Source organism: Lawsonibacter faecis (assembly GCF_014287675.1).
Lineage (GTDB): Bacteria > Bacillota > Clostridia > Oscillospirales > Oscillospiraceae > Pseudoflavonifractor > Pseudoflavonifractor faecis.
This window is the reverse complement of record NZ_JACOPQ010000005.1, coordinates 1-57,671: the sequence shown is the minus strand read 5'-3', so window position 1 is coordinate 57,671 and position 57,671 is coordinate 1. Positions and strand designations below refer to the sequence as shown.

Genomic DNA, 57,671 nt, shown 5'->3' with positions numbered 1-57,671 from the left:
CTGGTCGTACTTGGCGCGCTTGTCCTTGTCGGACAGGATCTCGTAGGCCTCGTTGACCTCCTTGAATTTTCCCTCGGCCACCTTGTCGTCCGGGTGCAGATCCGGGTGGTACTGCTTGGCCAGCTTGCGGTAGGCCTTTTTTATCTCGTCGTCCGACGCGCCCTTGGCCACGCCCAGGACTTCGTAATAATCTCGTTTTTGGTCTGGCATATCGTTCACCTCCGGTGAGAGTAAAAGGCAGAAGAAATAAAGATAAAAAGCTGAGGAGACAAATCCAGACAGTCTGCGAGGGACGAAAGAAATCTTCCGTCCCCACGCAGACAGCTTTTTATCTTTTACTTCTCACATCTTACTTCTTGTCGTCGTCCACAACCTGATAGTCGGCGTCCACCACATTGGGGTCGCCCGCATCGGCCGCTCCGGCCGCTGCGCCGCCGAAGTCCGCGCCGCCCATGTCGCTTCCGGGCTGGCCCTGGGCGCCCGCCTGGCCGTACAGCTTCTCGCTGATGGGGTAGAAGGCCTTGGAAAGCTCCTCGGTGGCGGTCTTGATGGCTTCCACGTCGGTGCCCTTGAGGGCGTCCTTCAGCTTGTTGAGGGCCGCGTCCAGAGTGGCCTTGTCGCCGGCGTCAATCTTGTCCTTCAGGTCCTCCATGACCTTCTCGGTCTGGTAGACCATCTGGTCGCCCTGGTTGCGTACGTCGATCTCCTCTTTCTTCTTGGCGTCTTCGGCGGCGAACTGCTCGGCCTCCTTGACGGCCTTGTCGATGTCCTCCTTGGACATGTTGGTGGAGGAGGTGATGGTGATGTGGGCGTCCTTGCCGGTGCCCAGGTCCTTGGCGGAGACGTTCACGATGCCGTTGGCGTCGATGTCGAAGGTGACCTCAATCTGGGGCACGCCGCGGCGGGCCGGGGCGATGCCGTCCAGGTTGAAGCGGCCCAGGGTCTTGTTGTACTGGGCCATCTCACGCTCGCCCTGGAGCACATGGACCTCGACGCTGGTCTGGTTGTCGGCGGCGGTGGTGAAGGTCTGGCTCTTTTTGGCGGGGATGGTGGTGTTGCGCTCAATGAGCTTGGTCATCACGCCGCCCATGGTCTCAATGCCCAGGCTGAGGGGGGTGACGTCCAGCAGCAGCAGGCCCTTCACGTCGCCCACCAGCACGCCGCCCTGGAGGGCGGCGCCCATGGCCACGCACTCGTCAGGGTTGATGCCCTTGAAACCCTCGACGCCGGTAATCTTCTTCACGGCCTCCTGCACGGCGGGGATACGGCTGGAGCCGCCCACCAGCAGGACCTTGTGGAGGTCGGAGGTGGAGAGACCCGCGTCGCTCATGGCCTGGCGTACGGGGCCGGTGGTGGCCTCCACCAGGCTGGCGGTCAGTTCGTTGAACTTGGCCCGGGTGAGGGTCAGATCCAGGTGCTTGGGGCCGGTGGCGTCGGCGGTGATATACGGCAGGTTGATGTTGGTGGAGGTGACGCCGGAGAGCTCAATTTTGGCCTTCTCGGCGGCCTCCTTCAGGCGCTGCATAGCCACCTTATCGCCGGTGAGGTCCACGCCCTCGGTCTTCTTGAACTCGGCGGCCATCCAGTCCATGACGGCCTTGTCAAAGTCGTCGCCGCCCAGGCGGTTATTGCCCGCGGTGGCCAGGACCTCGATGACACCGTCGCCCACCTCCAGGACGGACACGTCGAAGGTGCCGCCGCCCAGGTCGTAGACCATGATCTTCTGGTCGGACTCCTTGTCCGCGCCGTAGGCCAGAGCGGCCGCGGTGGGCTCGTTGATGATGCGTTTGACCTCCAGGCCGGCGATGCGGCCGGCATCCTTGGTGGCCTGGCGCTGGGCGTCGGTAAAGTAGGCGGGCACGGTGATGACGGCCTCAGTAACGGTCTGGCCCAGATAGGCCTCCGCGTCGGCCTTCAGCTTGCCCAGCACCATGGCGGAGATCTCCTGGGGCGTGTAGCTCTTGCCGTCGATGTTGACCTTGTAGTTGGAGCCCATCTCGCGCTTGATGGAGGAGATGGTGCGGTCGGGGTTGGTGATGGCCTGACGCTTGGCCACCTGGCCCACCATGCGCTCGCCGTCCTTGGAGAACGCCACGACGGAGGGGGTGGTGCGGTTGCCCTCCGCGTTGGGAATGACGACAGCCTCGCCGCCTTCCATAACGGCGACGCAGGAGTTGGTGGTGCCAAGGTCGATACCGATAATTTTAGACATAATGTTGTCCTCCTATATAAAAGATTGTTTTTAACAGAGTAACTCGGGCTGTTGCGCCTCACGCCCTTCCCGGCGGGGCTGAGCCCTGCTCACGGGCGCCGGGCGCCTCACCCTAATTTGCGACCTTCACCATCGCAAACCGGACCACCTTGTCTCCCGCCCTGAACCCGGTCTGAAAGACCTCGACAATGGTGTTCTCGGCGGCGGACTCGTCGTCCACATGCATCACCGCGTTGTGGAGGTTGGGGTCGAAGGTCTCGCCCAGGGCGGGAATCTCCTCGATGCCCAGCTTGGTCAGAACCTCCTTGAGCTGATTCATGGTCATCTCCACGCCCTTGGCGTAGGCCTCATCGCCGCAGGGGGACTTGAGGGCCCGCTCCAGGTTGTCGTACACGGGGAGGAACGCCAGGGCGGTCTCCGCCTTGGCGTCGGCCCAGACGGACTCCTTCTCCTTCTGGCTCCGGCGGCGGAAGTTATCGTACTCCGCGGCCAGGCGGAGGAACTGGTCCTCCTTGTCCTTAAGGGCCGTCATGGCCTGCTCGGCCTGGGCCAGGGCGGCGGTCAGCTCGGCGGCGTCGGGGGCTGCGGCCTGCCCGGCCTCGCCCTGGTTCTCCGCGGCGGTCTCGGTCTGGACGGTCTCCTCCTCGGGGACCTGGGCCTTTTCCTTGTCTTTCTTACTCATATCCTATGTGGAGCCTCCTAATTCTTGTCATTCTTATCATCCGCGCTGGGAGGCAGCTCGCCCCGGCCGAAGAGACTGGACAGCCCCTGGGCCAGATAAGAGAGGCGGGCGGTAATCTTGGCGTAATCCATCCGGGTGGGTCCCACCACGCCGATGACGCCCCGCATCCCCTCGCCGATGTCGTAGCTCGCCACCACGACGCTGGTGTCCTTGAGGGCCTCGGCCACGTTCTCCGGGCCGATGAGGATGCTCATGGGGTCCCCCTTGGGGATGGGGAAGCGGGCGGGGTCTGCGTCCTCGGAGAGATAGCTCATGAGGGTCTGGGCCTTCTCCAGGCTGCGGTACTCGGGGTGCTCGAGGAGATGGGCAATGCCGGAGGTGTGCACCTTCCGGTGCTCCAGCTCCTCCAGCACCTCGATGGCGAAGGAGACCACCAGGGAGATGAGCCCGTAGGACTCACCGGCCGCGTGCTGGGCTACCCGCATGAGCTCGGGGGTAATCTGCTCCAGGGTAAGGCCGGTGAAGGTGGTATTGAGCAGGGTGTTCAAAAGCTGGAGCTGGGGCTCGCTCAAATCCGAGGGGAGCCGCACCAGGCGGTTGCGCACCACGTTGGTGTCGGTCATGACCACGATGATGAAAGCGCTGCGCTCCACCATCAGCAGGTCAAAGCGGCGGATGGTCACCCGCTCCATGCCCGAGGAGAGGGCGAAGGCAGGGTACTGGGTAAGCTGGGAGACGATGCGCCCCGCCTGGTCGATGACCCGGTCCAGCTCCGCCATCTTTAAATGGAGGGCCTGATTGATGCGCTGGGTCTCCTGGATGGACAGACGGTAGTCGTCCATCAGCTCATTGACGTAGAGCCGGTAGCCCTTGGGGGAGGGAATGCGGCCGGCGGAGGTGTGGGGCTGCTCCAGATAGCCCAGCTCCTCCAGGTCGGCCATCTCGTTGCGGATGGTGGCGGAGGAGATGTCCAGGCCGGAGGACTCGGCGATGGTCTTGGAGCCCACCGGCTCGGCGGTCTCAATGTAATTTTCAATGACCACTCTTAGAATACGCTTTTTGCGCTCCGTCAATTCCATTCCAGTCCCCCCTCCACACAAGATTTAGCACTCATATCATCTGAGTGCTAACGTAAATTTACCACCATCCCCTTACAATGTCAATAGTCAGGATGTAAATGATTTGTGAACGGGCGAAAATGCAGCAGAATCTGCCGCGGATTGCTAAAACACAGCGTTCTCCTGTTCCCAAGGCCGCACCCGCCGCCTGCGGAGCGCTCCTCCTCGCGGCCCCTTTGAAATCAAAAAGTCCGGGCGGCCCTTTGGGCCGCCCGGCGTTCATACAGAGCGCGTCAATCCTCAAAGCTTATGGTGTCGCCCGTCTGCAAATGGTGGACCCTGTCCCCCAGCTCCTCCTTCAAGAGGGCAAATGCCGGGCCGCCGGTGCAGTGGCCGGTATAGATCTGCTCCACGCCCATCTCGCCGCAGAGCCAGCGCCCCAGATTCTTCACGATGCCGGGGGCCACGCCCAGGGAGTCCGGGCTGCGCAGACCCATCAGGTGGAAGCCGCCCAGGACGGCGTGCACCTTTTGTCCCGGAAAGCGTTCCAGCAGATCTCTGACGATGTATCCGGTCCCCGCGTGGCAGCAGGAATTCATCACCACCAGCCCCCGGGCCGTCTCGGCCACCAGGGACTGCTCGTGGGCCACCGCGTCGGGGACCAGATGGAGGCCGGGAAGGATCTCCCGCGGCCCGTCGTCCAGGTCCAAGCGGGCGGCATACCGCTCCAGCAGGGCGGGGTTCACGCCTATGAACTCCCGCTCACCCCCCGCGTCCAGCCACTCCGGCTCCAGTATCGCCGGGCGGGCATAGAGCCTGGCGCGGGCGTTGGCCTCAAAAAAGGCCCCCAGGCCGTCGGCGTGGTCCCAGTGGCCGTGGGAGAGGACGGCCAGCTCCACCGCGGAGAGGTCCACCCCCAGGGCGGCGGCATTCTCCGCAAAGCGGCCAGAAGCTCCCGCGTCCAGCAGGACGTTGCGGCCACGGTACTCCATGTGGAGGGAGAGCCCGTGCTCGCAGACGAGAGCGTCGGGGGCGTGATTCTCCATCAAAACGGTGATTTTCATGCTAGACCTCCGCCTTCCGATAGCTGATTTGGGTGACGTCGTGAATCCACGCGCCCGAGCGGAAGCGACGCACGCCCAGGAAAAACTTCAGCACATTTTCCAGTGAGATGCCCATATAGACCCAGAAGATGTCCAGATGCAGCACCAGCCCGAAGACGGCGGACAGGGGCAGGGCAAAGCACCACAGGGGGATGAGGTCGGTAATGGTGGCGGCCCGCACGTCCCCGCCGCCCCGGAGCACGCCCACGATGTTGGTGGAGTTGAAGGAGCGGACCGAGAGGAAGGCGAAGGTGACGATAAGCATCATAGTGGCGATGTCCCGGGCCTCCTGGGAGAGGCCGAAGAGGGGGTAGACCACGGGGCTGACGAAGAAGAGGGCGCCCAGGATGCCCGCCGCCCCCACGGCCAGCCCGGTCAGGAAGGCCAGCGTATTGAGGCATTTGCCCGTATCGTAGACCGTGGAGGCCCTGCCCGCGCCGATCTCCCGTCCCACGATGATGGCCGCCGTGCCCGCGATGGCGAAGACCACCACGGTGCAGACCTTCTCGATGTTGCCTGAGATGGCATACCCCGCCAGAATTTCGGTGGAGCCGGCCATATAGCCCATGATGGTGGGGTAGAGGGAGGTCCCCAGGCCCCACATGGTCTCGTTGAGGACCACGGGGGTGGAGTACCGGGCGTAGCTCTTCATCAGTTCCCTGCCCGGCCGGAGCAGGAGGGCGGGTTTTAAGCGGAAGCGCTTGTTGCACACGGCGTAGACCGCCATGACGATGAACTCCAGAATGCGGGCGCACAGCGTGCCCACCGCCGCGCCCACCACGCCCAGGGCCGGGGCGCCCAGGTTGCCGAAGATGAAGACCCAGTTGAGAAAGGTGTTGGAGCACATGGACACGCTGAGCACCGCCAGGCCCAGCTTGGGGTTCTCCATGGAGCGGTGGGCCCCCAGGTAGACCTGAGTGATGGAGTTAAAGACGTAGGAGAAGCCCACAATCCGGCCGTACTCGGCGGCGATGGCGACGATCTCGTCGTTATTGGAGAAGAGGCCGATGAACTGCACCGGGAAAAAGAACATAATGAGGGCGAACGTTAAGGTAATGGCTCCCGCGGCGTAGACTCCTATGCCGATAACCCGGTTGATGGAGTCGGTGTCCCCCTTGCCCCAGAACTGACTGATGAGAACCGACGCCCCGGACTGGAGGCCAAAGATCAGCAGCAGAATGACAAAGATGGGGATGTTGGCCAGGGTCACCGCCGCCATGGGCGCGTCTCCCGGCAGGGAGCCCACCATGAAGGTGTCCACCAGGGCCAGGGACTCGGTGATCAGATTCTGGGCGATAATGGGCAGGGCCAGGGTGACGACGTCCTTATAAAAGAGCCGCCCGCGGTTCATATAGGAGAGCATAGACACCTCGAATATAATTTACGTTAATTGTGGAATTGGGAAAGGGGAGTCGGCCCGGCCAAGGACGTGCGCCCGGCGAGGGAGGCCTTCCGGTTTCCGCCGCGCCGCGCGCCTCCTGTCAGGACAATGTGGTGAACAGCATCTCCCGGGCGCGGACCAGCGCGTCCCGGAGGCCGTCCACGTCCTCACGGGTGCTCTCGGGGGAGAAGGATACCCGAAAGGCCCCGTCCATCTCCTTCTTGGAAATACCCAGGGCGGCGAAGACATGGCTGGGCCTGCCTCTGTGGCAGGCGGAGCCGGCGGAGACGCACACCCCCAGATCCCCCAGCACCCGCACCAGCACCTCGCTCTTATACCCCGGCAGGGTGAGGCAGAGGATATGGGGAGCATCGCCCACGCCGACCTGCCTCAGCTCGGGCAGGGCACTCAAAAGCGATTCCAATGCGTATTGTTTCAATGCGGACATACGCGGCGTATACTCGTCTCTGGTCTCACGGCCCAGCCTGCAGGCGGCGGCAAAGGCCGCGATCTGGGCCGTGGGCTCCGTTCCGGGCCGCAGGCCGTTTTCCTGCCCGCCCCCCAGGAGGAGGGGCGGAAACCGGAGCCCCCTGCGGATATAGAGCGCCCCGATTCCCTTGGGGGCCCGGATTTTATGGCCGGAGACCGTCAGCAGGTCCGCCCCCAGTCCCTTGGGTGTGAAGGGAATTTTCAAAAATCCCTGGACCGCGTCCGTGTGGAGCAGGGCGGGGGAGCCCGCCTCCTTGATGGCCCCGGCGGCGCCGGCGAGGTCCTGGACGGTGCCCAGTTCATTGTTTACCAGCATGATGGACACCAACACCGTGTCGGGCCGCAGGGCATTGCGCAGATCGGCCATAGAGATATGGCCGCTTTTGCCGGGCTTCAGGTAGGTGACCTCATAGCCCTCCCGCTCCAGGGCCTTGCAGGGCTCCAGCACGGCGGAGTGCTCGAAGGCGGTGGTGATGATGTGCCTCCCCCTGCGCCTGCCCAGCTCCAGCGCGCCCTGGATGGCCCAGTTGTCCCCCTCGGTGCCGCAGGAGGTGAAGAATACCTCGTCCGCCCCGCAGCCCAGGGCGGCGGCAACCTCCCAGCGGGCGGCGGCCATGGCGCTGGCGGCGGCCTTTCCCAGCGGGTAGCGGGAGGAGGGGTTGCCGAAGTCCCGGGTCATGGCCCGTACCGCCGCCTGGGCGGCCTCGGGGCAGACCTGGGTGGTGGCGGCGTTATCGAGATATATCATTCAAATCCCTCCCGGCGGATAGCGTCAGACCGCCGCAGCGCCCGCGGGCGGGTCTGTTTCGGTCCGGCACCGCCGCATGGACATACAATCCTCTCGCGGCGTGTCCGTCTATTTTAATTCGGAACTGGAGCAAAGTCAAGCGGTCGGCCAGCCTGTCAAAAAACCCTCCGCAGAGCAAGTCTGGCAGAGCTCCGTCGTCCGCAGACGACGGAATCAAGTGAATATTCGTCATTTCTGGGGATACGAGGCTCAGAAACCACACTTCTCATGAGGGATGGGGCGGCTTTTTTCAGGAAATCGAGTCCTATCCGTCATGCAGCCTTCTCCCAAAGAAGTCTCGAGGGGCTTCTTTGATAAGCTGAAGCGGGGCGGCCCTATGGACCGCCCCGCCTGCTGAGAATCAAGCCGGTTTGTGTTATGCGGAAAAAAGCGGGAATACGCAGGCGCCCTGCAGAGCCGCCTAATTGTTAAACTGAAATTCAGCGTCCAGCATGTCCACATACGCCTTCGCCACGGCGGGCACGTAGGCGCAGCTCACGCTGGAGAATGCGGAGGTGTCCAGGTTCGGGTCCACCCCCGCCTCGACCTCGGGGTCCACCCCCGCGCCGTCCCGGTAGTTGCGCTGGAACTGCTCCAGCACGGGCGACACGTCCCAGTAATCCTGGGTGTAGGTGATTTTGTAGACCGGCTGGATATAGGTCTGGTAGGGCTGGTTAAAGTAGACGAGCTCGGTGGAGAGAATGGTGGCCGCCGCCGTATCGGTGGGCACATCGGCGCCAAGGTAGTCCCCGGCGCGGAAGTCGGCCTCGGCCTCCGCCGCCGTGCGGATGGGGTAGAGCACCCCCTCGGACTCCGGCCAGCAGGGGAGGTGGAAGGTATAAATCCCGGTTCCCGTGTGCTCGTGCCAGCCCACGTCGCCCACCCGGCCAAAGCAGTAGTCCAGGAGCCGGTCGGTCAGGGACTTCCCTGCGTCGTCGTCAAACCAGAAGAACCACTGGGAGGCCCTGCCGTAGAAATCGTAGCTGGTGGTGGCCTCCAATTTGGGCGAGACCATAGGGTACAGGGGTGCGAGCTGTCTCCAGAGATGGGGCGCGGTCTCCTCCAGGGTCTCCGCACCGCCGGGCAGGGGCAGGCTCTCCGGCAGGAGGACGTAGCATTCGTTCAGATTGCTGAGCCAGATATCCGTCCCATCGGTACATTTGGAGGTGAAGGAGCGGTACTGGCCGTACAGATTGCTCTCATAGCTCGCAATCCCCGTCCCAAGGGCGGCTGCCACCGTCTCAGCGCAGCCGAGCTGCTCTGCCTCCGTTGGAATCCTGTTTTGGTAGACCGGCAGCTCGGTGAGATAATCCGTATTACCCAAGGTCGGGTTTTGGGTGCGCTGCTCCTCCGGGCTGCGCACCACCAGCATACCCATAGTGTCGTCGAAGCCGCCCATGCCCAGATCCGGGGCGGCGGAAAGGGTAATTTTAGGAAGCTCGCCCGTGCCGGCGGTATAGCCGGGGGCGGAGGACAGAACGCCGCCGGGGTACTCATTGGGCCGGAAGGCGTTCAGATTCCGGTAGACGCCCACGCCGCCGCCCGCCACCAGCGCCAGCGCGGCCGCGGCGGCGATCAGGGGCCCAACCGGCGTCCGGCGGCGCACCGGTGCGGCCGCCGCCGCATCCATGGCGGCCAGGGCCTGTGAGCGCCAGTCCGGGCCGGGGGTCATGCGGGAGAGGGACTCCCGGTACAGCATTGCGTCAGTCATGGTCAAATTCCTCCTTCAGCAGTTCTTTCAGCAGCTTTCTCGCCCGCATGAGACGGGAGAGCACCGTTCCCCTGGGGCAGCCCAGGGCGGCGGCGATCTCCTCGGCGGTGTACCCCTCAATGTAGTGGAGGTACACGGCGGTGCGGTACTTTTCGGGCAGCCGCCCCACGGCGGCGAGCACCTCCCCCGCCCGCTCCGCCCGGGGGGCGGGCAGATCCAGCTCCGGGTCCAGCGGGACGGTGTGCCGCCTCCAGGCGGAGCCGGAGAGATTTCTGCAGCGGTGCCGGGTGGAGCGCAGGAGCCAGGCGCGGAGATGGGTCTCGTCGGCAAAGGCCGGGTCGGCGCGGACCAGGGCCACAAAAACCTCTTGGGCGGCGTCCTCCGCGTCCTGCCGGTTGCCCAGGGCCTGGAAGGCCAGGCGGAAGACGAGCGCGCCGTAGCGGTCTAAAACCTCCTCAAACGCGAGGGGAATGCCTTGGACGGTGGGCATAGCCTTCAACTCCCTTCTGCCTATCCAAACAGCGCGGGCGGGCGAATGATTGCATTCCGGGAGGGTTTGATGATAAATTTGTAAACATGACACGACCTGTCAGGTTTTTCAGGGTATGCTGATATCAGAACAAAATAGCGGGAAGGGGCGCGCACGATGGCGGCATATGATTATAAGAGGGAGCAGAAGGAGCTCTACCGGCCCGGCGGTAAGCCGGAGATTGTAATGGTTCCGGCCATGCATTTCGCGGCGGTGGAGGGCATGGGCGACCCCAACGAGGAGGGCGGCGCATACGGCGCGGCGCTGTCGGTCCTGTATGCCGTGGCCTACACGGTCAAAATGAGTCCGAAGGCCGGACGTTTCATCGACGGGTACTTCCCCTATGTGGTCCCGCCGCTGGAGGGGCTCTGGTGGATGGCGGACGGCGCCGGCGGCGTGGACTGCGGCAACAAGTCCGGCTTTCACTGGATATCCATGCTCCGCCTGCCCGACTTCGTCACGGAGGGGGACTTCGCCTGGGCCTGCGGCGAGGCCGCGCGGAAAAAGGGCCTGGATACCTCCTGCGCCCGGTTTTTTACCCTGGACGAGGGCCTGTGCGTACAGTGTCTGCACACCGGGTCCTATGATGATGAGCCCGCCACCGTGGCGAAGATGGACGCTCTTCTGCTCCGGGAGGGGTATCGAAAGGATATCAGCCAGACGCGCAGGCATCATGAGATCTATCTGAGCGATCCCCGGCGGACCGCGCCTGAGAAGCGCAGGACCGTCATCCGCCACCCCATCGCCTGAAAAAAGCGGGACCGCTCAGCGGTCCCGCTTTTTGGTATGTTCCTATCAGTCCGCCGCCGGAGGGGAAGGCCACAGCCCGGCGTCCGCGGCCGGTCATCCCACCGCTTACAGCTCCTTGGTGGGCACCTTCCAGATGTTCCCCGCGTAATCGCGGATGGACCGGTCGGCGGCAAAGATGCCGGACCGGGCGATATTGAGAAGAGACACCCGGTTCCACTGCCTCTGATCCAGATAGACCTGTCCGGCCCGCTGGTGGGCGGCCCGGTAGCTCTCAAAGTCGGCCAGGAGCAGATACTCGTCCGCAGATCCGCCCGCGCCGAAGAGCAGACGGTTGGTGATGTCGGTGTAGCTCACGCCGTCGTCAAAGCCCCGGGTGAGCTGGTCCAGCACAGCCTTCAAATCCCCCGAGTGCATATAGTACTCGTAGGGCTTGTAGCCCCGGTGGCGCAGCTCCTGGACCTCGTGGGCCTTGAGGCCGAAGAGGAAGATGTTCTCGTCGCCCAGAACCTCGTGCATCTCCACGTTGGCGCCGTCCAGGGTGCCGATGGTCAGCGCGCCGTTCATCATGAACTTCATATTTCCGGTGCCGCTGGCCTCCTTGCCGGCGGTGGAGATCTGCTCGGAGAGCTCGCTGGCGGGCATGAGCTTCTCGGCCAGGCTCACCCGGTAGTTCTCCAGGAAGACCACCTGCAGCCTGTCTTTGCAGGCCGGATCGGCGTTCACCGTGGCGGCCAGGGAGTTGATGAGGTGGATGATCTGCTTGGCCACGGCATAGCCCGGCGCGGCCTTGGCCCCGAAGAGGAAGACCCTGGGGGTAAACTGGAAGTGGGGGTCGTTCTTGATATGCTGGTAGAGGTAGATGATGTGCAGTACATTGAGAAGCTGCCGCTTATACTCATGCAGCCGCTTGACCTGCACGTCGAAAATGGCGTCGGTATTGAGCAAAATGCCGCTCTCACGGGCCACATAGGCGGCAAAGGAGCGCTTATTCTCCGCCTTGATCTGCTGGAGGCGGGAGAGAACACCGGCGTCGTCCTGGAACTGCTCCAGCTTTTTGAGGGCGTCGGGCCTCAGAAGGTAGTCGTCCCCGCCGGTGCAGTCCCTGATGAGGGCGTCCAGCTTGGGGTTGCACTCGGAGAGCCAGCGGCGGTGGTCGATGCCGTTGGTCACGTTCTGGAATTTCTCCGGCGTAAGCTGGTAGAGGTCCCGGAAGAGGTCTTTCTTGAGAATGTCGGAGTGAAGGGCGGACACGCCGTTCACCGCGAAGCAGGTGCACACGCACATATTGGCCATACGCACGTCGCCGCCCCAGACGATGGCGTTGTGCTCCACCTTGGACATATCGCCGTGGAAGGCCTCGGTGAGCCGGTTCTGCCAGCGGCCCGAGATCTCCAGGATGATCTCCCAGATCCGGGGCAGCAGAGTGGAGACCAGCTCCTGGGGCCAGCGCTCCAGCGCCTCGATCATGACGGTGTGGTTGGTGTAGGCCACCGTGTGGGTGACGATATGCCACGCCTCGTCCCAGCCGTAGCCCTCCTCGTCCAGGAGGATGCGCATCAGCTCCGGGATGACCAGGGTGGGGTGGGTGTCGTTAATCTGGATGACGTGCTTCTGGTGGAAGTTGCGCAGGGTGCCGTACTGGACCCGGTGCTTGCGCACGATAGACTGGGCGGTTGCGGAGACAAAGAAGTACTGCTGCTTGAGCCGCAGGGACTTGCCCTCATAGTGGTTGTCGTCGGGGTAGAGGACCTTGGCGATAACCTCGGCCATGGCCTGCTGCTCCACGGCCTTGAGGTACTCGCCCCGGCTGTAGAGGGACATGTCCACCGGCACGGGGCTCTTAGCGTCCCACAGGCGCAGGACGTTGACGTGGTCGGTGCCGTAGCCGGCGATCTCCATGTCCTTGGGAATGGCCAGCACGTCGGTGCCGCCCTCGTAGACCACCCGGTGGCGGCCGTTCTCGTCCCACTGCTCCTTGACCTTGCCGCCGAAGTGGACGGTCTCGGTCTCGTCTACCTTGGGGATGAGCCAGGCGTCGCCCAGGCCCAGCCAGTTGTCGGCCAGCTCCACCTGCTGCCCGTCCACAATCTTCTGCTTGAAAATGCCCAGCTCGTAGCAGATGGAGTAGCCCCTGGCGGGTATGTCCAGGGTGGTCATGGAGTCCAGATAGCAGGCGGCCAGACGGCCCAGACCGCCGTTTCCGAGTCCCGCGTCGGGCTCGGTCTCGAAGAGGTCGGCGGCGTTGAAGCCAAGACCCTCGATGGCCTCGGTCAGAGGCTCCACCACGCCCAGATTGTAGGCGTTCTTCATCAGGGACCGGCCCATGAGAAACTCCAGGGACAGGTAGTGGACCTGCCTGGCGTGGGTGTCCTTCACGCGGTCCTCGGTCTCCAGCTCGTGGGCGGACATGATGTCGCGGAGGACCAGGGCGCAGGCCTTGAACATGTGTGCCCCGGTCGCCTCGTCCACGTCCCGGCCGAAATTGCGGCGGAGCTTGCCGACGATGAGGTCGGTCAGCTCGGTTTTGGTATATGTATGCAACGGTTCCATCTCCCAGATTGGTGCCCCGGCGGTGCCGGTCTGTCCGGCCGCGGGGTACACATTATATAAATGCTCTCTAATGCTGAATTTAACGCTAAAAATATGGATACGCTCCGCAGGCGCGCGATATGCCGCCCACGGAGCGCCCATTTTATCATAGAGTTAATCTGCTGTCAAGCAGAGGGAAAGGGCTGAATGGACCTCAAAACCGGCGCTCACTTCCCGGTAAGCCAGCCGTAGATTTCCAAATACTCGCCGGCGGACTTGTTCCAGGAGAAGTCGGCGGTCATACCGGCCTTCATCAGGGCCTTCCAGGCCTTCTTATTATTGTGGTAGAGATCCACCGCCTCCCGCAGAACCCACATCATGTCGTGGGCGCTGATGTTGGCGAAGGTAAAGCCCCGGCCCTCGCCGGTAAACTTATTATAAGGATAGACCGTGTCCTTCAGGCCGCCGGTCTCCCGGACCACGGGCACGGTGCCGTACCGCATGGCGATCATCTGGCTGAGGCCGCAGGGCTCCGCCTCGCTGGGCATGAGGAAGATATCCGCGCCGCCGTAGATGGCGGTGGAGAGGGAGGCCGAGTACATCATATGCGCGGCGAAGCGGCCGGGATACTGGCTGGCCGCGTGGCGGAAGGCCTCCTCGTAGTTCCAGTCGCCGGTGCCCAGCACCACCATCTGGGCGTTCATGCCCATGATCTCGTGGATGGAGGCGGTCACCAGGTCGAAGCCCTTGTGCTTCACCAGCCGGGAAACGCAGGCGACGATGGGCACGTCCGGGTCCTCATTGAGGCCGGCGGCCCGCTGCAGCGCGGCCTTGCAGTCCTTCTTGCCGGCAATTTGGGCGGCGGAGTAGGAGCGGGCCAGCCCCTTGTCCCGCCAGGGGTCATAGGCGGCGGTGTCGATGCCGTTGAGAATGCCCCGGACCTTGTTGCGGTTATCGGCGATGACGCCCTCCAGCCCGTGGGCATAGAAGGGGTACTGGAGCTCCTGGGCGTAGGATGGGGAGACGGTGGTGACGAAGTCGGCGGCGTAGATGGCGCCCTTCATCAGGTTCACGTCCCCGTGGTAGGAGAGCATATGCTCGTTGAAGTACCCGTCGGCCAGGCCGAAGAGGTCCTTGAGGGTCTGGCTGCCGTACCGGCCCTGATACTCGATGTTGTGGATGGTGTAGACGCTCTTGGCGCCGCTCAGCTCGGGAACCCGGTGGCGCTCCTCCAGCAGGTAAATGGGCACCAGCGCGGTCTGCCAGTCGTTGCAGTGGATCACGTCCGGAGTGAAGCCCACATGGCCGGGAGTCTCGATGACGGCCCGGGAGAAAAAGGCGAAGCGCTCGCCGTCGTCATAGTGGCCGTAGATCTGAGAGCGCTTGAAATAGTACTCATTGTCCACGAAGTAGTAGGTTACGCCGTCCTTCTCCAGCTGAAAGACGCCGCAGTAGGGAGTGCGCCAGGCCAGCGTGACGTGGAAGTTGAGCAGGTAGCTCATCTGGTCCCGCCAGTTCTGGCCCACACCCTCGTAGAGGGGCAGGATGACGCGCACGTCGTGCCCCTGGGCGGCCAGCGCCTGGGGCAGGCTGCCCGCGACGTCGGCCAGCCCACCGGTCTTGATAAAAGGAGCGACTTCAGATGATGCAAAGAGAATGTTCATAAAAACCTCCAAAAGCAAAAGTAAAAGCGGGGACGGCACGAAGGGCGGAGGGAAGGCGTCCGTCCGCCTCAAGACTCCCCCTGCAGCTTGCCTGAAGCGTATTCATACGCTCCGCCGAAACGCCGCCGCCGCGCTTCGTGTTCTCCGTAAGACTTGGCGGCGGCGCCTGCTGCCTTGACCATTCTTTTGCTTTTACACAATTTCTCCCTTGGCAATGGCCAGCGGGTACGTCTCATGTCCCATCAGCATCCGCCCGGGGTTGACCCTGACGTTCTTGTCGGTGATGGTGTATTTGAGGACGGCGCCCGCCTGGACGGCGGTGCCCTGCATGAGGATGCAGTTTTCCACCTTGGCGCCGGCCTCCACCCGCACGCCGCGGAAGAGGATGGAGTTTTTCACACTGCCCTCGATGATGCAGCCGTCGGCCACCAGGGAGCGCTCGGTCTCGCCTTCGCTGCCGTAGTAGGTGGAGGGGTTGGACTGGTCCTTGGTCTTAATGGGCCGCTCGGGGACGAAGAGGGCGTCCCGGACCTTGGGGTCTAAGAGCTCCATGCTCCGGGCGTAGTAGCTCGCCACGGACTGGAGCCGGGCGGCGTAGCCGTCGTAGACATAGGGCATGATTTTCAGGGAGTGGACCATGCTCAGCAGCACCCCCTGGCTGAAGGAGGGAATGTTGTGGGCGGCACAGTGGTCCACAAGGCTTAACAGCAGGCTCTTGGAGAGAATGTAGACCTCCAGGGACTCGCACCCGGTCGGGGAGAAGGGATGCACCGACACGTCGGCCACCCGGCCGTCGGCCCCCAGGGAGAAGTAGACCGAGGACTTGGGATCGCCCTTGGGCGCGCGGGTGCACACGGCGGTGATATCCGCGCCGGAGGCGATGTGCTGGGCGTAGATGTCCCGCAGGGGCAGGTTTACGGCCAGGTCGCCCCCGGCCAGCACCACGTGCTCCTGGCGGATGTTCTTAAGGTACGAGTACACGCCCTCCAGGGCGTCCATCCGGCCCCGGCAGACCCCGCCCCGCTGCTTGTTGGCGTAGCCGAAGGGGGGCAGAATGCGCAGGCCGCCGTGTTTGCGGGAGAGGTCCCAGTCCTTGCCTGAGCCTACGTGGTCCAGCAGGGACTGGTAGTTGGCGTGGACAATCACGCCCACGTCGGCGATGCCGGCGTTGACGTAGTTGGAGAGCATGAAGTCGATGATGCGGTACCGCCCGCCGTAGGGGACGGAGCAGGTGTTCCGGTTCTGGGTGAGTTCCCGCAGGTCTGCATTGGAGCGGTAGGCGAAAATTATGCCGTGCAGCTTGTTCATCATTCCGCCTCACCTCCCTTCACATTGCGGGTGACCATCGCGTTGGCCGGCACGACCGCGCCGTCTCCCACCTCGATCTCCTGGGCCACCACGGTAATCCCCCAGTTTTCCGTATCCTCCGGTGGTGGGGTGCCCACCGAGGCCTTTTCTCCGATGACCGCGTTCTCAGCCACGATGGCGTAGTCCACGGTGGCGCCCGCCTTGACCACGGTGCCGGGCATCAGGATGGAGTAGCGCACCTGGGCTCCCGGCTCCACAGTCACCGAGTGGAAGAGAACCGAGTTCTCCACCGTGCCGTACACCTCACACCCGCCGGTCACCATGGAGTGGGACACCCTGGCGTCCGGCCCGGTGAAGTGGGGCGGCTTGGTGGCGCTCCGGGCAAAGATGGGCCAGGAGGTGTCGTAGAGATCGATGCCGCTGCCTGGGGAGAGCATATCCATGTTGGCATCCCAGAGGGAGTTGATGGTGCCCACGTCCTTCCAGTAGCCCTGGAAGCGATAGGCCGCCATCCGCTCGCCGGCGCTGAGCATGGCGGGGATGATGTCGCCGCCGAAGTCGTTGGTGGAGTCGCTGCTCTGCTCGTCGGCCATCAGGTACTCCTTCAGCTTGGACCAGGTGAATATGTAGATGCCCATGGACGCCAGATTGCTCTTGGGCTCCTTCGGCTTCTCCTGGAACTCAAAAATCATGTCCTCATCGTCCACGCTCATGATGCCGAAGCGGCTGGCCTCGGCCAGGGGCACCTCCAGCACCGAGATGGTGCAGGCGGCGTTCTGCTCCTTGTGGTGCTTGAGCATTTTGGCGTAGTCCATCTTATAGATATGATCGCCCGAGAGAATGAGCACATACTCCGGGTCGTAGAGCTGCAAAAAGCCGATGTTCTGGTAGATGGCGTTGGCGGTGCCCTTGTACCAGGTGCCGTAGGAGCCCTCCCGCACATAGGGGGGCAGGACGTGCACGCCCCCGTCGGAGCGGTCCAGGTCCCAGGGCTGCCCGTTGCCGATGTAGGCGTTGAGCTCCAGGGGCTGGTACTGGGTCAGCACGCCCACGGTGTCGATGCCGGAGTTGATGCAGTTGCTGAGGGGAAAATCGATGATGCGGTACTTTCCCCCGAAGGGGACTGCGGGTTTTGCCACGTGGCTGGTAAGGGCGTAGAGACGGCTGCCCTGTCCGCCGGCCAGCAGCATGGCGACACATTCTTTTTTCATATACAACACCTCTGCTTATTGGTGGTAACGCGCTCTTTGCTTGTCACGCCGGGATTTTAACTGTCTTCCGGGGACGGCCCACGGGCCGTACCGCGTACTCCGCGCGCCGCCGCCGGACGGCCGGGAGCACCGATTCCGTCCGGGCTGGGCTAAATGTTCTTCTTCACCGCCGGGGCCGCCGCCTTTTTCTTGACGGCGGGGACGGTAATTTTCCCCGCGTCGGTCTTGACCAGCGCGGTCTTCTTCTTAAGCGCGGGCTTCTTGCGGATGCACCGATAGATGACCGCGCTCATGGGGGGCAGATCCAGCACCAGGGACTGCTCCTGCCCGTGGCACCCCGCATCCTCGCTGTCAATGGGGGCCTTGTCGCCCAGGCCGGCGCCGCCGTAGCGCTCGTCGTCGGTGTTGAACACGCACTGGTAGGTGCCCCGGCAGGGGGCGCCCAGCCGGTAGCCGGGCCGGTGGACGGGGGAGAAGTTGCAGGCCACCAGCAGAAAATCGCCCTTCTTGTCCTTGCGGAGGAAGGACGCGCAGTTATTGTGGTTGTCGTCCGCGCAGAGCCACTGGAAGCCCTCCCAGGAGAAGTCCAGCTCCCAGAGCTCCTTGTGGGCAAGGTAGAAGGCGTTGGCGTCCTTGAAGAATTGCCTGGTCTCCTGGTTTTCCCGGTTCTCCATCAGGTGCCAGTCCAGGGAGTACTCGAAGTGCCACTCGTTCCACTGGCCGAACTCGCTGCCCATCATCAGCAGCTTTTTACCCGGGTGGGTGAGCATATAGGCGTAGAACGCCCGCACGCCGGAGAACTTCTCCAGATACTCGCCGGGCATCTTATTCAGGAAGGAGCCCTTCATATGCACCACCTCGTCGTGGGAGAGGGGGAGAATGAAGTTTTCGGAGAAGGCGTACACCAGGGAGAACGTGATATCCTTGTGGTTGTACTGCCGGAAGTAGGGGTCCAATGTCATGTAGTGGACGATGTCGTTCATCCAGCCCATGTTCCACTTCAGGTTGAACCCCAGCCCTCCCTCGCTCACCGGGTGGGACACCAGGGGCCAGGCGGTGGACTCCTCGGCAATCATCAGCACGTCGCCGTGGCGGGTGAAGACGCTGGTGTTCAGCTCCCGCAGGAACTCAATGGCTTCCAAGTTCTCCCGGCCGCCGTGGATGTTGGGCACCCACTGCCCGGCCTCGCGGCTGTAGTCCAGGTACAGCATGGACGCCACCGCGTCCACCCGCAGGCCGTCGATGTGGTACTGCTCCAGCCAGAAGAGGGCGGAGGAGTAGAGGAACGAGCGGACCTCGTTCCTGCCGTAGTCAAACACACGGGTGCCCCAGTCGGCGTGCTCGCCCTTCCTGGGGTCGGCGTACTCGTAGCAGGCCGAGCCGTCGAACTCGTAGAGGCCGAAAGCGTCCTTGGGGAAGTGGGCGGGCACCCAGTCCAGAATGACACCGACCCCCGCCTGGTGGAGCTGGTCGATGAGGTACATCAGGTCGTGAGGGGTGCCGAAGCGGCTGGTGGCCGCGAAGTAGCCGGTGCACTGGTAGCCCCAGGAGGCGTCCAGGGGGTGCTCGGTGACGGGCATCAGCTCCACATGGGTGAAGCCCATCTCCTTCACGTAGGGCACCAGATACTCCGCGATGGTCCGGTAGCTGAGGAATTCCCCCTCGCCGGTGCGCCGCCAGGAGCCCAGGTGGACCTCGTAGATATTCAGGGGATTCTCATAGACCGGGCTCTTCTTCCGATGCTCCAGCCAGCCCTTGTCTCCCCACTGGTAGCCCGAGAGGTCGTAGAGCTTGGAGGCGGTTCCGGGGCGGGTCTCCGCGTGGAAGGCGTAGGGATCGGCCTTGGCCAGCACCCGGCCGTCCGCGGTATGGATGGCGTATTTATAGGCATCGTAGCGGTTCAGCCCGGGGATAAAGGTCTCCCATACGCCGCCCTCCAGGCGCGTCATCGGGTGGCTCTCGTCCGACCAGCCGTTGAAGTCCCCCATGACGGCGGCCTGCCTGGCGTGGGGGGCCCAGACCCGGAAGACGTATCCGGCGGCCCCGTCCCGGACATCCGGATGGGAGCCTAAATAATTCTGGGCATGGCAGTTGCCTCCGCTGAGAAAGAGGCCGAGCGGGGTGTCGGGACGGGGCGCCGGGGCGGTTAGCTTTTGTGCGGCCATGGGGAACACCTCCAAAGTGGTTGGGAAATTTACCAAAAATAAGAAAAAAGAAAATTCTTTGCTTGGCAAAATGACACAAACAGCTATTCTTGCGTCAATTTATTTGTGTAAATTATACAACGAAGCGGGGGACACGTCAAGGACTAGTTCCCATTTTCGTGGGAAAAGAGCATGGAGAACATATCATACCACAAAGAGGGGAAATCCGATAGATATGGAGTGGAATTGGTATAATTAGGCGCAACTAACAGGTTTGTAAAAATTATTGTTATACAGAATAAGGAAACGGCAGAAGCCGTCCGACTGCGGACGGCTTCTGCCGCTAGAGAATTTTATGCTGGGCTTCCAGCGCTTCAAAGGCGCGCAGGAAGGCTGCGCGCTGGGACTCGTACCCCTCCTCGCCCATACGGGTGAGGCACTCGCCCAAAATCAGGGCGAGCTGAGCGGCCAGATGGGAGCTCATATAGAGCCCCTCCTGATTATAGTACTGGGCGGTCTCCGCCAGCTCCCGGGCGGCGGCAAACTGACCGGCGTCCAGGGCCTCTCGGGCGGCATAGGCCCCCGCGTGTGCGTGGAGGAGATAGCCCTCGTCGGAGGTTCCGGCTCTGGAGTCGGCCTCCAGGGCGGCCAGACAGTCGGACCAGCGGCGCTGGCGGTAGGCTGCCCGGGCCTCGTCCAACCCGTCGGGCACGGTGCCGTCGGAGATGGGTGCCTGATCGAGAAAATAGCCGGCCGGCAGGCCCAGCGCACCGGCCAGGTACTCCAGGGTGCGCATGGAGGGGGCGGCGCTGTCGTTCTCGATTTTGGAGAGCATATTGCGGGTGATGGCGTCCCCCACCAGCTCCTTCTGCGTCATGCCCCGGCTCAGGCGGGCCTCTTTAATCTTCTGTCCCAGGGTCATGGCATTCCCTCCCCGTGTAACTGTGGTTTACTTTATAGTATTGTAACAGCCCCGGAGGGGCTTGGCAACCGGAAGATGCGGTAGTATTATAAAAACGGAAATCAAGATAAAGGTGGGAGGGATTCTGCATGACATGGCATGGAAAATCTGCGGTGCGGCTCATCGGCTCGCTTTTCTGCTGCGCCTTGCTCTGTGCGCTGTTCCTGTGCGCGTCCGTCTCGGCGGCGGATTACCCGGATGTGGAAGGGCACTGGGCCCGGAGAGCGATTGCGCGATGGTCGGATTCCGGCATTCTCAAGGGGTACCCCGATGGGAGCTTCGGCCCCAACGACCCCGTCACCCGCGCCCAGCTCTCGGAGGTTCTCTACCGTATCTGGGGCTGCGAACCGAAAAGCGGCCACACGTTTGAGGACGCCTCCCCCGCCGCCTGGTATTACGAGAGCCTGATTACCATGAATGCCTACGGCATTGCCCTCGGCCGGGACGGCCTCATACGCCCGGACGAGCCGCTCAGCCGTGAGGAGGCCTTTTATATGGTCGCCAAGGCGTTCCAGTTTGGCGGCGATGGGGACGGTACGGGAGAAATTGAGGGCATTTCGGACAGTGCGGCCATTGATTCCGCTTATTTTTACCGTATTTCCGCCCTCTTCAAGCAAAAAATCCTGAAGGGCGCCTCGGATGGGGCCTTCCATCCGAAAGACGCCGTGACCCGCGCCGAGGTCATTTCGGTCATTGACAACCTGTTCGACGTCTATATCAGTGAGCCGGGGCAGTATACCATGGCCGCGGACCAGGTCGCACTGGTTGCCTGCGGCGGCGTGACCATCAGCTATACCCCTATTCCGAACTACAGCTATACCAATATGGGCAAGGTCTATCTGACGGCAGGCGCCGCTGACGGCGGCGTCCTCTTCTCCGCGTCGGAATTTAAAACCTACATAAGCCTTATGCTGGAAGTGTGGGGCGTCTCGGAGGGCGGCAAGCCCTGGACGGAGGAGGGGATCCACTCCGTCTCGGACAAGCGGCTGGACCTGACCGACCCCAAGCAGGTGCCCGACATGCGCTTTGCGGGGGGCATCGGCACCAAGCGCAGCCCCTACCTCATTGAAACGGCGGAGCAGTTCCTGCTGCTGGACGGCTTTCCCTATACACCCAACGTCCCCATCTGTTTTGAGCTGCAAAACGATATCGAGCTCCCCGAAATGCAGGGGAGCCTGGACGTTTCTCTGATGAAAGCCGACCTCAACGGCAACGGCCACACGCTGACCTACCACATGCGGGGCAATGCCGCCAGCGCCCCCCTCAGCCTGGGAGAATATGGGCTGTTTCGGGTGTGGTACGGAAGCTGTACCGACCTGGCGCTGGCCGGTACCCTTGACCTGACGGTGGACGACGGAGTGAAGCTCCAGAGGATCCAGGTCGGCGGGCTTGCCGGGAGAGTGAGCGGAACTCTGGTAAACTGCACGACTGAAATGGACATGACCGTGCGCTATTCCGGGGCGGAGGAGAAGCGCATCTACGTCGGCGGCCTGGCAGGTACGATAGGCAAAGGCAGCTTGACCGGCTGCACGGGCGCCGGACGCGTGTCCGTCCTTCTTTCCGGGGACAGGGCAGATGCGAACGCGGGCGGTCTGGTGGGGGTGGTGTCTCCCGCGTCTTACACCTCCGAGGCGATAAACACGCCCTTCCCCGATACAAAACCGTACGCGCCCCCTGCCGAAGAGCGGGTGATTCACATTCAAGCCTGCGGCTCCACGGCGGAGGTGTCCGTCCAGGGCGGCTACCATACCAGCGCCGGCGGGCTGGTCGGGAATCTCACCTATGTCGGTGAGGACATTACCATGACGGACGAGGCCCTGGGCGTCGTGGAGAACTGTTGGTCCGCGGCCAAAGTGACCGCCTCCGGCGCGGACTTCCAGAGCGACTGCGGCGGCATTGTGGGGCATCTGGAGGCCGGGACCATCCGGGGCAGCTGGGCAAAGCCCGCGGTCTCCGTCGCGGACGACCGGTACGCCTTCATTAACGTGGGCGGCATCGCCGGAGCGGTCTATGAAAAGGGAATCATCTCCGACTGCTGGGCCAACGCCTCCGGCTGCGCCGTGCCCGGGGACGGCGGACATTACGGCGGGATCACCGGGCGCATGAAGGGCAGTATATCCAACTGCTTCGCCCTAGGCACGTCGAAGTTCGCCCCGGAGAACGCCATTTCCTACGGCTCCTGGACCGAGGGTCCTGTTACCGCCTGTATGGATATGACCAACGCGGCGCAAGCTCAAAAAAGTTCTTTCTACCAGACCAGCGGCTGGGACTACGAGACGGTCTGGGACAAAAGCGGCGCCTTGCCCATCCTTCGCGGATGTGACGCCGCCGCCCAGCGCGCCGCCCAGAGCTGACTTAAAACAGCCGGGGGTTCCCGCCGATTCGGCGGGAACCCCCGGCTGTTTTTTCTGTATTTTACCCCGCCATAAAGAGGGTCTTGAGGAATTTCATGAAGATACCGGGCACAGTGAGCCGTTCCACGGCCTCCCCGGCGACGATGGGGATGGTCTGCAGGGTCTCGCCGTTTACCTTCACCACCATCTCGCCCAGCTTCTGCCCCTGCTCCACGGGGGCTTCCACATTTTCGCAGAGGCTCAGCTCGGTGGTGACGCTGTTCACATCGGCCTTGTCGATGAGAATGCGGCTGGACCGGCTGAGCTGGGGCTGTACCTGGTCCCTGGTGCCCAGCAGCACGTCGATGGGGGGCAGGGCCTGGTTGGGCTGCACATCCATGAGGGTGTAGTTGGCAAAGCCGAAGCTCAGGAGGCTCTTGGCGGTCTCAAACCGCTTCTCGGAGGTAGGGGCCTTCATCACCACGGCGATGAGCTCCATCCCGTCCCGCTCCGCCGTGGCGGAGAGGCAGTAGAGCGCGGAGTCGGTGGACCCGGTTTTCAGCCCCGTGGCCCCCTCGTAGAAACGGATGAGCTTATTGGTGTTGGCCAGCTGGAAGGCCCCGTCCCGGATGGAGTCCATCCAGATGGTGGTGAACTCCCGGATGCCCGGGTGGTTCAAAATCAGCTCCCGGGACATGAGGGCGATGTCGTGGGCGCTGGTCAGATGGCCCGCCGCGGGCAGGCCGGTGCAGTTGAGGAAGTGGGTGTCGCTCATGCCCAGCTCGGCGGCGCGCTCATTCATCCGCTCCACGAAGCCCTCCTCGCTCCCGGCCAGGTGCTCTGCGAGAGCCACGGCGGCGTCGTTGCCGGACACCACCGCCACGCACTTGAGCATGTCGTGGACGGAAAACTGTTCGCCCTCCTTCATATACACCTGGCTGCCGCCCATGCCGGCGGCGTGGGCGGATACCTGCACCATGTCGTCCATGGAGAGGCGGCCCGAGTCGATGGCCTCCATCACCAGCAGGAGGGTCATGACCTTTGTGACGCTGGCGGGCTCCAGCTTGTCGTGGGAATTCTGCTCAAAGAGGATGGTCCCGGTCTCCTTCTCCATCAGGATGGCGGAGCCGCAGTCGGTGGCCGGCGCGCCGGAGACGGCGGAGGCCGGGGCGGCGGGGAGGACCAGAAGCGCGGCCGCCAGAGCGGCCGCCAGCAATTTTTTCATGTGGTGTTTCCTCCATATTTTCAGCAATTGATTTCTACCCAAAAGGATATGGAATTGGAAGGGGTTCTATACAGAACTGAAAAAATTTGATAGACTGTAAAAAATGGTTGAAACACTTATTCCCACAGGGGAGAGGAGACGGAAACATGGATACGTTGGCGGTCATTCTGGCGGGCGGGCAGTCCCGGCGCATGGGCCGGGACAAGGGGACGCTTCCCTTTGACGGCGTGCCCCTGCTGGAGGCCACGGCCCGGAAGTATCAGGGCGTTTTCGACGCGGCGGCGGTCTCGGTGGACCGGCCGGGCCGATATCCGGGCCTGGGACTCCCGGAGCTGCCCGACCAGCGCCGGGGGGCAGGCCCCCTGGCGGGGCTGGAGGCGGCCTTCACCCTCACCGACGCCCGGACGGTTTTCCTCACCGCCGTGGACCTGCCCTTTGCCGACGCCGATCTGGCCCGGCGGCTGGTGGAGCTGCGGGGGAATGCCGACGTTTGCATCATCCGCCGCGGCCAGGGCGGGCGGGAACCCACCTTCGCGGTTTACGGACGGAGCTGCCTGCCCCACATCACCGCCTGCCTGGACGCCGGGGAGCGGGCTTTCCGCGCCTTTTTCCCCCTGGTGGAGGTCCGTCAGGTGGCGGAGGCGGAGCTGCCGGGCTGGGATCTGGACCGGGTGCTCCTGAATGTGAACCGCCCCGAGGACTACCGGCGGGCCCTGGACCTCCTGCATCAGGGCGCTGCGGGCCTGTGAGCTGAAAAACAGGTTTCGGCGTCCGGGGAAGCTGCTCTCAGCAAAACGCCCATGCACACGACTGCCGGGGACTCTAGTCCCGGCCCGCCGTGCCGCAGCGCCCCGTTTCCCACAGAAAGAGAGAGGGTGCCGCTATGAAGGGAACACGCCTACAAAAGCCGGATACGGGCCTGGGCCGCGCCGTACCCTATCTGCCCCTGCTCTGGTTCCCGGCGGTAATTTTCTGCCAGGAGCTTGTGGTCAGGTGCTGGGCCTTCGGCGCGGCCCTCGACCGGGGCATCGGCTTTACCCTGCTCTTTTCCCTGGCCCTGGGCCTGGTCTGCGACTTTTTCTGCTGCCTCTGGGGGGAGCGTGGAAACCGCCGGTGCTCCGTGGTCCTCTCGGCTCTTCTCACGTTCTGGCTCCTGGTCCAGACGGTCTATTTCACCATATTCAAGACCTTCCTGACGGTCTACTCCCTGGGCGGCGCCGGACAGGCGCTCCAGTTCTGGCGGGATATTCTGGCGGGCGTGGGGGAGGCGTGGCTGCCCCTCGCTTTGCTGCTGGCGCCGCCGGCGGTATTGTGCCTTTTTGGCCGCCCCTTTACTCCCAAGGCCAGGGCGGGGCGGAGGACCCTCATTTGGCTGGCCGCCTGCGCCGCTGCAGTTCAGTTGACCGGTGCGCTGGCGGTGAACGCCTCCACCGCCGGGGTCCTCTCCGACGGCTACCTCTACAGTGAGACCTTCGTCCCCGACCTGTCGGTCGCCCGCTTCGGCGTGCTGACCACTCTGCGGCTGGACCTCAGGCAGCTCTTTTTCGGGTCGGAGCCGGAGTCGGGGCCGACGCCCACGGTCGTCCCCACGGCCGTCCCCGGCCCCTCTGCGCCTCCCGCCGAACCCACCGCCGCCCCGGAGCCCACCTTCGCGGTTTACGGCGAAAACACGATGGACATCGACTTTGCCGCTCTCGCCGGGGCGGAGACCGACGAGACGCTGAAAAAGCTGCACGCCTACTTCGCCCAGGTGCAGCCCACGGACCAGAACGCGTATACCGGCCGCTTCGCCGGGAAAAACCTGATTCTGATGACCGCCGAGGGCTTCTCCCGCTTCGCCGTGGACGAGGCGCTGACGCCCACCCTGTACCGCCTGGCCAACACGGGCTTTGTTTTTGAGAATTTCTATAACCCTCTCTGGTGGGTTTCCACCCTGGACGGGGAGTACGTAGCCAACACCTCCCTCATCCCAAAGCCCGGGGTCTGGTCCATGTACAAGTCCGGCTCCAACAGCATGTACTTCTGCCTTGGAAATCAATTCCGCCGCCTGGGCTATGAGACCAACGCCTATCATAACCACACCTGGGACTACTACAGCCGGGATATCTCCCACCCCAACATGGGCTACGTCTACAAGGGCCTGGGCCACGGCCTGGACGTAAGGGCCACCTGGCCGGAGTCGGATCTGGAGATGATGGAGCTCACCGTCCCCGAGTATGTGGGGGAAGCGCCCTTCCACACCTATTACATGACGGTCAGCGGCCACATGAACTATACCTTTGCAGGCAACGCCATGGCGTACAAGCACAGGAACGCGGTGGCGTCTCTCCCCATGAGCGAGGGGCCGCGGGCATATCTGGCCTGTCAGATGGAGCTGGACCTGGCCCTGGAAAGCCTCCTGAGGCAGCTGGAGGCCGCAGGGGAGCTGGAGAACACCGTCATCTGCCTCTCCGCCGACCACTACCCCTACGGCATGGAGAAATTCCAGCTGGACGAGCTGGCGGGGGAGGATCTGGATATGCGCTTCGACGTATACCGCAGCACCTGGATTTTGTGGAGCGGGGACATGGAGGAGCCGGTGACGGTGGAAAAGCCCTGTTCCTCTCTGGACATCCTGCCCACCCTCTCAAATCTCTTCGGCCTGGAGTACGACTCCCGCCTGCTGATGGGCCGGGACGTGTTCTCCCAGAGCCCTGCCCTGGTGGTCCTCTCCGACCGCAGCTTCATCACGGACCTGGGCCGGTACGACTCCAAGGCGGACGTCTTCACCCCGGCCGAAGGCGCCGCGGTCCCCGAGGGCTATGCCTCGGAGGTCCTGCGCCGTGTCAACGATATGTTTTTCTACTCCAAGCTGATTCTGGAGAACGATTACTACGCCAAAATCGGGCTGGCTGTGGAACATTAGCACCGGACAGGAGGAAGAGCGATGGATCAGCAATCACTGAGCGCGGTCATCCGGGAGCAGACCGAGCGGGCCTTATGGGAGGTCAAAAACGTCATTGACTGCGTACCGGACGCGCTCTGGGATATGCCCTGCTGCGACGCGCCCCTCTGGCAGCATATTTACCACATGCTCCACTCGCTGGACCTGTGGCTCGTCAATCCCCGGAGCAAAGCCTATACGGAACCCGCGTTTCATGTTGAAAACCACTGACCTTCAACGGCGCAGGCGGCCCCAAAAATAATCAGGGCGCAGCCGCTGTAGCGGCTGCGCCGTCGTTCTCTACTGCCGATTTACGATATCCCGCGCAAATTCCGCCGCCCGGGCCAGATCCTGCTCGTCCGGGTGAGAGAGGGCGTGGTCAAAGTTGGCGAGGAAGCCGGCGATTTTGGTGTCGTCGGGGTGCTCGTGGGCCATTCCCTCGTAGCGCCTGCGGACGGCGGCGGGCATCCTGCCCTGGCACATCCAGCTTCCCAGCAGCGTGCAGTCCTCCGGGAGCAGGGCCTCGGTCCGCTGCGCGATGGCGTCGAAGTAGGCCTGGCTCACGCCGAAGCCCGCCGTGCCGAAAAGGGCCACCCTTCTGCCGCCCAGCTTTTGGAGAAGGGACTGCACATCCTGGGGACAGAGGCCCTTGTCGGTCCAAAAGCCCACGAAAACCGTCTCCTCCGCCGGGACGGGGGTGTCCGGCCCGATGGCCTCCAGCCGGACCTCGCCCGCCGGGAGGGCGGCCGCGACGGCCTCCGCCACGGCCTTGGTGTTTCCAGTGCTGCTGGCGTATAAAACTGCGTAACGCATCATACGGCCTCCTTATCTAAAAGTTTTCCACAGTCTATCACGAATAGGTGGAAAAGAAAAGCGTAGATAGTTCCCAGCGGAGCGCCGGGGGCTTGCCGCAGAGCAAAGAAAACAGTATAATAGATCATTATCACGCAGACAGGGAGGAAAAATGATGGGGGAACTGTTTTTGCCGGTCCTGTCCCATTTTCAGAATCAAAACACCTGGATTTCCAGCCAGGGCAGGCTGCGCTACAAGGTGGTCCCCGACGGGGAGGAGCTGAAGAGCGAGGTGTGGGAGGGCCCCTGGGAGTATGCCCTGTCCACTGTGGAGGGGGCCGGGACCTTTCCCATGAGCGAGGAGGGACTGGGGTCTCTGGCGGCGTGGCTGGAGGGCTGGGCCGCCGATGTGAACGCCCGCCCCCGGCGTACCCTGGAGGAGGACATCGAACGCCGGGAGGCCGTCAAGCGCGAAAAAGAGGCGCAGGCGGCGCAGCAGCAGGGATAAGCGGAAGGCCGGGAGGTACCACCTCCCGGCCTTCCTGCATACTCCCGGCGTATGCGCTCAGCGGTTGAGCTGGAGGACCGTGATGGTCGCGGTGCCGTCGGAGCTCTGCACATTGCTGTTGTAGGTCAGAGAGAAGCGGGTCTCCGCCGGGACGTAAATAATGATGGAATTGGAGCCGTAGGCGCTGGTCACATTAAAGCCGGTTTTAAAGTAAATGCCGTACTCGATGTGGGAAGCGCCGTTATAAAACGGGGTGATTTGCATATAGCCCGGGGTGCTCAGGAGCGTGGATACATGGTAGGAGATAAGATAGTACCCCGGCGCGAGGGTGATGCGGGTGGTGTCGGTCAGGACAATCTGCCCGGTGGGGTCCGCCGTGACCGTCCCCAGCGGGATCTGAGCGGCGTTGACAAAGGGAATGGCGAACGTGGCAAAGGCGGCGAACACGTCCGGGGGCGGCGTGCCCGTGGCTCCGGTCGGACCCGTGGCGCCTGTCGGACCCGTGGCGCCTGTCGCGCCCGGGAGCCCCTGCGGCCCGGCAGGTCCCTGGGAACCGGCCGCGCCCGTCGCGCCGGCAGGCCCCATTGGTCCCTGAGGCCCCACGGGCCCCTGTGCGCCGATGGGCCCCTGCGCCCCCGCGGGACCGGTCGCGCCCTGCGCCCCCGCGGGTCCTGTGGCTCCTGTGGGGCCCTGGGGTCCGGCAGGGCCCGCTGCCCCGGTGGCGCCACGGGGTCCCACGGCGCCCGGAGTCCCGGCGGGGCCGACTGCTCCGGTGGGTCCCATGGGCCCCCTGGGGCCGGTAGGGCCTTGAGATCCCGCCGGTCCCTGCGCCCCTGTGGGGCCGGGGATGGAACAAATACGCACGGTCTCCGGCGCGGGGCACGGCCGGCAGACCGGACGGTATGGATCGAAGTTCATAGCAGAAAACCTCCACGCCAGTTTATGACGCGGAGGTATGGTTGGTTCATGGCGTCTTCAGCCGCCGTAAGCGGCGCAGTTTGTCAAAGAAGGCTGCATGAGGGATAGGGCTCTATTTCTTGGAGAAAAGTCGCCCATCCGTCATGAGGAGTGTCATTTTTGAGGCTCATGTCCCCAGAAATAACGGAGATTCTTTTGACTGCGTCGTCCGCGGACGACGCAACTGTGTAGTGTTTTCTCTGCGGAGGTTTTTTTGGCAGGCTCAGCCGCCGTAGGCGGCGGCTATTTCGATGAAGCGGCGCAGAGCGCTGGTGGGCACCTTGTTGCGGTGGTAGCAGAGGTGGAAGGCCCGGTCCCAGGCGCAGTCGTGGACGTTCACCCGGCACAGCTCGAAGCGCTCCAGCTCCTCCCGCACCAGCCGCTCGGAGAGGACGGCCAGCCCGTACCCACGGATGGCGGCCTGCTTGATGGCGGTGGTGGAGTTGCAGGCCCACTTGAGGTTCAGCGGCAGCCGCCGCCCGGTCATAAAGTCCTCGAAGAGCGCCCGGGTGCCGCTGCCCTGCTCCCGCAGGAGAAAGGACTCCCCCGCCAGCTCCTCCGCCTCCACCTCGGTCCGGCCCGCGAAGGGGTGGGAGGCGGCGCAGACCAGAATGAGCCGGTCCCGGATGATGGGCCGGGCCACGATCTCCTCCCGGCGGATGCTGCCCTCCACAATGGCGGCGTCCAGCTCGTTCTGGAGCAGCTTCTGCTCCATGATGCGGGTGTTGTCCACCTGGACGGAGAGGTCGATATCGGGCAGGGCGGCGCGCAGCTCATCCAAAATGGGGCAGAGTACCGTACTGCCCACGGTGAGGGTACCGCCCACCCGCAGGGCCGGGCGGAGGGCCGCCCCCTGCATCAGCTCGGAGAGCTGGTCGAAGGAGTCGGCCACGCAGGCGGCGTGGGCGCGCAGCAGCTCCCCCGCCGGGGTGAGGAAGAGCTCCTTGGGATAGCGCTCAAAGAGCTTCACCTTATACAGCTTTTCCAGCTCCGAGATGGTCTGGGAGACTGTGGGCTGAGAGACGTAGAGCCTGGCCGCCGCCTCGCTCATGTTCCGGGTCTCGGCCACGGCCAGAAAGGTTTTCAGATGCCGCATCGTGACCAAATACACCACGCCCTTCTTATACAGTATCGGTTTTTCCAATCCATTCTATCTGATTTTACTATTTTACCTGATCGCATACAAGTGTTAAGATTATCACAATGGCTGAAATGTGAGCCCAGAAAGGACAGATGTTATGAAGGTTCTGGTTATCGGCGGCGTGGCCGCGGGCACCAAGGCTGCCGCCAAGCTCAAGCGGGAGGACCCCTCCGCCGAGGTGCTCCTCCTCAACAAGGGCGCGAATATTTCCTACGCGGGCTGCGGCCTGCCCTACTACGTGGGCGGCGTGATTCACGACAAGGCCGAGCTCATCGTCAACACCCCCGAGAAGTTTGCAATGCTCACCGGCGTGACCGTGCAGTGCGGCGTGGAGGCGATTTCCCTGGACCGGGCCGCGAAGACCGTCACCGCCCGGAGCCTCCAGGACGGCACGGAGAGCGTCCACAGCTACGACAAGCTGGTCGTCGCCGTGGGCGCGTCTCCCGTGGTGCCTCCCATTGAGGGCGTGGGCCTCAAAAACGTCTTCTTCCTCCGCACGCCCGAGGATGCGATTGCCCTCCGGGAGACCCTGGAGTCCGGCGAGATCCGCCGGGCCGTGGTGGTGGGCGGGGGCTACATCGGCCTGGAGACCGCCGAGAACCTGGCCGCCCGGGGCATCCGCACCACCGTGCTGGAGATGCTCCCCCAGATTCTGCCCGGCTTCGACCCCGAGCTGGCCGAGTACGCCGAGAACCGCCTGGCCGACAAGGACATTATGGTCTTTACCGGCGAAAAGGTCAACGCCCTGGTGGGCGAGGAGAGGGTGGAACGGGTCCAGTGTGAGAACCGGAAGATGAAGACCGACCTGGTCATCCTCTCCACGGGCATCCGGCCCAACACCGCGTGGCTTCAGGACAGCGGGCTTGAGATGTTCAAGGGCACCCTCCTCACCGACCTCCACGGCCGCACCAACGACCCGTCCGTCTGGGCCCTGGGCGACTGCGCCATGGTACATAACCTTATCACCGGCGAGAGCGCCTGGTCCCCCATGGGCTCCACCGCCAACATCGCCGCTCGGAGCGCTGCCAAAAATATGGCCGGCGCCGAGTGCGACTACCTGGGCGTGCTGGGCACCGCCGTGTGCCATCTGCCCGAGCTGAACGTTGGCCGCACCGGCCTCACCGAGGCCCAGGCCGCGGCGGCCGGGTTCGACGCCGTCAGCGCCACCTGCGTGGTGGGGGACAAGGCCCATTACTACCCCGGCTCCGGCGAGTTCATCATCAAGGTCATCGCCGACCGCTCCACGACCCGCCTGCTGGGCGTCCAGGTGCTGGGCGCCGGCGCGGTGGACAAGGTGGTGGACGTGGCCGTCGCCGCCATCGCCATGAAGGCCGCGCTCTCCGACCTCGCCAACCTGGACTTTGCCTACGCGCCCCCCTTCTCCACCGCCATCCACCCCTTCGCCGCCGCGGTGCAGATTCTGCAGAACAAGCTCTCGGGCGCGCTGGTAAGCGTCACTCCCGCTGAGTACAAGGCGGGCAAGGCCGAGGGGTACCGGGTGGTGGATGTGGGAATGCAGCCCTCCATTCCCGGCGCCGACTGGCTGGACCTCACCGCCATCGGCGGCGTGGTCCCCGGCTACGCTGTGGATGAGAAGCTCCTCCTGGTGTGCGCCAAGGGCAAGCGGGCCTACCTGACCCAGAACCGCCTGCGCCACTACGGCTACACCGACACCCTGGTGCTGGAGGGCGGCGTGACCGTCAACGGCAGCGAGCTGGTGAAATAAACTGCGCTGTAACCGGCCGTCTGCGGCCGCTGTATAGAATGAAAAAGAAACGGGAGAGAATGTAAGAATGGCTTGTACGATCAAACCGGAGGACATCAAGCGTGTGAAGGCGCTGGGCTTCCTGAACAACAAGGGCACTGATTGCTTTAACGGCCGGATTATCACGGTAAACGGCAAAATTACCGCCAAACAGAACGCCGCCATTGCTGAGGCGGCGGAGAAATTCGGCAGCGGCACGGTGGTCTTCACCTCCCGCCTGACGGTGGAGGTCCCCGGCGTGCACTACGACAATATAGAGCCCTTCCGCGCCTTCCTGGCCCAGGCCGGGCTGGAGACGGGCGGCACCGGGTCCAAGGTCCGCCCCGTGGTGGCCTGCAAGGGCACCACCTGCCAGTACGGCCTGCATGACACCTTCGGCCTCTCCGAGGAGATCCACGAGCGGTTCTACAAGGGCTACGCCGGCGTGAAGCTGCCCCACAAGTTCAAGATCGCCGTGGGTGGCTGCCCCAACAACTGCGTGAAGCCCGACCTGAACGACCTGGGTATCATCGGCCAGCTCATCCCCAATTTCGACGGCGACGAGTGCAACGGCTGCAAGAAGTGCGGCGTGGCCGAGATCTGCCCCATCGGCGCGGCGGTGCTGGAGGACGGCGAGCTGAAGCTGGACGCGCAGGCGTGCAACAACTGCGGCCGCTGCGTGGACCAGTGCCATTTTGACGCCATGGACGGCGGCACCTTTGCCTACAAGATCTACATCGGCGGTCGCTGGGGTAAGAGCGTGGCCGTGGGCAAGGCCCTCGGCAAGCTCTTCGCCACCAAGGAGGAGGCCCTCTCCGTCATCGAAAAGGCCCTGCTGCTCTACCGTGAGCAGGGCAAGACCGGCGAGCGCTTCGCCACCACCATTGAGCGCCTGGGCTTCGAGCATGTGGAGCGCGAGCTCCTCTCCGACGAGATTCTGGAGCGCAAGCAGACCATCCTGGATGCCCAGCTCCATCTGGTGGGCGGCGCAACCTGCTGATTGGAGTCAAAAAACACGCTGCAAGGCCATTGCTTTGCAGCGTGTTTTTTTCGTATAATCGTGTCAGCCGGGCCCTGACATCGTGCCGCACGGAATGTCAGGAAGCTCAGCGGCGTTTCGTCTATGATAGAGGCATACGGAAGAGGTGGAGACATGGATTGGATTACCGGCATTCAGCGGGCCGTGGACTATGTGGAGGCGCACATCACCGAGCCAATCGACTATGAGGCGGCGGCGGGTCAGGCGTACTCGTCCAGCTTTCATTTTCAGCGGGTGTTCAGCATCCTGTGCGGCTACACGCTGGGGGACTATATCCGGTACCGGCGGCTTACACTGGCCGGGACCGAGCTGTCATGCTCCGGCATCCGGGTGATCGACGCCGCATACAAATACGGCTACGACTCCCCCGAGAGCTTCAGCCGGGCGTTCACCCGGTTCCACGGGGTGACGCCGTCCCATGCCCGGCAGGCCGGCGCAGCGCTCAAATCCTTCTCACCGCTCTCCGTAAAACTGATTTTAGACGGAGGAAACACCATGAATTACCGCATTGAGACCGTAGACGCGTTTCAGCTCATCTGCAAAAAGTGGAAGCAGGAGTCCGGGAAGGCCGAGCTGCCGGTGGAGGAGATCTCCCGCTTCTGGCAGGCGTGCATGGCGGACGGCACCATTGACGCATTATGCAGGTATATCCCCGGGCGTCCTGTTTTCGGGGACAATATCGTGGGCGCCAGCTTGGGCAGGGACGCCGCCGACCCGCAGTATCCCTACGCCATCGGCGCCCACTACAACGGCCTGCCCGTCACCGACCCCGGCCTGACGGTGGAGGAGATCCCCGCCCACACCTACGTGGTGTTCCCCTGCTCCGGCAAGATGCCGGAGGCGCTCCAGGCGCTCTACGTGCAGATCTGCAGCGAGTTTTTCCCCGGCAGCGAGTATCAGCCCTGCGGCGGCGCGGATTTTGAGGCCTACCCCTCCGCGGATGTGAGCAATCCGGACTATGCCTGCGAAATCTGGGTGGCGGTGGAGAAGAAGTGACGCAGACACTCGGCGTGCGTGTTTCAATATGTTCTCCATTCAATTGAAAGAGAGACGGGCCGCAGAGTAAGCTCTGCGGCCCGTCTCTTTGAAAAGAGGGCGAATCGTTGGAATCGACACCAAACGAAACATGGGCCATAATCTGCCGCCGAACCGGCGCGCCTTCCGGACCTGCCGGCGTCCGCCGTAATGCAGTCATGCCTGCTCCTGGGAGAAGCGCTACCAGACCACGCAGTTCTTCCCCCGCGCCTTGCCCTCGTAGAGCCGGGCGTCGGCCATGCGAATCAGCCGGGCGGAGTCCATCTCCCCGTCCCGGGGACACAGGCCGAAGGTCATCGTAATGCGGATGTCCTGCTTCTCGTGGGGAAAGGCGTGCCCCTCAATGTCCCGCAGCAGGGCGGACACCGTGGCGGAGACCTCCTCCGGCCCCTGGCCGGGGAAGAGCAGCAGGAATTCCTCCCCGCCCCAGCGGCAGAGGGTCGCGCCGTCGCCGCAGCGGCGGGTCATGAGGGCTGCCAGCTCCCTGAGGACGAAGTCTCCGCAGGCGTGGCCGTAGGTGTCGTTCACGGCCTTGAAGTCGTCCACATCCCCCATTGCGAGGACAAGGGGGGCGTCCATCGCCGCATTGAGCCGCGTCAAAAAGGCCCGGCGGTTGAGAAGTCCGGTGAGCTGGTCGTGGTCGGCCAGCCTGGCAAGGCTTGCGTTTTCGTCCTGCAGGGCCTTACGGGTCACCGCGGCGGAGAGTCCGGAGGCAAAGGCGGCATATAGGATGATGGCGAAGCAGGCACAGGCGCTGTAGAGGTAGAGCGCGCTGGATATCCAGCCGGAGGGCGCGGGATAGCAGGCCGTGCCGCCGATGGACCAGAGCCGCAGCGCCAGGAAGACCGCTATCTCCAGGGCGGAGAAGAGATAGGGGATGTACCGCCGCTGAAAGGGGCAGAAGTACACCAGGGAGGCCATGGCGATGAGGTAGAGGTGGGTGCCCAGGCTCCAGCCGCCCAGCACGGTGGCGGCGATGACAAAGAGGCAGACCTCCAAATGGATGAGGGACACCGCCAGCCGGAACATGCCCCGCCGGGCAGCCACGAACATGACGAGATAGAAGGCCACGCTGCACACGTTGTATACCACCAGGGCTGTGAAGGACAGCAGCGCGTAAATAACCACGAAGGAGGCGTGGCAGAAGATGGCCAGCGTGATGATCTGCAGATAGACCCGCCGGGCGTACCGGTCGGTGGAGCCGGGGGAAGCGGTGACATCTGCCAAGACGAAACACCTCCCTTTCAGAGGAATATCCAATTTTGCTGTAACCAGTATAGCACAAAATCCCAGTTTGGGAATACACAATCGGCAGGAGAGAGAAAAAAGCGCCCGCAGTTGAAGCGGGCGGGGGAATCCGCTATACTGGAGATAAAAAGGGAGGGAGCGTATGGCGAAGCGGATCCACATTGAGAACGCCCGGGAGGGCAATCTGAGGGACCTCACCGTGGACATCCCCCGGGACAAACTGGTGGTCCTCACCGGTGTGTCCGGGTCGGGCAAGTCCACCCTGGCGGTGGACCTCCTCTACCAGGAGTGTCAGCGGCAGTACCTGGAGGCCATGGGCTGGCAGGGCATCGGCAGGCCCAGGGTGGGCGCGGTACGGGGGCTGTCCCCGGCCGTCCTGATCTCTCAGCGCAGGGCGGCCAACCGCAACCCGCGCTCCACCGTGGGCACCGCCACCAACCTCTATACCGAGCTGCGCATGGTGTACGAGAAGCTGGGCGTTCGCAGATGTCCCCACTGCGGGGAGCTTGTCTCGTCCGCCGACTGCCGGGAGGAGACCGAAAAGCGGGACGGGGAGTTTAAGGTCTATATGTACTGCTGCCGCTGCGGGGTGCGGATGGACAAGCTCACCCGCACGGAGTTCTCCCACAACACCCGGGAGGGGGCATGTCCCCGTTGCGAGGGCCTGGGCAGCGTGATGGCGGTGAACCGGGCGGCTGCCGTCCGGGAGGAGCGCTCCCTGGAGGACGGGGCGGTACCGATATGGGAGGGCAGGTACAGGGAGTATCAGACGGGGGTGGTTTACGCCGCTTTTGCCCATTACGGCGTCCCGATTGCGCCGAATACCCCCGTCGCGGCCTTTTCTCCCATCCAAAAGGCCATTTTGTACGACGGCGTGGAGTGCGAGGCGATCAAAACCACGTCAGTGGAGAAAAAACCGCCGAAAAACGTGCAGGATGGGCGTTTTGAGGGGGTCGTCCCCCTCCTGTGGCGCAGGCTGGGAGAAAAACAAGGGGATTTGAAGGGCCTGGAGCCCTATTTCTCCCAGGCCCTCTGTCCGGACTGCGGCGGTGAGCGGTTAAACGCCGAAAGCCGTGCGGTGACGGTGATGGGGCGGCGTCTGCCGGAGCTCTCCGCCCTCTCGCTGGAGGAGCTGTACGCCTGGCTGGGGGAGCTGGAGGAGAGCCTCGCCGGCGGGGCGAGAGACATGACGGCGCCGTACCTGCTGGACCTGCGGACCAAGCTGCGGCGGTTCCTGGCCGTGGGTCTTGGCTACCTCTCACTGGATCGGCAGGCCATGACCCTCTCCGGCGGCGAGAGCCAGCGCATCAAGCTCTCCGCCGCCCTGGACGGGGGCATGACCGGGCTTATCTACATCCTGGACGAGCCCACCGTGGGCCTCCACCCCAGGGACACGGCGGGCATGATAGGTATTTTGAAGGAGCTGTGCGGTCAGGAGAACACCGTGCTGGTCATTGAGCACGACCCGGACGTGATGGCGGCGGCTGACCATATCATCGACCTGGGCCCCGGCGCGGGGCGGCACGGAGGGACGGTGGCGGCCGCCGGGACTCTGGAGGAGCTGAGGGGAAACCCCGCCTCGGTCACCGGGGCCTGGCTGGCAAAGGGACAGACGGTCCGGGAGCGGGTGCGCCGGGGAAACGGGCGGTTTGTGGAAATCCGGGGGGCGACCCTCCACAATTTAAAGAATGTGTCCGTCCGGTTCCCGGAGGGCTGCGTGTCCGCCGTCACCGGCGTATCCGGATCGGGCAAGTCCACGCTGATTTTCGATGTACTGGCCAAGGGGTGCGGCTGCGCAGAGGTGGCCGGACTGGAGGACTTCGACCAGGTGGTGGCCATCGATCAGGCGGCCGTCACCCGGATGAAGCGCTCCAACGTAGCCACCTACTCCGGCCTCTACGGGGAAATCCGCAGGCGGTTTGGGGAGAGCGCCCAGGCCGGGGCCGCTGGGCTGACGGCCCGGGATTTCTCCTTCAACACCCCGGACGGGCGGTGCGAGGCCTGCCAGGGGATGGGGGTGGTGAAGAGCAACCTCCTCTTTTTCGAGGATGTGGAGGTGCCCTGTCCGATCTGCGGCGGCAGGCGCTTCCGGGAGGAGGTGCTGGCCGTCCGGTACGGAGGGCGGAACATCAACGAGGTTCTGGCCCTCTCCGTGGAGGAGGCCCTGGAGGCCTTCGGCGATGGTGGGAAGCTGGGGCGGATTCTGGGCCTGCTGCGGGACGTGGGCCTGGGGTATCTGGAGCTGGGGCAGAGACTCACCACCCTCTCCGGCGGCGAGGGCCAGAGGCTCAAGCTGGCCGCGGAGCTGCTGACGGGGAAGGGGAGGCGGACCCTCTACCTGATGGACGAGCCCACAGTGGGCCTCCACGGCCTGGACGTGGAGCACTTCCTCGCCCTGCTGGACCGTATGGCCGACGCCGGGAACACCATCATCCTGGTGGAGCACAACACACAGGTGATCCGCTGGGCGGATTATGTGGCCGACTTGGGGCCGGGGGGCGGCGTGAAGGGCGGCGAGGTCCTCTTCCAGGGGACCCCCCAGGCGCTGAAGGGCTGCGGGGCATCCTACACGGGAAACTATTTATAGCCGGGGAAAGGGGCGGTCATATGTACGAGTATGAGTATGTATCGGTGCAGAACGACAGAATGATGGGCGCGGAATTTACGGGCTATCAGGAGATTATCCGCACATTTGCGCAGAGGGGGTACCGCCTGGTGTGCTGTATCCCGACGAATATCATCGGTGTGCTCCAGAATTTCGATCTGGTATTTGAAAGGGAGGTAGAGACGTGAAAAAGGTAAGGATTACGGTGCTGAAGGTGACGTTCGACCAGGAGCTGGCCGGAGAGTACGGCGCGGAGGGCCTGGGGCCCTGCCCCATGCAGAAGGAGGGACAGGTGTTCTACGCGGACTTCGCCAAGCCCCAGGGGATGTGCGACGAGGCGTGGAAGGCCATGTACCAGTACGTCTTCGCCCTGGCCCACGGGACGGGTGAGGAGCTCTTTTACTACGGGGACTGGGTCAAAAAGCCCGGCGTGGCGATCTGCAGCTGCAACGACGGTCTGCGGCCGGTGATTTTCAAGCTGGAGGCCACCGATGAAGAGGCAAAAATGGGGTAGGTGCGATAACGCCGGGCGAAGCAGGCGAGGGCCGTCCAATCGGACGGCCCTCGCCTGCTTTGGTTATACAATACGAAAGTCCTTGGAGGCCTTGTTGAGGACCTCGCAGCCGTCCTCGGTGACCAGAACCAGGTCCTCTATCCGCACGCCCAATCTGCCGGGGAGGTAGATGCCCGGCTCCACGGAGAAGACCATGCCCGGTTGGGCCGGGACCGTGCTGGCGCTGGAGTTGTCGGGCGGCTCGTGGCAGTCCAGGCCGCAGCCGTGGCCCAGGCGGTGGGTGAAGTATTTGCCGTACCCTGCGTCTTCAATGACCGAGCGGGCGGCGCGGTCGATATCGCACATGGGCACACCGGGGCGAATCACGGCCTCGGCGGTCAGGTTGGCGGCCCTTACCGCCTCATAGACACGGCGGTGCTCCCCGTCCGCCCTGCGGAAGAAGACGGTGCGGGTCATGTCGCACCAGTAACGGCGGATGGGGGTAAAGAGGTCCAGTACAACCGAGTCCCCGGCGGAGATGACGGCGGCGCCGGGGGCGTGGTGGGGGTCTGCCCCGTTGGGGCCGAAACAGACCAGCTGCCCCTCGGCCGAGCGGTCCGCGCCGTTCTCGCGGTAAAGGGACTCCACCAGGGCGGCGATCTCATCCTCCCGGACGCCCTCGGTCAGGGCGGAGATGGCGCCCTCCACCACTCTGTCGTTGATGAGGGAGGCGGCGCGCATGGCGGCAATCTCGTCCGGGTCCTTGAACTTCCGGGCGTCGTCCACCGGGGCGGAGCCAAGAACCGGAGTTACGTCGCCCCTGCGGTCCAGAACGCCGATCAGAAATTTACTGGGCCAGGCTTTGTCCACGCCCAGCTTACCGGGCAGGAGCTCGTCGGAGAGCCGGGCAGTGGGATCGTCGCTGTCGGTATGGAGAATCAGCTCCAGGCCGGGCTGGGGGGAGAGACCGAAGAGCTCGTTGGCGAAGAGGGTGCAGCGGCCGTCGGCCCGGATGAGAAGGGCCAGCATTCGCTCCATCGGCTCCACCCAGAAGCCGGTGAGATAGTAGACCGAGGCGGTGGAGGAGACGATAATCTGGGAGAGACCCTGGGCGTCCATATTGGCGGCGACGCGGTCCAGGCGGGATTGGTTCATGGCGGACATCCTTTCCGGCACTAAGATTGTGTGAGGGTATTGTACTCCCTTTGGCGCTTGTCGTCCAGCCCCGGCATAGGATGGAGTGGGTCAATACCCACTTTTTCTAAGGAGGTACTACATTGAATATATACCACAATGAACCCAAATGCTGCCCGCCAGCCTGTCCGCCGCCTTGTCCCCCGCCGTGCCCCTGCCCCTGTCCCTGTCCCGGCCCCGCCGGACCCCAGGGCCCTGCTGGCCCGATGGGGCCCCAGGGGCCGACGGGCCCGATGGGCCCTCAGGGTCCGGCCGGAACCGCGGGCGCGACAGGTGCGACGGGTGCGACGGGCGCGACAGGTGCGACAGGTGCGACAGGTGCGACAGGTGCGACCGGGACCGCCGTAGCTGAGACCATTACCATTCGCAACACCCAGACCGGGGAGCCGGGGAGCGCCGCCGCCGTCGTGGACGTCAGCGGAGGGCCGGACCACGTGCTGGACTTTATTATCCCCCGGGGCGCCACCGGCCCGCAGGGCGCTGCGGGCGCAACGGGAGCGACAGGCCCCGCGGGGCCTCAGGGCGCCTCAGGCGCCACCGGAGCCACCGGACCTGCCGGCGGCCCTACCGGTCCCACCGGCGCCACGGGCGCAACCGGCGCAACCGGCGCGACAGGCGCGACAGGAGCGGCGGGGCCCACCGGGGCAGCAGGCGCCACGGGCGCGCAGGGCCCAGCCGGCCCGGCCGGACCCCAGGGAGAAGCCGGTCCGGAAGGCCCAGCCGGCCCGGAGGGACCCCAGGGAGAAGCCGGTCCTGAAGGCCCCGCCGGTCCGGAGGGACCCCAGGGAGAAGCCGGTCCCGAAGGTCCCGCCGGCCCGGAGGGACCCCAGGGAGAAATCGGCCCGGAGGGTCCCGAGGGTCCCCAGGGGGAGACTGGGCCGGCGGCCACGATTACCATCGGCACCGTCACCACCGGCGACCCGGGCACACCCGCCGAGGTGACCAATTCGGGGGACGAGTACAACGCCATCTTTGATTTTGTCATCCCCAGAGGCGAGCCGGGAGGCGGCGGCACCCTGGAGGTGCTGGGCACCGTGGACCCTGCCGCCCAGCCTACCGTCGCCGGGGGCGCGCTGATCTTCACCGACACGCCCCTGATCTCCGGCACGGCCATCACCCATCAGGCGGGTTCGCCCGACGTGGTCATCAGCCAGCCGGGCATCTATCAGGCCACCTTCCATGGCGCGGTGTCCCCGGACGCGGGCACGGCCATTCCTGCGGAGGTGACCCTCCGGCTCTATCTGGATGGGTCGCCGGTGCCGGGCGGCGTGGCCCACCACACCTTCGCCTCCTCCACCGAGGTGGCGACCCTCACCTTCAGTACGCCCTTCCGGGTGACCAGTACTCCGGCCAGCCTTGAGGTGCGGGCTGAGGAGAGCGGCTTTACCGCCGGCGATATCGCCCTGACCGTGCTGCGGCTGGGTGACTGAGCAAGAGAACGAGCGGGGGCGCAGACCACTGGTCTGCGCCCCCGCTTCAAATAGACTGCGGTTATTTCACGCTCTCCAGTGCGCCGGCGGCGCGGAGAATGATGGTGGCGAGCTCGGCGCGGGTGGCGGTACTGCCGGGGGCAAGGGACCCGGCGCTGCCGGTGAGGACGCCCTCCTGGACGGCCCAGACCATGGCGCTATGGGCCCAGGAGGCCACCGCGCTGCCATCGGAGAACTCGCCCAGGACCATGCCGCCCACGTCGGGGGAGCCGGCCATGCGGTAGAGAAGGGCGGAGAGCTCCTGGCGGGTAATGTCGCCATTGGGGTTCAGCGCGCCCGCGCTGCCGGTGAGGACGCCCTCCTGGACGGCCCAGACCATAGCGTCGGAGGCCCAGGAGGCCACCTGACTGCCGTCGGAGAACCCGCCCAGGACCATGCCGCCCACGTCGGGGGAGCCGGCCATGCGGTAGAGGATGGTGGCGGCCATCTGGCGGGAGACGCTGCCCATGGGGGAGAAGGCGGTTTTGGAGGTGCCGTTCATCAGGCCCTGGGCGGCGGCCTGGCCCACGCTCTCGGCGTACCAGCTGTTGGCGTTCACGTCGGTGTAGCGGGCGCCGGCCAGGGTCTTGGCGTCGTCGGCGGTCTTTACGCTGCCGGTGGCAACGTCGCCCACCACGGCGGCGAAAGCGGCGTTGGAGATAAAGGCGAACTCATCCCGCTGATGGACCTTGTTGGTGAGGGTGTTGGCGAAGAGGACCACATTGAGATTGGCTCCCGCCGCGCCCTTACCGTGGTACTCAATGGCCTGGACGGAGTTATTGAGGAAGTCGGCGTAGTGCTCGCCGGTGGAGGGGAGGAAGCCCTCCAGAAGCTCCTTGGAGCCGTCCAGCTGCACCAGCACCTGGGACCCCTTGGGCACGCTGGCAAAGTAGCCCGCGCCGTAGCCGTAGAGGATGTCGTCCCCCTCGGCGATGTAGCTGGCGTTCACCAGGGTCTCGGTGGGGTAGGTCACATGGGCCAGGGCGTCCATGGCGCTGTCGCCCGCAGTCTCGCGGACCAGTGCGCCCTCCTCGAAGAGGCCCGCGGCGGAGCGCATGGCGTTGGAGCCGTAGCCGATGTAGGGCTTGCCGCTCTTGACGGCGGCCAGGGCCGCGTCGTCCAGCGCCGCCGCGCCGATGATGAGGTCGGCCTTGGAGGCGTCGTCGGTGACGGTAAAGCCCAGCAGCTGCATGGACTGGCGGTCGTAATTGTACTGGGCCGCCCCGCTCACCAGAGTGGACTTGACAAAGCCCTTGTCATTGTCGGCGGGCTTGCCGGAGATGTAGACCACAGGGGCCTTGGTGAGGGACAGGGAGAGAGGGGCGTCGGCCTCGGCCACGCCGGTGCCGGTGATGAGATAGTCCCCGGAGACGGTGAGCCAGTCGGCCCAGTCGCAGAGGAAGCTGCCCTTGCTGTCGCCGGTGAGGATGACGCTGACCTCTTTGCCGTCCTGGAGCAGGGAATTGACGGCGGCGGTGGAGGCTTCGGAGGCGTTGGAGAGGATGACCTTCGCGTCCTTCACGCCCGTGAAGGAGGACTCCACACTCCACTTGTCGGAGACGGAGCTGGAGGCGGCGATGGTTTTGTATGCAGTACTCTCGGCGCATACGGCCATGTCGAAGCCGCGGGTCTTATTGAAGGCGGTGATGCCCTCGGAGTAGAGCACGGGCCACTCGGTGATGACCGTGCCGTCGTAGAGCACGCCGTTGGCCACCGAGCGCTTGGCCTGGTACATGGAGACCACGGCGGTCCCGGCGGGGTAATCCACGCCGCCGTAGTTGAAGGACTTATTGGCGGTCATGACCTTCACACCGTTGCGGGTGAGGTAGGTGAGCATCTCGTCTGCGGCCTGGAGGTTCTTCTGATTGGCGCCGTCCAGGGGAATGATGTAGCACTCGGGGTAGAAGTTGCCGTTCTGGCCCTCGCCATCGTACTCGGGCCGGAAGAGGGCGGCCTCGGCGCCCTCCACGTCGTACTGGTCGCAGAACCACTGGCCCACCAGCTCGTAGGCGTCTGAGTTGGCGTTGGTCACGCCCCGCTCGAAAATCTTGGTCTGGGCCAGGAGGTAGCTGTCCTTATTGGCGGCGATGTAGTCGGACTGGCCCAGCTGGCCGTAGGCCACGGCGGTGGCGGTGGCGTCGTTGTAGGCGGGAACCTCAACGGTGTAGGACACGGTGCCGTGGAGCATGGCGTACTGGGGGGTGTAGCTGGTGGACATGTCGTCCCAGGGGTCGTACCACTGGGTCTGGTCGGCCCCGTCGGCGGTCTTTTCGCCGGTGTAGCTCAGGTAGTCCCGCTGGGGGATGACATAGCTGTTGTAGCCGTCGTTATTGGCGACCGCGGCGATGCCGAAGGCCTCGCCGCCGGTCATCAGGTGCTCGGCCAGCAGGTCGTACTCAAAGTTGGGCTCGTGGGGGGGATCGCAGGGCTCGCACTGGAAGGTCTTCACCCGGCCGTGGAACTCGGTGAAGCTGACGGGGTTCCACTGGGCAATGAGGGCGGTCATGTTCCGGGTCTCGGCCTGGGTCTGGAAGGAGTTGTCGCGGTTGAGGTCGAAGCCGCCGGAGGAGGTGCGGGTCACGTAGGTCCGGCCCTCCACGTTCTCCTCGGGGACGATGATGAAGAAGAGATCGTCCAGCAGGTCCTTGACGGAGACGGTCTGGGTCTCGGAGGTGTAGTACTTCTCCAGATCCACCTGGCCGGAGACGCTCAGCCCCTCGCCCTTGATGTAGCCCAGATAGGTGGCGGTGTCGGACACCAGGTCGGGCACGGCCACGCTGCCCGCCGCGCCCTTTTCGCCCATCTGGGCCTGAAGCTCGGCCTCGCCCGCGGCGGTGAAGCCGGTGAGCTTGTCGTAGCTGAGCTCGCCGTCATCAGCTGCGGCCTCCAGCAGCATCCAGGCGAACTTCACGATGCCGTCGGAAGCGGAGACCTCGTTGGCGTGGACGTTGGAGTAGAGCACGGGCACCTGATAGCTGCCCAGGGTCTTGTCGTTTATCTTCTTGATGAGAGCGGCAGGGTCGCTCTCCGCCTGGGCCTTGATGGTGTTCCACTTGTCCACCGCGGCCTTGTCCTTGGCCACGATGAGGTAGGGCATATCCAGGCTCTCAAGGCCGTTGTCGCCCTGGCTCCTGCCCATGGAGAACTTCTCCACATAGAGGCCGGTGTTCTCCTCGGCGAAGGCCACCATGCTGTCGAGCTCGGCATAGATTTCCGCCATGGTATGGAAATTGTCGTAGGGGGTGATTTTCAGCGCCGCCGCGCCCAGGGCCGCGCCGTCCAGGGCGGCTGTGAGGTTGAAGTATCCGCATACGTCCAGATAGGCGCCGCCGTTGGCGTGGGGGACGCTGGGATCTACGGACCAGGCCTTGGTGTTGCGGTCCTGGACGTAAAAGTAGGGGTTGGAGTCAAAGGTGGCGGTCAGATACACCTGACCGTCCGCCGTCTCGGCGGAGCTCTTCACATTGGTGAAGAGGGGGGAGGTCCCGTCGGTGCACAGCCAGCTGTCCAGCGCCCCGCCCTGGTACTGGTTGGGGTAGAGCCCGGCGTCCAGGTATTCCCTGGCGCCGTCCCGGTCCAGGGACCAGACCACGGTCTTGGCGGCCTCCAGGGCCTGGGCCTCGGTCATGTCCACGGGAACCATGGCCTTGAAGGAGCGGGGAGTGGAGAGATTGACGACATTTCCGCCGCCGTCGCCGGAGGTGTTTTCAAAGGTGCCTGTGGCAATGGGAGCGGAGATGGGGACGGGGGCCTCCTCGGCGGACGCCGGGAGGACGGCCAGCGACAGGCACATGGCCAGGGCCAGTACCAGCGCCAGCCACTTTTGGGTGGTCTTAACGGCGTTTTTCATGGGGGATCACCTTTCCTTCACACGGTTTTGCAGGACACACAAGAATAAAGATGCAGTATACTCACCTAAAGATGAATAATTATGTATTTAGGATACCACCGGATTGGACAAATGTCAATTCTATCTTGGGATAAAACCACATAAAAAACCGGCCCCTTTGGGGGCCGGTACTGGTCATATTTTCCGATGCGCCGCCCGCTCAGTCCGCAAATAGCTGGACCCAGCGGGTGCCCGACCTGCCCACGCCGATTCTGCTGTAGCCGGACTCAAGAATATTGGCGCGGTGGCCGGCGGAGTTCATCCAGCCGTCCATCACCGACTCCGCGGTGGGGTACCCGTAGGCGATGTTCTCCCCGGCGCGGCGATAGGTGAAGCCGCTGTCGGAGAGGACGGAGAAGCAGTCCCGCCCGTCGGGCCGGGTGTGCTCGAAGCGCTCGATAATCTCCTCCGCGCGGATGGCGGCGCAGGCGGAGAGGGCCTCGTCCAGCGCAACGGGGCTCAGCCCCGCGTCGGCCCGGGTCTCATTCACCAGATCCACCAGCGCCTGGATCTCTGCGGCGGAGTCCTCCCCGGACTCGGGCGAGGGCTCGGGGGAGGGTCCGGCGGCCTCCAGGGGGAGTCCCAGGGAGCGGACCGCGCCCTCATCCACCATACCCAGCCGGACCAGGCTTCCCGCGAGCGTTTCGCTGCTGCCCTTGACAGCCTGGGAGAGGGCGGTATAGGAGACCTGGACCAGCGCGCCGCGGGTCATGCCGTCTACACACCCTTCGGCGAAGGCGGCGTCATAGAGCCCCAGCTCCACACCCTTGGAGGCGGCGCTGCTCCAGGAGAAGTCACCGGCGGCCTCGTCGTAGTTCAGGGCGCGGAGAATGAAGGTGACATAGGCGTCCAGCGTGACGCTCTCTGCAGCGCCGAAGGAACCGTCGCCCTTGCCCTTTACCAATCCGTTCTGGTAGGCGTACCCCAGACAGGCGTCGGCCCAGGGGCTACCGTCGGAGAAGGGGTGCTCATACCCGCCGTCCAGTGCGGCGCCCTCCCGTCCCAGCAGACGGACAAACATGACCAGGGCCTCCGCCCGGGTGGCCTCCCGCTCCAGGGCCATGTTTTCCTCGTCGAAACGCCCGGCGGCGGTCCCCTGGAAGAGCCCCAGGCTGTGGAGTGCGGCGGCGGCGCGCCCGGCGTCGGACTGCGCGGCGGAGGCCGGCACGGTCAGCAGCAGAGAGAGGGCCAGCAGCAGCCCTGCCCGTTTCCATAATTTCATGGCGGTACTACCCCTTTCAAATCAAAGCGTCCGGCAGCGATGACGGCCGCCGCAGGTCTACTGAGGGTATCATACGAAATGCACCTACAGATGTCAAGGAAGGGAAGTGCACCGGCGACTGGGAAATCCAGGGGTTGAACCGCGGAAGAATCTGGTGAGAAAATCTCCCGAACGCCTTGACAGCGCCCGGGAGATCCTGTATATTGTCCTTGAGATAGAGACGCAATGACGGGAAAATGTATTTATAAGGAGGACGTATCGATGCCTATGATGGACGCCCTGGTCAAGACCACCGCGGGAGCGGGACTGGAGCTGCGGCAGGTGAGCGTGCCGGAGCCCGGCCCTGGAGAGGTTCTCATCAAAGTACATAAGACCGCAATCTGCGGCACCGACGTGCACATCTACAATTGGGACCCATGGGCGCAGCTGCACATCAAGCCCCCCATGACCATCGGCCATGAGTATGTAGGCGAGATTTTTGCCCTGGGCGCGGGGGTGACCGGCCTGGAGGTGGGACAGCGGGTGTCCGGCGAGGGGCATATCACCTGCGGCCACTGCCGCAACTGCCATAACGGCAACATCCAGTGGTGCAAGAACACCAGCGGCGTGGGCGTGGACCGGGACGGGGCCTTTGCCGAGTATGTCTGCATCCCCGCCAGCAACGTTATCCTCATTCCGCAGAATCTGCCCGAGGACGTGGTGGCCTTCTTCGACGCGGTGGGCAACGCCGCCCACACCGCCCTCATCTGGAACCTGGTGGGCGAGGACGTGCTGATTACCGGCGCGGGCCCCATCGGCATGATCGCCGCGGGGATCTGCAAGTACGCCGGTGCGCGGCGGGTGGTCATCACCGACGTGAACGACTACCGCCTGGAGCTGGCCCGCCGCATGGGGGCGGACGCCGCCGTCAACGTGGCCCGGGACGACCTGACCGAAACCATGCACAAGCAGGGGCTGGTAGAGGGCTTCGACATCGGTCTGGAGATGTCGGGCAGCGGCGCGGCGCTCCACCAGATGATCGACGTGATGCGCAACGGCGGCAAAATCAGCCTCCTGGGCATCGCCAACCAGCCCGTCCCCATGGACATGAACGGCATCATCTGCAAGGGCCTGACGCTGCAGGGCATCTACGGCCGCAAGATGGACAACTGGCACCAGATGTCCTACATGGTTCAGGGCGGCCTGGACCTGAGCCCCGTCATCACCCACCGCTTCCATTATACGCAGTTCCAGGAGGGCTTCGACGCCATGAACAGCGGCAAGTCGGGCAAGGTCATCCTGGACTGGACCGGGGAAAGCGGAGAATAAAATAAAGGAGGAGATTTTATGAAGTCTGCGCTCAAGCGGTACGCGGCCAGCCTTGAGGAGATCAGGCAGGCCGGAACCTATAAGGCCGAGCGTATCATCACCACCCCCCAGCGCGCCCGCATCGACACCACCGCCGCCAGGCGGGTGGTGAATATGTGCGCCAACAACTACCTGGGCCTCTCAGACCGGCCCGAGCTCATTGAGGCTGCCAAGGCGAGCTACGACCAGTGGGGGTTCGGCCTCTCCTCCGTCCGCTTCATCTGCGGCACCCAGTCCATCCACAAGGAGCTGGAGGGCGCTCTGGCCGAGTTTCTGGGCATGGAGGACGCCATCCTCTACTCCTCCTGCTTCGACGCCAACGGCGGCCTGTTTGAGACGCTGCTGGGCAGCGCCGACGCGGTCATCTCCGACGAGCTCAACCACGCCTCCATCATCGACGGCGTGCGTCTGTGCAAGGCCAAGCGCTACCGCTATAAGAACAGCGACATGGACGATCTGCGCCGCCAGCTGGAGGACGCCAGGGATTCCGGCTGCGCCGTCAAGCTCATCGCCACCGACGGCGTGTTCTCCATGGACGGCTATGTCGCCAACCTGAGGGGCATCTGTGACCTGGCCGACGAGTTCGACGCCCTGGTCATGGTGGACGACAGCCATGCCGTGGGCTTCATGGGCGAACACGGCCGGGGCACGCCGGAGTTCTGCGGCGTCACCGACCGGGTGGACATCATTACCGGCACCTTCGGCAAGGCTCTGGGCGGGGCCTCCGGCGGCTACACCGCCGCCCGGAAGGAGATCGTGGAGCTGCTGCGCCAGCGCAGCCGCCCCTACCTCTTCTCCAACACCGTGGCTCCCGCCGTCTGCGCCGCCACCCTCAAGACTCTGGAACTGCTCACCGCGTCCACGCAGCTGCGGGACCGCGTCCACGAGAACACCGCTTACTTCCGCGCGGCGCTGGAGAAGGTGGGCTTCGACGTGCTGCCCGGCCACCACCCCATTGTGGCCGTCATGCTCTACGAAGCCAAGACCGCCCAGGAGTTCGCCGCCCGGATGCTGGAGAAGGGGGTCTACGTGGTGGGCTTCTGCTACCCTGTGGTCCCCGACGGCAAGGCCCGCATCCGCACCCAGGTCTCCGCGGGACACACCAGGGAGGACCTGGACTTCGCAGTGCGCTGCTTCGCCGAGGTCAAGGCGGAGATGGGGATTTAAAAGCTGAAAAAAACGCCGCTTGGCACACTTCAAGTGCGCCCAGCGGCGTTTTTGATATGGGCTCTTTCGGGCTGTCGCTAAAGGTCTTTCCGTCAAGCCGCACCTGACCGGGCATTGATTTTTCGTCCCTGCGGCTATGCCTCCAGGCAGGCCCGGATGGCGAGTCCGATGAATCTGGACGCGCCGGGGCCGTATTTGCGGTCGTTCACCTGGATATACACGGGGTCGGACAGGTACCGCTCCGCCGTGGCTGGCCAGAAATTCTCCCCCATGTCCACGCTGCGGCCGCACGCCTCGGTGAATTCCATCAGGGCGCGGGCGGCCTTCCGCACCTCCGGGGCGGCGGGGCTTTTGGCCAGGTCGGCGGTGAGGGCTTTGGTGAGGGCCTCGGTCCGCTCCATCAGGCCCGGGACCTCCTCTGGGGCAACGGCGGGACCCTTTTGAAGAAAGTCCTCAAAGCTCCGCTCCATGGCCCGGGTGTAGTTTTCCAGACTGCCGTACTGCGCCGCCGCGCCGGCGGCGATCCCGTCCCCGCGGGTTTTCATGTCCGCGAGCATCTCGTCAAAGCGGTCCAGGCTTCCCAGACGCGCGACGATCTCATCAGGGTGGGTTTTCTTGAAGTTGCCCAGAACACGATAATATTCGCTCATATCAAATTCCTTGAAGTTCATGTGTGCTTCTCCTTTCAGCAGCTTGTCCAGCAGACCCAGCAGGCCGTTTAAGCGGTCCCGCTTGAGCGTAATCAGCTCCCGCTGCTTGGCAAGAGCGGCGGTTTTGTCAAAGTGGGGGTTCTCCATAATCGCCCGAATCTCTTTCAGAGTGAAATCAAGCTCCTTGAAGAACAGGATTTGCTGCAGGGTTTCCAGCGCGCCGGCGTCGTACAGGCGGTATCCGGCGGCGGTGGTCTGGGTGGGCCTTAGAAGGCCGATCTCATCGTAAAACTGGAGTGTCCGTACGCTGACACCCGTCAGCGACGAGACCTGCTTGACCGTCATCATGCAAGCCGCCTCCTCTGTACCAAATTTTGAGGTAAGCTTATCTCTGGCTCTTACTGTATACTATCACGCTGCGTGAGGGTCAATCCCTTTTTAAAAAATATTTATCAGGGGATGAGGAACGGCGGGCGAGCGCAGGGGTCGCCCCTGCGGATTGCGATGGGGCGGGCGATTCGTAAATCGCCCCTATGTGCGCAGATTATCACATCGCCGTACGGCAATTGGAAACCCTGTAGGGCCCGAGGCCCTCAACGGGCCCACGGAGGGCGTTACCCACGTCCCCCCGACCCGGTCGCCTCCGGCGACAGCCCTCCCCCAAGGGCGAGCCTTGGACAGGGTAAAAAGGAGCCGGGCCATGTGGCCCGGCTCCCCGTGCAAATATCCGATTATGCGTATTTGGCCACGATGGCGGCCATGTCGTCCCAGGCGTGTTCCATGTCGGACACCAGCTTGAACTGGGTCCGGCAGCGGTCCAGGTTCTGGCCCTCCCGGTGGGTGGCGAAGTAGTGGTCGCCCTCCAGATAGTCGGTGAGGAAGCGCATCCCGCACTCCAGGGTCATGAGCTTGGCGCCCCAGGGGAGATAGGAGAGCTCCGCGGCGGTCAGGGTGCCGCCCGCGCCCTCCAGGAAGCCCTTTGTGTATACCTCGAAGAGGTGGAGATCGAAGTTTACCTTGGAGAGATCCCGCTCATCCTCGGCGGAGTGGTTGGCGCCGAAGCGGATGGAGTCGCCGAAGTCGTTGATGGAGAGCCCGGGCATGACGGTGTCCAGGTCGATGACGCAGACGCCCTCGCCGGTGGCCTCGTCCATGAGGACATTGTTGAGCTTGGTGTCGTTATGGGTCACCCGCAGGGGGAGCTTGCCCTCCCGCAGGGCGGACATGGCAACGGAGCAGTCCCTTTCACGGGCGAGGACGAACTCCACCTCGGCCGCCACATCCCTGGCCCGCCCCATCCGGTCCTCGTCCAGGGCACGGCGGAAGTTGGCGAGGCGGTTCTCCGTGTCGTGGAAGCGCTCGATGGTCTCGTAGAGGGTGTCGGCAGGGTAGTCCTTCAGCATCCGCTGGAACTTGCCGAAGGCCCGGGCGGAGGCGGCGAACAGCTCGGGTGTCTCGGCGCTCTGCAGGCAGACGGTGTCCTCAATGAAGGGGAACACCCGCCAGGCCCGGCCCTCGCCGTCGGTATGGTAGGTGCCGCCGGTTTTGGTGCGCAGGACGGAGAGTGTTTCCCGGGCGGGGTCGCCGCCGATTTTCTCAATCTCCTGCTTTAAGTAGTCGGTAACCCCCACCACGTTGGACATGAGCTGGTCCGGGCGGGAGAAGGCGGCATTGGAGATGCGCTGGAGGATGAAACGGACACAGGGACCCTCGGTGTCCTGGGTGTGGACGCAGAAGGTGTCGTTGATGTGGCCCTTGCCGAAGCGGACCGCGCCCACGACGGGCGCGCCGAAATCGTAGGCGTCCAGGACCTCCCGGAGCTGGTGCTCAGCGGTGTTGGCCATTACTTTCCCTCCCAAAGATTGTCGGGGTACAGCCCCGCGGCGGTCTTCTCGGCGATGGCGGACACCACCACGGGCTTATCCTCCTTGTAGGTGACGCCGTACCACTTGTCCCGGCTTTTGAGAACCTTGACCCGGGCCCTGCCCTCGCCGATGAGCTGGCTGACCACGCTGGGGAGAAAGTACTCGCCCTTGAGGGGGTTGGTCTTCAGCGCCCCGTCCAGGAAGGCGGGAAAACGATTCCAGGCCTCGGCCATGAAGCTGGCGGTGAAGCCCCAGAGATTTAGGGATACGGGGGTATCGCCGGGGAGGTGGGTCCAGGTCTCGCCGCCGTCCTCGGTGTAGCGGGCGTCGTCGCCGTCCTTCTCAATCTGGGTGCGCTCGGTGATGTCGGCCAGGTATCCCTCCGTGTTCTCCACGCACACGCCCCGGGCCACGTGGCCGTACTCGGAGATGGTGTTCTTGATGAGATAGCTCACCATGGCGTACTCGTAGACCTCGCCGTCCTGATGGGTGAGGAGGTAGTCGTAAATCTCCTGAAAACCCTCGGGGCCATAGTAGTCGTCGGCGTTAATGACGGCGAAGGGGCCGTCCACGATGGAGCGGGCTGCAAGAGCCGCCTGGGCGGTGCCCCAGGGCTTCACCCGGTCCGCGGGGACGGCGTACCCCTCGGGCAGGTCCTCCTTGAGCTGGTAGGCGTACTTCACGTCCATCACCTTAGAGAGCCGGTCGCCGATGCCGGCCTTGAAATCGGCCTCGATCTCCGGCTTGATGACGAAGACCACGGTCTCAAAGCCGGCGCGGCGGGCGTCGTAGATGGAGTAGTCAATGATGAGCTGGCCGTGGCTGCCCACGGGGTCCAGCTGCTTGAGACCGCCGTAGCGGCTGCCCATACCGGCGGCCATGACGACGAGCACAGGTTTCTTCATACAATATTCCCCCAAAAAATGTTAAATGGAAATTGAGAACGCGGAGGGAGTGGGCAGCATCAAAAAAGACGCTGTGATAACCGTGGAGGACGCCGCCGGCAGATATGAGGAGGGGACTGCCCGGCTTCCTGCCGTTTCACCTATCCTCTGTACCCGTTCGGGTTTGTGCTCTGCCACTTCCAGGAGGAGGCGCACATGTCCTCGATGCCGTATTTTGCCTCCCAGCCCAGCTCGTCGCGGGCCTTGGCGGGATCGGCGTAGCAGGTGGCGATGTCGCCGCTTCGGCGCGGGTCGATGACATAGGGCAAAGTCTTGCCGCAGGCCTTCTCGTAGGCGTGGAGCACGTCGAGGACGCTGTAGCCGTTGCCGGTGCCCAGGTTGCAGACGAAGAGGCCGCAGCCGGTGTCGAGCTTCCTGAGGGCGGCCACATGGCCCCGGGCCAGGTCCACCACGTGGATATAGTCACGAACGCCGGTGCCGTCGGGAGTGGGGTAGTCGTCGCCGAAGACGTGGAGCTTCTCCAGCTTTCCCACGGCCACCTGGGCGATGTAGGGCACCAGGTTGTTGGGGATGTCGTTGGGGTCCTCGCCGATAAGGCCGCTCTCGTGAGCGCCGATGGGGTTGAAGTACCGCAGGAGGGCCACATTCATCGTGGGATCGGCGGCGCAGAGGTCGGTGAGGATGCGCTCCAGGAAGAGCTTGGTGGTGCCGTAGGGGTTGGTGGTGCCGCCGGTGGGGAAGTCCTCACGGATGGGCACGGTGGCGGGGTCGCCGTACACCGTGGCGGAGGAGGAGAAGACGAAGTTCTTCACACCATGGCGGCGCATGGCGTTCAGCAGCACCAGGGAGTTGACCAGATTGTTGGTGTAGTACTCCAGGGGCTTAACTACGCTCTCGCCCACAGCCTTGAGCCCGGCGAAATGGATGACGGCGTCAATATCGGGGTACTTGGCAAAGAGGGCTTCCACCTCGTCCTCGCTGCACAGCTCCGCCTTGACGAAGGGGATCTCCCGCCCCACAATTTGGGATACCCGGCGCACGGCCTCCTCGCTGGAGTTGCAGAGGTTATCCGCCACAACGATGTCGTATCCGGCCTCGATGAGTTCGATGCAGGTGTGGCTGCCGATGTAGCCCGCGCCGCCGCTGACGAGAATGGACATATAAAACACTCCTTTAAATCTTGATTTGCTTTGATTTGCTTTCTTGCCCCCATTGTACGTGAGGGGCCGGACAAAAGAAATAGACAGTTTCACAGAATATTTGCACAAAAAGGTTACGGATGCTGTAAAAAGCGGGAGAATTTATCAAATCGTCCGGAGATGGGGCACGGGCAGCCGCGAGGTGTGCATCCAGGGGGGCTGCCCTGCTTCGGAATCAGGCGGCGGAGCTATTCCCCCGGACGGGTCTTGGAGGAGAGAAGCTTGACGCTGGAGGCGTACTCGCTGGGACTCATTCCGGTGGCTTTCTTGAAGTGGCGGGAGAAATAGTAGATGGACTGATAGCCCAGCTCCCCTGCGATCTCCGTAAAGTTCTTGCGGCCCTCCCGGATAAGGCCCTTGGCGGCCTCGATTTTCAGCGACCCGAAAAACTCCATCACGCCGCCGCCGGTCCGCTCCCGGAAGACCTGCTGGAGGCGGCTGCGGCCCACCAGATTGTCCCGGCAGACCTCCTCCAGGCTGAGGGCGCGGCCCAGGTTTCCCTCCAGATAGGTGCGTACCCGGTCAAAAAGCTCCTCCCGCCCGGTGGCGTGGATGACGCTGGGCGGAGGGGGCGGCGGCGCCTCGCCGCGGCGGACGAGTCGGATGAGCAGCTCCTCCAGCGCCGCGCCCAGGAGCTGCTCCGCACCGAAGGGGGCCGCCGCGCTGCGCTCCATGGCGGTGGTGGCGGGGTCGTCCAGAGGGGTGGAAAAGGCGGCCTGCCCCTCGGCCACGATGCGGCCCAGAAGGGAGCGCTCCGCGTCCCCGGCGGGCAGGATCTTCCCCCGGAAGAAGTCCATATCCGTACTGGCGCAGCAGAAGCTGACCACGACCAGATTGGGGGCCACCACGCCGTTGGCCCGGAGGGCGTGAAACTCGCCGGGGGCGTGGAAGATGAGCTGGCCCCGGCGGAGGGTGTGGCGCGCATCGCCGGCAATGACGTCCACCTCGCCCTTGTCCACATAGAGGAACTCCCAGAAATCGTGGCGCTCCCCTTCAAAATAGTAGCTGCTGGAGTATTCAAAGTAGTGGACCGTGACCACCCGGTCCACTGCCATTGGGCGGGCTAAGACGATGGGGCGAAACGCCATGAGAGATCCCTCCTTTTCAGGTCGGTACAGACGGTAGCCGCGGGTCATGTTTTTGCTGGTCTGGTCTGTGAGAATTCAGATGGAGCCGTCAGACTTGCGGTAGGAATCATAAACGCTGCTGCCTCTGGACTATTTCTCGGGCTTGCTCTGCTTCCGGTACTCCATGGGGCTGACCCCCTCCAGCTTGCGGAAGGACTGGGAGAAGTAGCTGGGGGAGGAGAAGCCCAGCATATGGGAGATCTGGCTGAGTGAGTGGTCGGTGTCGCTGAGGAGATAGCGGCTCTCCTGAATCCGGCGGGAGATCAGGTAGTTGATGGGGGACACGCCGAACTCCCGGGAGAAGGTGTGCACCAGGTAGTATTTATTGACATGGGCGGTCTCCGCCAGGAGGTCCAGGGTGATGTTCTCCTTAAAATGGCTGTCGATATAGCGCCGGACGGCGGCGCACTCCTTGCTGGCCCGCTTCCTGGGCGGGGCGGGGGTGAGGGAGAAGTCGGTCCGGCGCATGAGGCGGATAATCAGCACCTCCAGCAGGTCCTGGCAGACCACGTCATACCCGGCGGACTTGGTCTCAATCTCGTGGAGCATCCCCCGCAGGTAGTGGAGCACGTCCTCCCGTCCGCCGTGGAAGTTAACCATGCTGTAGCGGCCGTCCCCATCCTCCCCGGCGGCGAACTCCAGCCCCTCCACCCCCATGACGATGTACTCCAGGGGGCTGGCGTTGAGACTCACCTCGGTATGCTCCACATTGGGGTTGACAATGACCATGTCATCCACGGTTACGGGAAGGGTCAGCTCCTCAATCTTGAACTGGCCGACGCCGCCCACCACGTAGAAGATCTCGGTGCAGGCGTGGGTGTGGAGGAGACTGTGCCAGTCACCGCCGTACTTGGCGGTGCTCACATACAGGAGCTTTGTGGCTGATCGGTCCACGGGGGAGGAGCCGCTCAGCTTCATCTCATAGCGGTTGGTACTCATGGCATAGTCGCCTCACTTCATCACTTTAACGTCGCTTTAGAAATCTTGCGCCATATCGGTTCAACATTGCTGAGACTGATTATAATACAGCCTCGGCCTTTGTGCAATCCATAAAAAGAGGCAGGTGTGCCCGGGGCACGATGGGAATAATTTCAGCACCGAAGCTTTAATGGGTAAAATGCTGCGGGCGTTCTGCACAAAACAGAATGTGAATTTTTAGACTTATTATTGGAAATATCTTAAAAAGCAATATTTATAAAAATAGCGACAAGAATTCCGTTGATATCCCGTTGGGAAGCGATATACTAAAGGCACCAAGGGGCGGTTGGAGAACCGCCGACACCCAAAACCGAAACTTTTTAGGAGGTTAAGAGGAAATGAAACTGAAGAAAACTCTTGCGCTCACCCTTTCCCTCGCGCTCTCCGTCTCCCTGCTGGCCGGCTGCGCCGGCGGCGGCAACGGAACCGGCAGCACTTCCCCCTCTCCCAGCGCCAGCACCCCCGTGACCGAGCCCAGCAAGACCCCTGAGACCACCCCCGACAACACCGCCAGCGACGTGACCATCAGCGTGGCCGCCCTGGCCTCCGGCTACTCCGACACCTACGCCCCCATGTGGCAGGAGGTCTGCGACGCCTTTACCGCTCAGACCGGCATCAAGGTGGAGCTCACTGAGGACAAGAACCTGGAAGACGTCATCGGGCCCGCCATGCAGGGCGGCGAGTTCCCCGACGTCATTCATCTGGCCACCGGCCGTGAGAAGGGCCTGACCGACCAGTTTATCAAGGATAAGCAGATCCTCGACATCACCGATGTGCTGAGCATGACCGTGCCCGGCGAGGACGTGAAGGTCTCCGACAAGATCGCCGGCGGCTTCACCGATAACTCCATCACCAACCCCTACGGCGACGGCAAGACCTATCTGGCCCCCATGTTCTACTCCCCCTGCGGCCTGTTCTATGACGCGGGCCTTCTGGAGGAGAAGGGCTGGACCCTGCCCACCACCTGGGACGAGATGTGGGAGCTGGGCGACAAGGCCATGGCCGAGGGCATCTACCTCTTTACTTATCCCACCACCGGCTACTTCGACGCTTTCCTGTACGCTCTGATGTACTCTGTGGGCGGCTCCGAGTTCTTTGACGCCGCCACCACCTACGCCGAGGGCGTGTGGGATACCCCCGAGGCGCAGAAGTGCTTTGAGATCATTGAGAAGCTGGCCTCCTACACCAACCCCGTGACCCCCGCCCAGGCCAACGACCAGGACTTCAAGATGAACCAGCAGCTCGTTCTGGACGACAAGGCGATCTTCATGCCCAACGGCACATGGATCGTGGGCGAGATGGCCGACTCCCCCCGGGGCGAGAACTTCAAGTGGGGCATGACCGCCCTGCCCGCCGTTGAGGCCGGCGGCGACGGCTACAGCTACACCTGGTTCGAGCAGGCCTGGATTCCCGCCGGCGCCGAGCATCAGGACGCCGCCAAGCAGTTCGTGGCCTTCCTGTACAGCGACGCGGCCTGTGAGATCTTCGCCAAGGGCGGCGCCATCCAGCCCGTGCTGGACATCGCCGACAAGCTCGAGGGCGACAACCAGATGTTCTACTCCATCTACGACAACGGCGCCAAGGCGGCCATGGGCAACTTTGCCGCTTACGCCTCCGTCGCCGGCCTGGGCACCGTCCGCGAGGTCTTCCTGGATCCCGTGAACGGCCTGGTCTCCGGCACCATTACCACTGAGCAGTGGATCAACGACATCAAGGCCGCCAGCGACCAGATGCGCGAGAATCTGCTCCAGTAATCCTTCGCCAAGCCAATAATTGACAAAAGTAGGCGGCGGTGAGTAGTGACCTACTCACCGCCGCCTTTTGCGGTGGAAAGCGGAGAACGGGTGTGGTATGATTGAGTTGAAAGGCGCGTGTGTGACGCGCGGTCAGCCCCCCGCCGGACACATCCGCTGCCCCGCCTGATCTGCGCCGCGAAATGGTTTCCCTGACAAATAGAATTTTGAAAGGAGTGGAGAGAATGGAGAGGCATAAAGGACGCAACCGGTTTTTGGTGTTATGCATCCTGCCTGCAACAGTACTGTTTTTCATATTCATGATAGTGCCGACGCTGAATGTGTTCCGGATGTCGCTGTTTGA

General features: G+C 63.7%; 45 protein-coding genes and 2 pseudogenes (1 of these 47 running past the window's edge). 17 read left to right on the top strand and 30 right to left on the bottom strand.

Going from position 1 to position 57,671, the window contains the following annotated elements:
- From dnaJ to H8S62_RS07610, 9 genes are all read right to left on the bottom strand, one after another.
- Nucleotides 1-210: the 5' end (the start) of a molecular chaperone DnaJ gene (dnaJ, locus tag H8S62_RS07650; RefSeq protein WP_155147766.1), read on the bottom strand. The gene continues 954 nt to the left of window position 1, outside the view; the window shows 210 of its 1,164 coding nt (coding positions 1-210); it begins with the start codon at nt 208-210; the stop codon falls past the left edge of the window.
- 139 nt (nt 211-349) lie between these two features.
- Entirely contained in the window at nt 350-2,212 is a 1,863-nt protein-coding gene (gene dnaK, locus H8S62_RS07645; RefSeq protein WP_155147768.1) for a molecular chaperone DnaK, read from the bottom strand.
- Between the two features lie 112 nt (nt 2,213-2,324).
- Nucleotides 2,325-2,894 carry a nucleotide exchange factor GrpE gene (gene grpE, locus H8S62_RS07640; RefSeq protein WP_186918933.1) on the bottom strand — a complete coding sequence of 190 codons (570 nt, stop codon included), beginning with the start codon at nt 2,892-2,894 and terminating at the stop codon, nt 2,325-2,327.
- Between the two features lie 17 nt (nt 2,895-2,911).
- Nucleotides 2,912-3,973 carry a heat-inducible transcriptional repressor HrcA gene (gene hrcA, locus H8S62_RS07635; RefSeq protein ID WP_155147771.1) on the bottom strand — a complete coding sequence of 354 codons (1,062 nt, stop codon included), beginning with the start codon at nt 3,971-3,973 and terminating at the stop codon, nt 2,912-2,914.
- Nucleotides 3,974-4,245: 272 nt separating this feature from the next.
- On the bottom strand, nt 4,246-5,016 hold the full coding sequence (locus H8S62_RS07630) for an MBL fold metallo-hydrolase (RefSeq protein WP_186918932.1): 771 nt from the start codon (nt 5,014-5,016) through the stop codon (nt 4,246-4,248).
- 1 nt (nt 5,017) lies between these two features.
- Nucleotides 5,018-6,418: an MATE family efflux transporter gene (locus tag H8S62_RS07625; RefSeq protein ID WP_155147775.1), complete on the bottom strand. Its 1,401-nt coding sequence runs from the start codon at nt 6,416-6,418 to the stop codon at nt 5,018-5,020.
- A 118-nt stretch (nt 6,419-6,536) separates the two neighbouring features.
- Complete coding sequence (locus H8S62_RS07620; RefSeq protein WP_186918931.1) at nt 6,537-7,673, bottom strand: cysteine desulfurase family protein; 1,137 nt, start codon at nt 7,671-7,673, stop codon at nt 6,537-6,539.
- Between the two features lie 460 nt (nt 7,674-8,133).
- Complete coding sequence (locus H8S62_RS07615) at nt 8,134-9,423, bottom strand: hypothetical protein (protein ID WP_186918930.1); 1,290 nt, start codon at nt 9,421-9,423, stop codon at nt 8,134-8,136.
- Nucleotides 9,416-9,913, bottom strand: coding sequence for an RNA polymerase sigma factor (locus H8S62_RS07610; protein ID WP_155152104.1), 498 nt, complete (start codon nt 9,911-9,913; stop codon nt 9,416-9,418). Before H8S62_RS07610 ends, H8S62_RS07615 begins: the two co-directional genes overlap by 8 nt.
- 156 nt (nt 9,914-10,069) lie before the next feature.
- On the opposite strand from H8S62_RS07610, the gene H8S62_RS07605 reads away from it, so the two are divergent.
- Complete coding sequence (locus H8S62_RS07605; protein WP_186918929.1) at nt 10,070-10,702, top strand: GyrI-like domain-containing protein; 633 nt, start codon at nt 10,070-10,072, stop codon at nt 10,700-10,702.
- 105 nt (nt 10,703-10,807) lie between these two features.
- Here H8S62_RS07605 and H8S62_RS07600 read toward each other — a convergent pair whose 3' ends face one another.
- The 6 genes from H8S62_RS07600 to H8S62_RS17790 form a co-directional block, all read right to left on the bottom strand.
- Nucleotides 10,808-13,252 carry a glycogen/starch/alpha-glucan phosphorylase gene (locus H8S62_RS07600; protein ID WP_155152100.1) on the bottom strand — a complete coding sequence of 815 codons (2,445 nt, stop codon included), beginning with the start codon at nt 13,250-13,252 and terminating at the stop codon, nt 10,808-10,810.
- Nucleotides 13,253-13,458: 206 nt separating this feature from the next.
- Complete coding sequence (gene glgA / locus H8S62_RS07595; RefSeq protein WP_186918927.1) at nt 13,459-14,895, bottom strand: glycogen synthase GlgA; 1,437 nt, start codon at nt 14,893-14,895, stop codon at nt 13,459-13,461.
- Between the two features lie 192 nt (nt 14,896-15,087).
- Nucleotides 15,088-16,206 (bottom strand): glucose-1-phosphate adenylyltransferase subunit GlgD, encoded by a 1,119-nt coding sequence (gene glgD / locus H8S62_RS07590; protein ID WP_186918925.1) that lies wholly within the window; start codon nt 16,204-16,206, stop codon nt 15,088-15,090.
- Nucleotides 16,203-17,414 (bottom strand): glucose-1-phosphate adenylyltransferase, encoded by a 1,212-nt coding sequence (locus H8S62_RS07585; RefSeq protein WP_279287751.1) that lies wholly within the window; start codon nt 17,412-17,414, stop codon nt 16,203-16,205. The genes glgD and H8S62_RS07585 overlap by 4 nt, the downstream gene beginning before the upstream one ends.
- A 149-nt stretch (nt 17,415-17,563) precedes the next feature.
- Nucleotides 17,564-19,579 carry a 1,4-alpha-glucan branching protein GlgB gene (glgB, locus tag H8S62_RS07580; RefSeq protein ID WP_186918922.1) on the bottom strand — a complete coding sequence of 672 codons (2,016 nt, stop codon included), beginning with the start codon at nt 19,577-19,579 and terminating at the stop codon, nt 17,564-17,566.
- A 322-nt stretch (nt 19,580-19,901) separates the two neighbouring features.
- The gene (locus H8S62_RS17790; RefSeq protein WP_155152092.1) at nt 19,902-20,480 is read right to left on the bottom strand and encodes a helix-turn-helix domain-containing protein; all 579 of its coding nucleotides are present in this window, start codon (nt 20,478-20,480) and stop codon (nt 19,902-19,904) included.
- A 128-nt stretch (nt 20,481-20,608) separates the two neighbouring features.
- On the opposite strand from H8S62_RS17790, the gene H8S62_RS07570 reads away from it, so the two are divergent.
- A complete protein-coding gene (locus H8S62_RS07570) occupies nt 20,609-22,873 on the top strand; it encodes an S-layer homology domain-containing protein (RefSeq protein WP_186918920.1) in 2,265 nt (754 codons plus the stop codon).
- Between the two features lie 61 nt (nt 22,874-22,934).
- Here H8S62_RS07570 and H8S62_RS07565 read toward each other — a convergent pair whose 3' ends face one another.
- Complete coding sequence (locus H8S62_RS07565) at nt 22,935-24,077, bottom strand: D-alanyl-D-alanine carboxypeptidase family protein (protein ID WP_155152088.1); 1,143 nt, start codon at nt 24,075-24,077, stop codon at nt 22,935-22,937.
- Between the two features lie 146 nt (nt 24,078-24,223).
- Here H8S62_RS07565 and mobA point away from each other — a divergent pair, with 146 nt between their 5' ends.
- The 3 genes from mobA to H8S62_RS07550 all read left to right on the top strand — a co-directional run bounded on the left by mobA (nt 24,224) and on the right by H8S62_RS07550 (nt 27,231).
- Nucleotides 24,224-24,826, top strand: coding sequence for a molybdenum cofactor guanylyltransferase (gene mobA, locus H8S62_RS07560; RefSeq protein ID WP_155152086.1), 603 nt, complete (start codon nt 24,224-24,226; stop codon nt 24,824-24,826).
- Nucleotides 24,827-24,960: 134 nt separating this feature from the next.
- Complete coding sequence (locus H8S62_RS07555; protein ID WP_186918919.1) at nt 24,961-26,982, top strand: LTA synthase family protein; 2,022 nt, start codon at nt 24,961-24,963, stop codon at nt 26,980-26,982.
- A gap of 21 nt (nt 26,983-27,003) precedes the next feature.
- Nucleotides 27,004-27,231: a hypothetical protein gene (locus H8S62_RS07550; protein WP_186918918.1), complete on the top strand. Its 228-nt coding sequence runs from the start codon at nt 27,004-27,006 to the stop codon at nt 27,229-27,231.
- A gap of 69 nt (nt 27,232-27,300) precedes the next feature.
- On the opposite strand, the gene bilS is transcribed toward H8S62_RS07550, so the two are convergent.
- Nucleotides 27,301-27,813 carry a flavodoxin family protein BilS gene (gene bilS, locus H8S62_RS07545; RefSeq protein WP_243141858.1) on the bottom strand — a complete coding sequence of 171 codons (513 nt, stop codon included), beginning with the start codon at nt 27,811-27,813 and terminating at the stop codon, nt 27,301-27,303.
- A gap of 154 nt (nt 27,814-27,967) precedes the next feature.
- Here bilS and H8S62_RS07540 point away from each other — a divergent pair, with 154 nt between their 5' ends.
- On the top strand, nt 27,968-28,300 hold the full coding sequence (locus tag H8S62_RS07540) for a hypothetical protein (protein ID WP_243141859.1): 333 nt from the start codon (nt 27,968-27,970) through the stop codon (nt 28,298-28,300).
- 57 nt (nt 28,301-28,357) lie between these two features.
- Here the strand turns inward: H8S62_RS07540 and H8S62_RS18010 are convergent, their stop codons facing one another.
- The 3 genes and pseudogenes from H8S62_RS18010 to H8S62_RS07530 form a co-directional block, all read right to left on the bottom strand.
- A complete protein-coding gene (locus H8S62_RS18010) occupies nt 28,358-28,747 on the bottom strand; it encodes a hypothetical protein (protein ID WP_243141866.1) in 390 nt (129 codons plus the stop codon).
- A gap of 141 nt (nt 28,748-28,888) precedes the next feature.
- Nucleotides 28,889-29,143: pseudogene (locus tag H8S62_RS18690) on the bottom strand (collagen-like protein); the annotation flags it as partial.
- Between the two features lie 337 nt (nt 29,144-29,480).
- The gene (locus tag H8S62_RS07530; protein WP_155152327.1) at nt 29,481-30,401 is read right to left on the bottom strand and encodes a LysR family transcriptional regulator; all 921 of its coding nucleotides are present in this window, start codon (nt 30,399-30,401) and stop codon (nt 29,481-29,483) included.
- Nucleotides 30,402-30,495: 94 nt separating this feature from the next.
- Between H8S62_RS07530 and H8S62_RS07525 the strand changes: the two genes are divergently transcribed.
- From H8S62_RS07525 to H8S62_RS07515, 3 genes are all read left to right on the top strand, one after another.
- Nucleotides 30,496-32,124, top strand: coding sequence for an FAD-dependent oxidoreductase (locus tag H8S62_RS07525; protein ID WP_186918915.1), 1,629 nt, complete (start codon nt 30,496-30,498; stop codon nt 32,122-32,124).
- Between the two features lie 67 nt (nt 32,125-32,191).
- Nucleotides 32,192-33,142 carry a (4Fe-4S)-binding protein gene (locus tag H8S62_RS07520; RefSeq protein ID WP_155152323.1) on the top strand — a complete coding sequence of 317 codons (951 nt, stop codon included), beginning with the start codon at nt 32,192-32,194 and terminating at the stop codon, nt 33,140-33,142.
- A gap of 153 nt (nt 33,143-33,295) precedes the next feature.
- On the top strand, nt 33,296-34,177 hold the full coding sequence (locus H8S62_RS07515; RefSeq protein ID WP_186918914.1) for a helix-turn-helix domain-containing protein: 882 nt from the start codon (nt 33,296-33,298) through the stop codon (nt 34,175-34,177).
- Nucleotides 34,178-34,396: 219 nt separating this feature from the next.
- On the opposite strand, the gene H8S62_RS07510 is transcribed toward H8S62_RS07515, so the two are convergent.
- A complete protein-coding gene (locus H8S62_RS07510; protein WP_173023523.1) occupies nt 34,397-35,443 on the bottom strand; it encodes a GGDEF domain-containing protein in 1,047 nt (348 codons plus the stop codon).
- A 163-nt stretch (nt 35,444-35,606) separates the two neighbouring features.
- On the opposite strand from H8S62_RS07510, the gene H8S62_RS07505 reads away from it, so the two are divergent.
- Genes H8S62_RS07505 through H8S62_RS07495 form a run of 3 tightly spaced genes read left to right on the top strand, consistent with a single transcriptional unit; the run spans nt 35,607 to nt 38,583 of the window.
- Nucleotides 35,607-38,051 (top strand): excinuclease ABC subunit UvrA, encoded by a 2,445-nt coding sequence (locus H8S62_RS07505; protein WP_186918912.1) that lies wholly within the window; start codon nt 35,607-35,609, stop codon nt 38,049-38,051.
- 20 nt (nt 38,052-38,071) lie between these two features.
- Nucleotides 38,072-38,257 (top strand): DUF4177 domain-containing protein, encoded by a 186-nt coding sequence (locus H8S62_RS07500; RefSeq protein WP_155152315.1) that lies wholly within the window; start codon nt 38,072-38,074, stop codon nt 38,255-38,257.
- The gene (locus tag H8S62_RS07495; RefSeq protein WP_173023865.1) at nt 38,254-38,583 is read left to right on the top strand and encodes a TIGR04076 family protein; all 330 of its coding nucleotides are present in this window, start codon (nt 38,254-38,256) and stop codon (nt 38,581-38,583) included. The genes H8S62_RS07500 and H8S62_RS07495 overlap by 4 nt, the downstream gene beginning before the upstream one ends.
- 63 nt (nt 38,584-38,646) lie before the next feature.
- Here the strand turns inward: H8S62_RS07495 and H8S62_RS07490 are convergent, their stop codons facing one another.
- Nucleotides 38,647-39,717: a M24 family metallopeptidase gene (locus tag H8S62_RS07490; protein ID WP_186918911.1), complete on the bottom strand. Its 1,071-nt coding sequence runs from the start codon at nt 39,715-39,717 to the stop codon at nt 38,647-38,649.
- A gap of 272 nt (nt 39,718-39,989) precedes the next feature.
- Between H8S62_RS07490 and H8S62_RS07485 the strand changes: the two genes are divergently transcribed.
- Nucleotides 39,990-41,186, top strand: coding sequence for a collagen-like protein (locus H8S62_RS07485; RefSeq protein WP_243255495.1), 1,197 nt, complete (start codon nt 39,990-39,992; stop codon nt 41,184-41,186).
- 61 nt (nt 41,187-41,247) lie between these two features.
- On the opposite strand, the gene H8S62_RS07480 is transcribed toward H8S62_RS07485, so the two are convergent.
- A complete protein-coding gene (locus H8S62_RS07480) occupies nt 41,248-45,075 on the bottom strand; it encodes a M14 family metallopeptidase (RefSeq protein WP_186918908.1) in 3,828 nt (1,275 codons plus the stop codon).
- 199 nt (nt 45,076-45,274) lie between these two features.
- A complete protein-coding gene (locus tag H8S62_RS07475) occupies nt 45,275-46,336 on the bottom strand; it encodes a CAP and S-layer homology domain-containing protein (protein WP_186918907.1) in 1,062 nt (353 codons plus the stop codon).
- A gap of 261 nt (nt 46,337-46,597) precedes the next feature.
- On the opposite strand from H8S62_RS07475, the gene tdh reads away from it, so the two are divergent.
- Nucleotides 46,598-47,644 (top strand): L-threonine 3-dehydrogenase, encoded by a 1,047-nt coding sequence (gene tdh, locus H8S62_RS07470; RefSeq protein WP_341481030.1) that lies wholly within the window; start codon nt 46,598-46,600, stop codon nt 47,642-47,644.
- 18 nt (nt 47,645-47,662) lie between these two features.
- Nucleotides 47,663-48,850, top strand: coding sequence for a glycine C-acetyltransferase (locus H8S62_RS07465; RefSeq protein ID WP_155149297.1), 1,188 nt, complete (start codon nt 47,663-47,665; stop codon nt 48,848-48,850).
- A gap of 134 nt (nt 48,851-48,984) precedes the next feature.
- Here H8S62_RS07465 and H8S62_RS07460 read toward each other — a convergent pair whose 3' ends face one another.
- From H8S62_RS07460 to H8S62_RS07435, 6 genes are all read right to left on the bottom strand, one after another.
- Nucleotides 48,985-49,848 (bottom strand): MerR family transcriptional regulator, encoded by an 864-nt coding sequence (locus tag H8S62_RS07460; protein WP_186918906.1) that lies wholly within the window; start codon nt 49,846-49,848, stop codon nt 48,985-48,987.
- Nucleotides 49,849-50,231: 383 nt separating this feature from the next.
- On the bottom strand, nt 50,232-51,344 hold the full coding sequence (locus H8S62_RS07455; protein WP_155149293.1) for a phosphotransferase enzyme family protein: 1,113 nt from the start codon (nt 51,342-51,344) through the stop codon (nt 50,232-50,234).
- Nucleotides 51,344-52,270 carry a sugar phosphate nucleotidyltransferase gene (locus H8S62_RS07450; RefSeq protein WP_186918905.1) on the bottom strand — a complete coding sequence of 309 codons (927 nt, stop codon included), beginning with the start codon at nt 52,268-52,270 and terminating at the stop codon, nt 51,344-51,346. The genes H8S62_RS07455 and H8S62_RS07450 overlap by 1 nt, the downstream gene beginning before the upstream one ends.
- Nucleotides 52,271-52,410: 140 nt before the next feature.
- Entirely contained in the window at nt 52,411-53,430 is a 1,020-nt protein-coding gene (gene galE, locus H8S62_RS07445; protein WP_155149290.1) for a UDP-glucose 4-epimerase GalE, read from the bottom strand.
- Nucleotides 53,431-53,657: 227 nt separating this feature from the next.
- Nucleotides 53,658-54,557, bottom strand: coding sequence for a helix-turn-helix domain-containing protein (locus tag H8S62_RS07440; protein ID WP_155149288.1), 900 nt, complete (start codon nt 54,555-54,557; stop codon nt 53,658-53,660).
- A gap of 129 nt (nt 54,558-54,686) precedes the next feature.
- Nucleotides 54,687-55,535 (bottom strand): helix-turn-helix transcriptional regulator, encoded by an 849-nt coding sequence (locus H8S62_RS07435; RefSeq protein ID WP_155149286.1) that lies wholly within the window; start codon nt 55,533-55,535, stop codon nt 54,687-54,689.
- A gap of 377 nt (nt 55,536-55,912) precedes the next feature.
- Between H8S62_RS07435 and H8S62_RS07430 the strand changes: the two genes are divergently transcribed.
- Together H8S62_RS07430 and H8S62_RS18000 are read left to right on the top strand one after the other, a co-directional pair.
- On the top strand, nt 55,913-57,328 hold the full coding sequence (locus H8S62_RS07430; protein ID WP_155149284.1) for a carbohydrate ABC transporter substrate-binding protein: 1,416 nt from the start codon (nt 55,913-55,915) through the stop codon (nt 57,326-57,328).
- Between the two features lie 224 nt (nt 57,329-57,552).
- Nucleotides 57,553-57,671: pseudogene (locus H8S62_RS18000) on the top strand (sugar ABC transporter permease); the annotation flags it as partial.

Bases quoted from the DNA above. Each gene is read 5' to 3' on its own strand.
- dnaK (WP_155147768.1), bottom strand. From the start codon at position 2,212: ATGTCTAAAATTATCGGTATCGACCTTGGCACCACCAACTCCTGCGTC.
- grpE (WP_186918933.1), bottom strand. From the start codon at position 2,894: ATGAGTAAGAAAGACAAGGAAAAGGCCCAGGTCCCCGAGGAGGAGACC.
- hrcA (WP_155147771.1), bottom strand. From the start codon at position 3,973: ATGGAATTGACGGAGCGCAAAAAGCGTATTCTAAGAGTGGTCATTGAA.
- H8S62_RS07630 (WP_186918932.1), bottom strand. From the start codon at position 5,016: ATGAAAATCACCGTTTTGATGGAGAATCACGCCCCCGACGCTCTCGTC.
- H8S62_RS07625 (WP_155147775.1), bottom strand. From the start codon at position 6,418: ATGCTCTCCTATATGAACCGCGGGCGGCTCTTTTATAAGGACGTCGTC.
- H8S62_RS07620 (WP_186918931.1), bottom strand. From the start codon at position 7,673: ATGATATATCTCGATAACGCCGCCACCACCCAGGTCTGCCCCGAGGCC.
- H8S62_RS07615 (WP_186918930.1), bottom strand. From the start codon at position 9,423: ATGACTGACGCAATGCTGTACCGGGAGTCCCTCTCCCGCATGACCCCC.
- H8S62_RS07610 (WP_155152104.1), bottom strand. From the start codon at position 9,913: ATGCCCACCGTCCAAGGCATTCCCCTCGCGTTTGAGGAGGTTTTAGAC.
- H8S62_RS07605 (WP_186918929.1), top strand. From the start codon at position 10,070: ATGGCGGCATATGATTATAAGAGGGAGCAGAAGGAGCTCTACCGGCCC.
- H8S62_RS07600 (WP_155152100.1), bottom strand. From the start codon at position 13,252: ATGGAACCGTTGCATACATATACCAAAACCGAGCTGACCGACCTCATC.
- glgA (WP_186918927.1), bottom strand. From the start codon at position 14,895: ATGAACATTCTCTTTGCATCATCTGAAGTCGCTCCTTTTATCAAGACC.
- glgD (WP_186918925.1), bottom strand. From the start codon at position 16,206: ATGATGAACAAGCTGCACGGCATAATTTTCGCCTACCGCTCCAATGCA.
- H8S62_RS07585 (WP_279287751.1), bottom strand. From the start codon at position 17,414: ATGAAAAAAGAATGTGTCGCCATGCTGCTGGCCGGCGGACAGGGCAGC.
- glgB (WP_186918922.1), bottom strand. From the start codon at position 19,579: ATGGCCGCACAAAAGCTAACCGCCCCGGCGCCCCGTCCCGACACCCCG.
- H8S62_RS17790 (WP_155152092.1), bottom strand. From the start codon at position 20,480: ATGACCCTGGGACAGAAGATTAAAGAGGCCCGCCTGAGCCGGGGCATG.
- H8S62_RS07570 (WP_186918920.1), top strand. From the start codon at position 20,609: ATGACATGGCATGGAAAATCTGCGGTGCGGCTCATCGGCTCGCTTTTC.
- H8S62_RS07565 (WP_155152088.1), bottom strand. From the start codon at position 24,077: ATGAAAAAATTGCTGGCGGCCGCTCTGGCGGCCGCGCTTCTGGTCCTC.
- mobA (WP_155152086.1), top strand. From the start codon at position 24,224: ATGGATACGTTGGCGGTCATTCTGGCGGGCGGGCAGTCCCGGCGCATG.
- H8S62_RS07555 (WP_186918919.1), top strand. From the start codon at position 24,961: ATGAAGGGAACACGCCTACAAAAGCCGGATACGGGCCTGGGCCGCGCC.
- H8S62_RS07550 (WP_186918918.1), top strand. From the start codon at position 27,004: ATGGATCAGCAATCACTGAGCGCGGTCATCCGGGAGCAGACCGAGCGG.
- bilS (WP_243141858.1), bottom strand. From the start codon at position 27,813: ATGCGTTACGCAGTTTTATACGCCAGCAGCACTGGAAACACCAAGGCC.
- H8S62_RS07540 (WP_243141859.1), top strand. From the start codon at position 27,968: ATGGGGGAACTGTTTTTGCCGGTCCTGTCCCATTTTCAGAATCAAAAC.
- H8S62_RS07525 (WP_186918915.1), top strand. From the start codon at position 30,496: ATGAAGGTTCTGGTTATCGGCGGCGTGGCCGCGGGCACCAAGGCTGCC.
- H8S62_RS07520 (WP_155152323.1), top strand. From the start codon at position 32,192: ATGGCTTGTACGATCAAACCGGAGGACATCAAGCGTGTGAAGGCGCTG.
- H8S62_RS07515 (WP_186918914.1), top strand. From the start codon at position 33,296: ATGGATTGGATTACCGGCATTCAGCGGGCCGTGGACTATGTGGAGGCG.
- H8S62_RS07505 (WP_186918912.1), top strand. From the start codon at position 35,607: ATGGCGAAGCGGATCCACATTGAGAACGCCCGGGAGGGCAATCTGAGG.
- H8S62_RS07500 (WP_155152315.1), top strand. From the start codon at position 38,072: ATGTACGAGTATGAGTATGTATCGGTGCAGAACGACAGAATGATGGGC.
- H8S62_RS07490 (WP_186918911.1), bottom strand. From the start codon at position 39,717: ATGAACCAATCCCGCCTGGACCGCGTCGCCGCCAATATGGACGCCCAG.
- H8S62_RS07485 (WP_243255495.1), top strand. From the start codon at position 39,990: ATGGGCCCTCAGGGTCCGGCCGGAACCGCGGGCGCGACAGGTGCGACG.
- H8S62_RS07480 (WP_186918908.1), bottom strand. From the start codon at position 45,075: ATGAAAAACGCCGTTAAGACCACCCAAAAGTGGCTGGCGCTGGTACTG.
- H8S62_RS07475 (WP_186918907.1), bottom strand. From the start codon at position 46,336: ATGAAATTATGGAAACGGGCAGGGCTGCTGCTGGCCCTCTCTCTGCTG.
- tdh (WP_341481030.1), top strand. From the start codon at position 46,598: ATGCCTATGATGGACGCCCTGGTCAAGACCACCGCGGGAGCGGGACTG.
- H8S62_RS07465 (WP_155149297.1), top strand. From the start codon at position 47,663: ATGAAGTCTGCGCTCAAGCGGTACGCGGCCAGCCTTGAGGAGATCAGG.
- H8S62_RS07460 (WP_186918906.1), bottom strand. From the start codon at position 49,848: ATGATGACGGTCAAGCAGGTCTCGTCGCTGACGGGTGTCAGCGTACGG.
- H8S62_RS07455 (WP_155149293.1), bottom strand. From the start codon at position 51,344: ATGGCCAACACCGCTGAGCACCAGCTCCGGGAGGTCCTGGACGCCTAC.
- H8S62_RS07450 (WP_186918905.1), bottom strand. From the start codon at position 52,270: ATGAAGAAACCTGTGCTCGTCGTCATGGCCGCCGGTATGGGCAGCCGC.
- galE (WP_155149290.1), bottom strand. From the start codon at position 53,430: ATGTCCATTCTCGTCAGCGGCGGCGCGGGCTACATCGGCAGCCACACC.
- H8S62_RS07440 (WP_155149288.1), bottom strand. From the start codon at position 54,557: ATGGCGTTTCGCCCCATCGTCTTAGCCCGCCCAATGGCAGTGGACCGG.
- H8S62_RS07435 (WP_155149286.1), bottom strand. From the start codon at position 55,535: ATGAGTACCAACCGCTATGAGATGAAGCTGAGCGGCTCCTCCCCCGTG.
- H8S62_RS07430 (WP_155149284.1), top strand. From the start codon at position 55,913: ATGAAACTGAAGAAAACTCTTGCGCTCACCCTTTCCCTCGCGCTCTCC.